The organism is Pseudomonas anguilliseptica, from assembly GCF_900105355.1.
Taxonomy (GTDB): Bacteria; Pseudomonadota; Gammaproteobacteria; order Pseudomonadales; family Pseudomonadaceae; genus Aquipseudomonas; species Aquipseudomonas anguilliseptica.
Map to the genome: position 1 here is coordinate 2,165,856 of NZ_FNSC01000001.1, position 56,710 is coordinate 2,222,565.

The 56,710-nt window shown below is 62.2% G+C and carries 49 protein-coding genes and 2 pseudogenes; 28 read left to right on the forward strand and 23 right to left on the reverse strand.

All coding sequences use genetic code 11. The annotated features are described in order from the left end of the window. Positions 1–88 precede the first annotated feature (88 nt). Entirely contained in the window at positions 89–532 is a 444-nt protein-coding gene (locus BLW24_RS10480) for an acyl-CoA thioesterase (protein ID WP_090380114.1), read from the forward strand. A gap of 86 nt (positions 533–618) precedes the next feature. Here BLW24_RS10480 and BLW24_RS10485 read toward each other — a convergent pair whose 3' ends face one another. Together BLW24_RS10485 and BLW24_RS10490 are read right to left on the reverse strand one after the other, a co-directional pair. Then, entirely contained in the window at positions 619–1,032 is a 414-nt protein-coding gene (locus BLW24_RS10485; RefSeq protein ID WP_090380116.1) for a glycine zipper domain-containing protein, read from the reverse strand. A 144-nt stretch (positions 1,033–1,176) separates the two neighbouring features. Continuing rightward, a pseudogene (locus BLW24_RS10490) lies at positions 1,177–2,049 on the reverse strand (FdhF/YdeP family oxidoreductase); the annotation flags it as partial. Between the two features lie 81 nt (positions 2,050–2,130). Between BLW24_RS10490 and BLW24_RS10495 the strand changes: the two are divergent. Further along, the gene (locus tag BLW24_RS10495; protein WP_090375546.1) at positions 2,131–3,222 is read left to right on the forward strand and encodes an IS630 family transposase; all 1,092 of its coding nucleotides are present in this window, start codon (positions 2,131–2,133) and stop codon (positions 3,220–3,222) included. A gap of 4 nt (positions 3,223–3,226) precedes the next feature. Here the strand turns inward: BLW24_RS10495 and BLW24_RS10500 are convergent. The 3 genes and pseudogenes from BLW24_RS10500 to BLW24_RS10510 all read right to left on the reverse strand — a co-directional run. After that, positions 3,227–4,714 (reverse strand): annotated as a pseudogene (locus tag BLW24_RS10500) (FdhF/YdeP family oxidoreductase); the annotation flags it as partial. Beyond that, complete coding sequence (fdhD, locus tag BLW24_RS10505; RefSeq protein WP_090380119.1) at positions 4,711–5,556, reverse strand: formate dehydrogenase accessory sulfurtransferase FdhD; 846 nt, start codon at positions 5,554–5,556, stop codon at positions 4,711–4,713. The pseudogene BLW24_RS10500 and the gene fdhD, both read right to left, overlap by 4 nt. A 120-nt stretch (positions 5,557–5,676) precedes the next feature. Then, complete coding sequence (locus tag BLW24_RS10510; protein WP_090380122.1) at positions 5,677–6,570, reverse strand: LysR family transcriptional regulator; 894 nt, start codon at positions 6,568–6,570, stop codon at positions 5,677–5,679. A 193-nt stretch (positions 6,571–6,763) separates the two neighbouring features. On the opposite strand from BLW24_RS10510, the gene lysM reads away from it, so the two are divergent. After that, a complete protein-coding gene (gene lysM, locus BLW24_RS10515) occupies positions 6,764–7,201 on the forward strand; it encodes a peptidoglycan-binding protein LysM (protein WP_090380125.1) in 438 nt (145 codons plus the stop codon). 43 nt (positions 7,202–7,244) lie between these two features. On the opposite strand, the gene yrfG is transcribed toward lysM, so the two are convergent. Next, positions 7,245–7,907, reverse strand: a complete 663-nt coding sequence (gene yrfG, locus BLW24_RS10520) for a GMP/IMP nucleotidase (RefSeq protein WP_090380130.1) — start codon at positions 7,905–7,907, stop codon at positions 7,245–7,247. Between the two features lie 133 nt (positions 7,908–8,040). Between yrfG and nudE the strand changes: the two genes are divergently transcribed. Continuing rightward, on the forward strand, positions 8,041–8,607 hold the full coding sequence (gene nudE, locus BLW24_RS10525; protein WP_090380133.1) for an ADP compounds hydrolase NudE: 567 nt from the start codon (positions 8,041–8,043) through the stop codon (positions 8,605–8,607). Further along, on the forward strand, positions 8,604–9,425 hold the full coding sequence (gene cysQ, locus BLW24_RS10530) for a 3'(2'),5'-bisphosphate nucleotidase CysQ (protein ID WP_090380136.1): 822 nt from the start codon (positions 8,604–8,606) through the stop codon (positions 9,423–9,425). Before nudE ends, cysQ begins: the two co-directional genes overlap by 4 nt. 179 nt (positions 9,426–9,604) lie before the next feature. Here cysQ and BLW24_RS10535 read toward each other — a convergent pair whose 3' ends face one another. Continuing rightward, the gene (locus tag BLW24_RS10535; RefSeq protein ID WP_090380139.1) at positions 9,605–11,515 is read right to left on the reverse strand and encodes a beta-ketoacyl synthase; all 1,911 of its coding nucleotides are present in this window, start codon (positions 11,513–11,515) and stop codon (positions 9,605–9,607) included. Positions 11,516–11,757: 242 nt separating this feature from the next. Here BLW24_RS10535 and BLW24_RS10540 point away from each other — a divergent pair, with 242 nt between their 5' ends. The 9 genes from BLW24_RS10540 to BLW24_RS10580 all read left to right on the forward strand — a co-directional run bounded on the left by BLW24_RS10540 (position 11,758) and on the right by BLW24_RS10580 (position 25,626). Beyond that, positions 11,758–13,452 (forward strand): acyl-CoA synthetase, encoded by a 1,695-nt coding sequence (locus BLW24_RS10540; protein ID WP_090380142.1) that lies wholly within the window; start codon positions 11,758–11,760, stop codon positions 13,450–13,452. 100 nt (positions 13,453–13,552) lie between these two features. Continuing rightward, on the forward strand, positions 13,553–14,554 hold the full coding sequence (locus BLW24_RS10545) for an extracellular solute-binding protein (protein WP_090380145.1): 1,002 nt from the start codon (positions 13,553–13,555) through the stop codon (positions 14,552–14,554). Between the two features lie 121 nt (positions 14,555–14,675). Further along, the gene (locus tag BLW24_RS10550; protein WP_090380148.1) at positions 14,676–16,292 is read left to right on the forward strand and encodes an ABC transporter permease; all 1,617 of its coding nucleotides are present in this window, start codon (positions 14,676–14,678) and stop codon (positions 16,290–16,292) included. Positions 16,293–16,487: 195 nt separating this feature from the next. After that, on the forward strand, positions 16,488–17,585 hold the full coding sequence (gene gcvT, locus BLW24_RS10555) for a glycine cleavage system aminomethyltransferase GcvT (RefSeq protein ID WP_090380151.1): 1,098 nt from the start codon (positions 16,488–16,490) through the stop codon (positions 17,583–17,585). Positions 17,586–17,905: 320 nt separating this feature from the next. Beyond that, complete coding sequence (gcvH, locus tag BLW24_RS10560) at positions 17,906–18,295, forward strand: glycine cleavage system protein GcvH (RefSeq protein WP_090380154.1); 390 nt, start codon at positions 17,906–17,908, stop codon at positions 18,293–18,295. Positions 18,296–18,624: 329 nt separating this feature from the next. Next, entirely contained in the window at positions 18,625–20,931 is a 2,307-nt protein-coding gene (locus tag BLW24_RS10565) for an Orn/Lys/Arg family decarboxylase (RefSeq protein WP_090380157.1), read from the forward strand. Positions 20,932–20,971: 40 nt separating this feature from the next. Beyond that, complete coding sequence (locus tag BLW24_RS10570; protein ID WP_090380160.1) at positions 20,972–23,272, forward strand: Orn/Lys/Arg family decarboxylase; 2,301 nt, start codon at positions 20,972–20,974, stop codon at positions 23,270–23,272. Between the two features lie 74 nt (positions 23,273–23,346). Next, positions 23,347–24,675 carry a putrescine-ornithine antiporter gene (potE, locus tag BLW24_RS10575; protein WP_090380163.1) on the forward strand — a complete coding sequence of 443 codons (1,329 nt, stop codon included), beginning with the start codon at positions 23,347–23,349 and terminating at the stop codon, positions 24,673–24,675. Positions 24,676–24,720: 45 nt separating this feature from the next. Further along, positions 24,721–25,626: an amino acid ABC transporter substrate-binding protein gene (locus BLW24_RS10580; RefSeq protein ID WP_090387695.1), complete on the forward strand. Its 906-nt coding sequence runs from the start codon at positions 24,721–24,723 to the stop codon at positions 25,624–25,626. Positions 25,627–25,699: 73 nt separating this feature from the next. Here BLW24_RS10580 and BLW24_RS10585 read toward each other — a convergent pair whose 3' ends face one another. From BLW24_RS10585 to BLW24_RS10605, 5 genes are all read right to left on the reverse strand, one after another. Then, positions 25,700–26,008, reverse strand: coding sequence for an EthD family reductase (locus BLW24_RS10585; RefSeq protein WP_090380165.1), 309 nt, complete (start codon positions 26,006–26,008; stop codon positions 25,700–25,702). Positions 26,009–26,042: 34 nt separating this feature from the next. Then, on the reverse strand, positions 26,043–27,326 hold the full coding sequence (locus tag BLW24_RS10590) for an esterase/lipase family protein (protein WP_090380167.1): 1,284 nt from the start codon (positions 27,324–27,326) through the stop codon (positions 26,043–26,045). A gap of 18 nt (positions 27,327–27,344) precedes the next feature. After that, positions 27,345–27,800 (reverse strand): NfeD family protein, encoded by a 456-nt coding sequence (locus tag BLW24_RS10595; RefSeq protein ID WP_090380170.1) that lies wholly within the window; start codon positions 27,798–27,800, stop codon positions 27,345–27,347. 3 nt (positions 27,801–27,803) lie between these two features. Next, on the reverse strand, positions 27,804–28,724 hold the full coding sequence (locus BLW24_RS10600; RefSeq protein ID WP_090380173.1) for an SPFH domain-containing protein: 921 nt from the start codon (positions 28,722–28,724) through the stop codon (positions 27,804–27,806). A gap of 124 nt (positions 28,725–28,848) precedes the next feature. Continuing rightward, positions 28,849–30,435, reverse strand: a complete 1,587-nt coding sequence (locus BLW24_RS10605; protein WP_090380175.1) for a L,D-transpeptidase family protein — start codon at positions 30,433–30,435, stop codon at positions 28,849–28,851. A gap of 128 nt (positions 30,436–30,563) precedes the next feature. On the opposite strand from BLW24_RS10605, the gene BLW24_RS10610 reads away from it, so the two are divergent. Continuing rightward, positions 30,564–31,283 (forward strand): murein L,D-transpeptidase catalytic domain family protein, encoded by a 720-nt coding sequence (locus BLW24_RS10610; RefSeq protein WP_090380178.1) that lies wholly within the window; start codon positions 30,564–30,566, stop codon positions 31,281–31,283. Positions 31,284–31,297: 14 nt separating this feature from the next. Here BLW24_RS10610 and tfpB read toward each other — a convergent pair whose 3' ends face one another. Then, the gene (gene tfpB / locus BLW24_RS10615) at positions 31,298–33,082 is read right to left on the reverse strand and encodes a type IV pilus assembly ATPase TfpB (protein ID WP_090380181.1); all 1,785 of its coding nucleotides are present in this window, start codon (positions 33,080–33,082) and stop codon (positions 31,298–31,300) included. Positions 33,083–33,199: 117 nt separating this feature from the next. Further along, the gene (gene rpiA, locus BLW24_RS10620) at positions 33,200–33,874 is read right to left on the reverse strand and encodes a ribose-5-phosphate isomerase RpiA (RefSeq protein ID WP_090387696.1); all 675 of its coding nucleotides are present in this window, start codon (positions 33,872–33,874) and stop codon (positions 33,200–33,202) included. A 156-nt stretch (positions 33,875–34,030) separates the two neighbouring features. Between rpiA and ilvA the strand changes: the two genes are divergently transcribed. Genes ilvA through BLW24_RS10635 form a run of 3 tightly spaced genes read left to right on the forward strand, consistent with a single transcriptional unit; the run spans position 34,031 to position 36,519 of the window. Then, on the forward strand, positions 34,031–35,545 hold the full coding sequence (gene ilvA / locus BLW24_RS10625; RefSeq protein WP_090387697.1) for a threonine ammonia-lyase, biosynthetic: 1,515 nt from the start codon (positions 34,031–34,033) through the stop codon (positions 35,543–35,545). A gap of 18 nt (positions 35,546–35,563) precedes the next feature. Further along, positions 35,564–36,004, forward strand: coding sequence for a DUF2269 family protein (locus tag BLW24_RS10630; RefSeq protein ID WP_090380184.1), 441 nt, complete (start codon positions 35,564–35,566; stop codon positions 36,002–36,004). Beyond that, positions 36,001–36,519, forward strand: a complete 519-nt coding sequence (locus tag BLW24_RS10635; protein WP_090380187.1) for an Lcl C-terminal domain-containing protein — start codon at positions 36,001–36,003, stop codon at positions 36,517–36,519. Before BLW24_RS10630 ends, BLW24_RS10635 begins: the two co-directional genes overlap by 4 nt. A 40-nt stretch (positions 36,520–36,559) precedes the next feature. Here the strand turns inward: BLW24_RS10635 and BLW24_RS10640 are convergent, their stop codons facing one another. Then, on the reverse strand, positions 36,560–37,213 hold the full coding sequence (locus tag BLW24_RS10640) for a histidinol-phosphatase (RefSeq protein ID WP_090380190.1): 654 nt from the start codon (positions 37,211–37,213) through the stop codon (positions 36,560–36,562). 144 nt (positions 37,214–37,357) lie between these two features. Here BLW24_RS10640 and BLW24_RS10645 point away from each other — a divergent pair, with 144 nt between their 5' ends. The 3 genes from BLW24_RS10645 to BLW24_RS10655 are packed head-to-tail and all read left to right on the forward strand — an operon-like array spanning position 37,358 to position 41,009. Beyond that, complete coding sequence (locus BLW24_RS10645) at positions 37,358–37,837, forward strand: RNA pyrophosphohydrolase (RefSeq protein ID WP_090380193.1); 480 nt, start codon at positions 37,358–37,360, stop codon at positions 37,835–37,837. An 18-nt stretch (positions 37,838–37,855) separates the two neighbouring features. Beyond that, a complete protein-coding gene (gene ptsP, locus BLW24_RS10650) occupies positions 37,856–40,135 on the forward strand; it encodes a phosphoenolpyruvate--protein phosphotransferase (RefSeq protein ID WP_090380196.1) in 2,280 nt (759 codons plus the stop codon). 13 nt (positions 40,136–40,148) lie between these two features. Further along, positions 40,149–41,009 carry a DUF6929 family protein gene (locus tag BLW24_RS10655; RefSeq protein ID WP_090380199.1) on the forward strand — a complete coding sequence of 287 codons (861 nt, stop codon included), beginning with the start codon at positions 40,149–40,151 and terminating at the stop codon, positions 41,007–41,009. Between the two features lie 15 nt (positions 41,010–41,024). Here the strand turns inward: BLW24_RS10655 and BLW24_RS10660 are convergent, their stop codons facing one another. Together BLW24_RS10660 and BLW24_RS10665 are read right to left on the reverse strand one after the other, a co-directional pair. Then, positions 41,025–41,771: an NRDE family protein gene (locus tag BLW24_RS10660; RefSeq protein ID WP_090380200.1), complete on the reverse strand. Its 747-nt coding sequence runs from the start codon at positions 41,769–41,771 to the stop codon at positions 41,025–41,027. A 3-nt stretch (positions 41,772–41,774) separates the two neighbouring features. Continuing rightward, on the reverse strand, positions 41,775–42,143 hold the full coding sequence (locus BLW24_RS10665) for a hypothetical protein (RefSeq protein ID WP_090380203.1): 369 nt from the start codon (positions 42,141–42,143) through the stop codon (positions 41,775–41,777). A 122-nt stretch (positions 42,144–42,265) separates the two neighbouring features. On the opposite strand from BLW24_RS10665, the gene BLW24_RS10670 reads away from it, so the two are divergent. From BLW24_RS10670 to BLW24_RS10680, 3 genes are read left to right on the forward strand one after another with little or no spacing between them, the layout of a single operon-like run. After that, positions 42,266–43,048 carry a sulfite exporter TauE/SafE family protein gene (locus BLW24_RS10670; protein ID WP_090380206.1) on the forward strand — a complete coding sequence of 261 codons (783 nt, stop codon included), beginning with the start codon at positions 42,266–42,268 and terminating at the stop codon, positions 43,046–43,048. Positions 43,049–43,058: 10 nt separating this feature from the next. Then, complete coding sequence (gene lgt, locus BLW24_RS10675) at positions 43,059–43,862, forward strand: prolipoprotein diacylglyceryl transferase (RefSeq protein WP_090380209.1); 804 nt, start codon at positions 43,059–43,061, stop codon at positions 43,860–43,862. Then, a complete protein-coding gene (locus BLW24_RS10680; protein ID WP_090380212.1) occupies positions 43,859–44,653 on the forward strand; it encodes a thymidylate synthase in 795 nt (264 codons plus the stop codon). The genes lgt and BLW24_RS10680 overlap by 4 nt, the downstream gene beginning before the upstream one ends. Before the next feature lie 89 nt (positions 44,654–44,742). Here the strand turns inward: BLW24_RS10680 and BLW24_RS10685 are convergent, their stop codons facing one another. From BLW24_RS10685 to BLW24_RS10695, 3 genes are all read right to left on the reverse strand, one after another. Then, complete coding sequence (locus BLW24_RS10685; RefSeq protein WP_090380215.1) at positions 44,743–46,110, reverse strand: DUF3482 domain-containing protein; 1,368 nt, start codon at positions 46,108–46,110, stop codon at positions 44,743–44,745. After that, positions 46,103–47,485 (reverse strand): DUF2868 domain-containing protein, encoded by a 1,383-nt coding sequence (locus BLW24_RS10690; RefSeq protein ID WP_090380218.1) that lies wholly within the window; start codon positions 47,483–47,485, stop codon positions 46,103–46,105. The genes BLW24_RS10685 and BLW24_RS10690 overlap by 8 nt, the downstream gene beginning before the upstream one ends. A gap of 72 nt (positions 47,486–47,557) precedes the next feature. Next, positions 47,558–48,706: a glycerophosphodiester phosphodiesterase gene (locus tag BLW24_RS10695; protein ID WP_090380220.1), complete on the reverse strand. Its 1,149-nt coding sequence runs from the start codon at positions 48,704–48,706 to the stop codon at positions 47,558–47,560. 152 nt (positions 48,707–48,858) lie between these two features. On the opposite strand from BLW24_RS10695, the gene BLW24_RS10700 reads away from it, so the two are divergent. Continuing rightward, positions 48,859–49,383, forward strand: a complete 525-nt coding sequence (locus BLW24_RS10700) for a dihydrofolate reductase (RefSeq protein ID WP_090380223.1) — start codon at positions 48,859–48,861, stop codon at positions 49,381–49,383. A 156-nt stretch (positions 49,384–49,539) separates the two neighbouring features. Beyond that, positions 49,540–50,187: a YitT family protein gene (locus BLW24_RS10705; protein ID WP_090380226.1), complete on the forward strand. Its 648-nt coding sequence runs from the start codon at positions 49,540–49,542 to the stop codon at positions 50,185–50,187. 49 nt (positions 50,188–50,236) lie between these two features. On the opposite strand, the gene ilvD is transcribed toward BLW24_RS10705, so the two are convergent. Then, positions 50,237–52,084 carry a dihydroxy-acid dehydratase gene (ilvD, locus tag BLW24_RS10710; RefSeq protein WP_090380229.1) on the reverse strand — a complete coding sequence of 616 codons (1,848 nt, stop codon included), beginning with the start codon at positions 52,082–52,084 and terminating at the stop codon, positions 50,237–50,239. 439 nt (positions 52,085–52,523) lie between these two features. Between ilvD and BLW24_RS10715 the strand changes: the two genes are divergently transcribed. Then, complete coding sequence (locus BLW24_RS10715; protein WP_090380232.1) at positions 52,524–54,401, forward strand: hemopexin repeat-containing protein; 1,878 nt, start codon at positions 52,524–52,526, stop codon at positions 54,399–54,401. Continuing rightward, on the forward strand, positions 54,398–54,553 hold the full coding sequence (locus BLW24_RS25925) for a hypothetical protein (protein ID WP_167360354.1): 156 nt from the start codon (positions 54,398–54,400) through the stop codon (positions 54,551–54,553). Before BLW24_RS10715 ends, BLW24_RS25925 begins: the two co-directional genes overlap by 4 nt. 36 nt (positions 54,554–54,589) lie before the next feature. Here BLW24_RS25925 and BLW24_RS10720 read toward each other — a convergent pair whose 3' ends face one another. Together BLW24_RS10720 and BLW24_RS10725 are read right to left on the reverse strand one after the other, a co-directional pair. After that, a complete protein-coding gene (locus BLW24_RS10720; protein WP_090380235.1) occupies positions 54,590–55,438 on the reverse strand; it encodes an ABC transporter permease in 849 nt (282 codons plus the stop codon). 10 nt (positions 55,439–55,448) lie between these two features. After that, entirely contained in the window at positions 55,449–56,681 is a 1,233-nt protein-coding gene (locus BLW24_RS10725; RefSeq protein ID WP_090380239.1) for an ABC transporter permease, read from the reverse strand. Between the last annotated feature and the right edge of the window lie 29 nt (positions 56,682–56,710).

The following is a 56,710-nucleotide window of genomic DNA, read 5'->3' on the forward strand; positions in this document are numbered from 1 at the left end:
GGAGTACCACGCGCCTGTAGGAGGGGCTGGGCGGCGCCCCGCTTTAGCCGCGAGGCTTGCCGATTCTCGCCCATTACAAGGATTCCCAATGAACCAACCCCAGCATCTGCGCAGCGATTACCGGCACTTCCAGCCGATCACCACGCGCTGGCATGACAACGACGTCTACGGCCACGTCAACAACGTCACCTACTACAGCTTCTTCGACAGCGCGGTGAACACCTACCTGATCGAAGTCGGCGGCCTGGATATTCATAACGGCGAGGTGGTGGGTTTTGTCGTTAGCTCAAGCTGCGATTACTTCACCTCGATTGCCTTCCCCGAGCGTATCGAGATCGGCCTGCGGGTCGGAAAGCTGGGCAACAGTTCGGTGCAGTACGAACTGGCGGTGTTCAAGGCGGATGAAGGCGAGGCCTGTGCGGCCGGGCGTTTTGTGCACGTCTTCGTAGACCGCAGCAGCAACCGTCCGGTGAGCATCCCCGAGCATCTGCGGGCTGCGTTGACCGTGCTGTTGATGGAGCCGGCGGTGTAGTTGGCGCTTGAGCGGCGAGCCGTTGGCTTTCCCACGTAAAGAAAAAAGCCGCTGTTAGGCGGCTTTTTGCGGTCAGCATTCGGCACTTAGCGGTGTTTGTGCTTTTTATGTTTCTTGTGTTTCTTGCCGTGGTAATGGCCACGATCACGTTCGCTGCCGCCAGCGTATTCATTGGCCAGCGCGCCACCGAGGCCGGCACCGATGGTTGAACCGGTGCTGCCGCCAACCTTGTTGCCCAGTACCGAACCACCGGCCGCACCCAGGCCACCGCCCAGTGCGGCTTCGGCCTTGTTGCCGTCGCGGGCGGTAATGACGCCACCTGCCGCGCCACCCAGGCCTGCACCAATCGCTGCGCCGGTGCTGCCGCCGACCTGTTGGCCGATCACGTTACCCAGGGCACCGCCAATACCTCCGCCGATGGCGACCTTGCCGGTATCGCCCGCCAGGGCCAGGGGTGAAGCCAGGGCGCTGAATACCAGCGCAGACAGTAATGTACGCATACGGCAGACCTTCTCGAGTGAATGGCTGCTCGGAGCTAGGCCTTTGTTTTTAAAGGATAATTTGTCAGTGCACAGTCTTAGAGGGCGTTTTGCCGAAAAATTCCCTGCCGCTGGTCGCCGTTGTGATTGCCGCCACAGATCCGCTCACAGGATGCGCGCTTCGGCCTGATGCGCCTGCAGACGAATGGCCACGTACTTCGAGGTCGGGGTAAAGCTGCCCGTGCCAAAACTCTGCAGCGGCACCAGCGGGTTGGCTTCCGGGTAGTAGGCGGCGGCCTGGCCGGCGGGGATGTCGAAGGCCAGCAGGGTAAAGCCCACGACCTTGCGCTCGATGCCGTCATCCCAGATCGACTGGATGTCGACCTGCTGCCCCGGCTGAAAGCCCAGGCGCAGAATGTCGGCTTCGTTGGCGAACAGCACCTGACGCTGGCCCCTGACTCCACGGTAGCGGTCATCCAGGCCATAGATGGTGGTGTTGTACTGATCATGAGAGCGCAACGTCTGCAGGATCAGGTCCGGCGTTTGCCCGCTGTTGCGCACCTGCGCGGGCAGCAGGTCTGCGGGCAGCGGGTTGGCCTTGAAGTTGGCTTTTTTGCTGGGGGTGAGCCAGCGCCGTTCGGCCACCGCATTACCCAGGTAGAAGCCACCAGGGTGTTGCAGGCGCTGGTTGAAATCGCTGAAGCCAGGAATGGTCTCGGCAATCAGCATGCGGATGCGCTGGTAATCGGCAATCAACGCGTCCCACTCCACCGGGTGGTCGCCCAGGGTGGCTTTGGCGATACCGGCGATGATCGCCGGCTCCGAGCGCATCTGGGGCGACAGCGGCTCAAGCTGGCCGTATGAGGCGTGGATCATGCTGAATGAGTCCTCCACGGTCACTGCTTGCGGGCCACCAACCTGGTGGTCTATATCGGTACGGCCCAGGCACGGCAGGATCAGCGCGTCGCTGCCGGTGGTTAGGTGGCTGCGGTTGAGTTTGGTGCTGATCTGCACGGTCAGTGCGCAGCGGCTCAGTGCTAGTGAACTGTCTGTAAAATTCGTTAATCCAATGTCGGGCCAGTATACTGCGCGCTCTATCGTCATGAATTGAGCTCCCATATGGCCCGGCCAGCAGCCCCATTCTTCTTGAGTCCCAGTGATGCCGACATGCTGCAAGGCTGGTTACGCATGGGATCGCTGCCTCAGAGCATCGGCCAGCGGGCCAGAATTCTGTTGCTGCTGGCCAACGGTCTCACGCCCAAGGAGATCAGCGAGCAGCTGCAAGTCTCTGCGCCAGTGGTCTTCAAATGGCGTAAACGCTACCAGGAGACCGGTCTGGAGGGGCTGAGTGACCTGCGGCGCAGTGGAGCGCCTCGCAAGCTCAACGAAGCGAAGATCAAGGAAATCCTGACGCTGACGACCCAGCGAGTCCCGCGCGAAGCTACCCACTGGAGCCTACGGTTGATGGCCAAGTACGCTGGGGTCAGCATCTGGCAGGTCGCACAGGTGTGGGCTGCTGCCGACCTCAAGCCGCACCGGTTGAAAACCTTCAAGATCAGTAACGACCCGCACTTTGCAGACAAAGTGGTCGATGTCGTCGGGCTCTATTTGAATCCGCCCGACAACGCCCTGGTGCTATCTGTTGACGAAAAAACACAGATCCAGGCGCTGGACCGCACACAGCCCATGCTGCCGCTCAAGCCCGGGCAGATTGAGCGGCGGACGCATGACTATAAGCGCCACGGTACGGCCAGTCTGTACGCAGCCTTTGACATCCTGACGGGTAAGGTCATCGGCCGTATCACCCAGCGGCACAGGGCCAAGGAGTTTTTGGAGTTCCTTCGACAGATCGACCGCAGCACCCCCGCCGAGCTGGACCTGCATGTAATTCTGGACAACAGCTCGACTCACAAGACCGCTGCCGTCAGGGAATGGCTGGAGAAGCATCCCCGTTTCAAGCTGCACTTCACACCGACCAGCGCCTCGTGGCTGAACGCCGTGGAGGGCTGGTTTGCGCAACTGGAAAGACGGGCGCTTTATCGTGATGCCTTCAGCAGCGTGGCTGACCTGAGAGCGGCGATACGTCGCTTCATTGAGGCTCATAACGAACATTCGGCTAAGCCGTTCCGCTGGAGCAAAACGGCTGAGTCGATTATCAGCTCCGTGCATCGAGCAAAGCTGGCTGTAATTCGGAATGAGTTATTGGATTAACCAGACAGGCCACTAGATGGCTGCGTGGGCTGTCCGGGGTGGCTTGGGCAAAGTTGCCGCCCAGGCCGATAAACACCTTGGCCTGACCATCGAGCATGGCGTTGATCGCTTCGACGGTGTTGTGACCCTGCGCGCGCGGCACTTGGAATTTAAAACGCTGCTGCAGTGCATCGAGAAAGGCTGTGGTGGGCCGTTCACTGATGCCCATGGTGCGATCGCCCTGCACATTGCTGTGGCCGCGCACCGGACACAGACCAGCCCCGGGTCGGCCGAGGTTGCCGCGCAGCAGTTGCAGGTTGACGATTTCCTGAATGGTCGCCACCGAGTTGTGGTGCTGGGTGATGCCCATGGCCCAGCAGATGATCACCCGTTCGGCGCGGCGGTAGAGCAGAGCCGCGTGCTGCAACTCATCCAGGCTCAGTCCGGATTGTTCGATCAGCGAGTCCCAGTTGCTGGCATCAAGCAACGCCAGGTAGTCATCCACGCCAGCGGTGTGCTCGGCGATAAACGCCAAGTCGAATACTGCCGGTTCGCCTTTGGCCAGCGCTTCGCGGTGCCATTGCAGCAGAAACTTGGCCATGCCGCGCAGGGCAGCTAAATCACCGCCGAGGGCTGGGCGGAAGAACGCGGTGTTCAACGGTTCAGAACCGTTGGTGAGCATTTCCAGGGCGTGCTGCGGATGCTGAAAACGTTCCAGGCCGCGCTCTTTCAGCGGGTTGAAGCACACCACTTGAGCGCCGCGCTTTACCGCCTCGCGCAGGGGTTCGAGCATGCGCGGGTGGTTGGTGCCAGGGTTCTGCCCGAGCACGAAAATCGCGTCGCTGTGTTCGAAGTCGGCGAAGGTGACGCTGCCCTTGCCCTTGCCCTTGCCCTTGCCCTTGCCCTTGCCCACGCCGACGCTCTGGCCGAGGGCCACGCCGCTGGCTTCGTGGCACATGTTCGAACAGTCGGGGAAGTTGTTGCTGCCAAAGGCGCGCACGAACAGCTGATACAGGTAAGCCGCCTCGTTGCTGGCGCGGCCCGAAGTATAGAACTCCGCCTGATTGGGGCTTTCTAGCTGTTTCAAGTGCTCGGCGATCAGGCTAAATGCAGCGTCCCAACTGATCGGTAGGTAATGATCGCTAGCCGCGTTATAGCGCATCGGCTCGGTCAGGCGGCCCTGGTATTCAAGCCAATAATCGCTCTGCTCGCGCAGTTGGCTGACGCTATAGCGGGCGAAGAAGGTGGCATCCACGCGGCGTTTGGTGGCTTCCCAGTTGACTGCCTTGGCGCCGTTCTCACAGAACTTGATGTGGCCGTCTTCCGGCGAGTCGCCCCAGGCGCAACCCGGGCAATCGAAGCCGCCGTGCTGATTGGTCTTGAGCAAGGCGCGGAGGTTTTTGAACGGCTGCTTACTGTCCAGCCAGAAGTGCGTCACGCTGCGTAGCGCGCCCCAGCCAGCGGCGGCCCCTTTGTAGGGTTGATAGCGTGGCTTGATCGGTTGCAGGCTCATGAGCGGGCGACTCCGAGCGCGGCTGCCGGGCTGTACACCCGTGGCGCGCTTTGCTGGGGCAGGTGGATCAGGTTGAGGTTGTGCTGACGTGCCCATTGCACGCTCAGGCTGGTCGGCGCTGACAGGCTGACCAGGGTGCCGATACCGGCGCGCAGCGCCTTATGGATCAGCTCCAGGCTGCAGCGGCTAGTGACCACGGCAAAGCCCTGGCGCAGGTCTTCACCGTTGCGATGGAGGGCACCGAGCAACTTGTCGAGAGCGTTATGCCGGCCGATGTCTTCGCGGCACAGGCGGATCTGCCCTTGAGCATCGACAAACAGCGCCGCATGCACCGCGCCGCTGTGACGGGCCATGGTTTGTACGCTTTGAATACGTTGGCGCAAGCCCTGCAAATGAGCAGTCGCAGGTAGCGGAATAGGTACCAGGCTGCGCAGTTGCGGCAGTGCCTGTTCTAGCGCTTTCACCCCGCAGAGGCCGCAGCCACTATTACCGGCTAAGGTGCGGCGCTGTCGTTTGAGTGCCCAGAACGCGCGGTTGCTGACCTGCACGTCGGCGCTGATGGCGTTGTCATGTTGCTGGAGACTGATGTCGTAGATCTCATCGAAGCGGTCGATCAGGCCGGCGCTCAGGCTGAAACCGTAGATAAAGTCCTCAAGGTCGCTGGGCGAGACCATCATCACGCTGTGGCTGATGCCGTTGTAGCTGATTGCCAGAGCCGTCTCGCTGGCCAGCGCGGCAGCGCCGTCCTGCTGGCTATCTGCCAGTTCGACATAGCTGTAGGTGGGCGCTGGCAGTAATGTCGGCGCGCTGGGTGGCGGGCTGGTGGGCGCGTGGCGTGACATGAGCAAGGCTTCCCGGCACGGAGTGATGGGGCCAGCCTAGGCCGCTGTGGAGGGTGCGTCTAATCGCTGTTACCGATCTAGTGATCGATGCTGTCTATCAAGGCTTCAAGTGCGGGCCTTTCAGTCCACAGCAGCGGGTAACAGCTTGTGCGCTTCGGCAAAGCAGGCTTCAGCCAGGGCTGAACGCGGCGCACTGCGGCGCATGATCAGGCCGAGTGGTGCGAGGGTGTGCGCGTCCTCGATGGGCGTCAGCGCCAGGTGCTCGGTGAACTCGGCTAGACCGCTGTTGAGCGGCATGATCGCGCAACACAGGCCGGCGCTGACGGCTTGCAGCAATTGATGCACGGCATCGGTTTCCAGCCGTGGATTGGGCGTCAGACCACGGGAGCGAAAGCTGTGGTCGATCGACTGGCGAAAATGCATGCCGGCCGAGAGCAGGCCCAGCGGCAGGTCGATCAGGCTTTCCCAGCGCAGCGCCGGGCGGGTGAACTGAAAATGCCGGCGGTCATACAACAGACCCATGCGCGTTTCGGCCAGCTCCAGGCTGTCGAAATGCTCAGGGTTGAGGCGGTCGAGGTAGGACAGGCCAAGGTCGAGCTGATTACGCCCGAGGCGTTCGAGAATCTCCTCGCTGCTCAGGGCAAATAACTGAAAGCGCAGCCCAGGATGCTGCTCGGCGAAAAACTGCACCAGGCGCATCGGATCGAAGCCGGCCAGCGGCACTACACCCAGGCGCAGGGTGCCGACCAGCTGGCCACGGCAGGCGGCCGCTTCGGCATACAGGCCATCGTGCGCGGCCATCAGGCTGCGTGCCCAGGCGAGAATGCGCTCGCCTTCAGCACTGAAACCCTCAAAACGCTGACCACGCCGGACCAGCTCAAGACCCAGTTCATCTTCCAGCTGACGCAGGCGCATCGACAGGGTCGGCTGGGTGATATGGCAGCGCGCCGCGGCCTGGCCGAAGTGGCGAGTTTCATCCAGGGCGATGAGGAATTTCAGCTGTTTGATATCCATGCTCAATCCTGCAATGTCCTGGGTTGCGCCGATTCTAGCAGGACGTGAAACGCTTCCTGGCGCTGAATACGCCCTATGGCGCGCCCTGCAGCGACAGCGCAGGGTGTGGCACCTTTGTCACGAATCAGGGTCTAGACTTCTGGCTCCGGGCAGCACCGCCCGGTCACTTTCCAAGGAATCACGAGGAAGCCTTATGAGTCTGTTTGCCTTTGTCAAAGAAGCCGGTACCAAACTCTGGGAGTCGCTGGTTGGCCAGGAGGCCCAGGCGGCCGAGTCGCTGACGGCGCACGTTGCCAAGGTGGGTTTGGGTAATCCGAATATTCAGGTCAGCGTCGAAGGTGAGAAAGTCATCGCCCGCGGTGAAGTTGCCAGCCAGGAAGAGAAGGAGAAAATTCTCCTGGCCCTAGGTAACGTCGCCGGTGTGGCCGAAGTGGAAGACCATATCAGCGTGGCCACGCCGTCCCCTGCGGCGCGCTTTGTCACAGTGAAGAAGGGCGACACCCTGAGCGCGATTGCCAAGGCCGAATACGGCAACGCCAATGCCTACCCGAAAATCTTTGAAGCCAACAAGCCGATGCTCAGCCACCCGGACAAAATCTATCCGGGTCAGGTGCTGCGTATTTCCGAGTAGTAAACGGCGCGTGTCGGGCGGCTGCAATGGCCGCCCGCTGCGTTTAAAGCCCCTGCAGCAACTCCCGGTAATCCTCCACGGCGGCAAACTCTTCGGTGTCCTTCGGCCCCGCCTGGCTATCGGGCTGACGCACGGCGAGCAGGTGGCCGACGCCAAAATGTCCGGCGCTGCGCAGGATCGGCAGGCTGTCATCGATAAACAGACTGCGCGCAGGTTCGAAGCTGATGTCCTGCTGCAGGGCGTGCCAGAACTGCTGGTCTTCCTTGGGGAAGCCATAGTCATGGGAACTGATCAGTCGGTCGAAGTAGGGCGCCAGCTCGATGCGCTCCAGCTTCAGTGACAGAGAATCGCGGTGCGCATTGGTGATCAGCACCACCTGCTTGCCGGCTTGGCGCAGGCCCTGGATAAAGGTGTCGGCGTCCGGGCGCAGGGCGATCAGGTGCGCCACTTCGCGTTTGAGGTCGCGGATCGACAACTTCAGCTCGCGGCTCCAGAAATCCGTGCAGTACCAGTTGAGGGTGCCGGCGTGCTGGCGGAACAGCGGCAGCAACTCGGCTTCGGCCAGAGCACGGCTGACACCGTGGTGCTCGGCATAGCGCTGCGGCAGGTGCTGCAACCAGAAGTGGTTGTCGAAGTGCAGGTCGAGCAGGGTGCCGTCCATATCCAGCAGGACGGTGTCGATGGCGTTCCAGGGTAACGAGGGCATGCGCAGTTCTTCGGGCTGATGCGCAGGGCGTCGCGATTTGCGCCATCGGCGTCGTGATCGCGCAATCTCCTACGCAGATAATAGGAAAAGCCGCGTTATGATAACCCGCTATGTCCTGCCCAGGAGCCGCCCCATGCGTCAGAAACCCACCGTACTCGCCCGCGAGATCGTCGCCAGCAGCCGCCTGTTCCGTGTCGAGGAGCTGCAGCTGCGTTTCAGCAACGGTGTGGAGCGCACCTATGAGCGACTGGTGGGCAAGGGCGCAGGTTATGGCGCGGTGATGATCGTGGCGATGATGGATGCCGAGCATGCCTTGCTGGTCGAGGAATACTGCGGCGGCACCGACGACTACCAGCTGTCGCTGCCCAAGGGCCTGATCGAACCGGGCGAGGATGTGCTGGACGCGGCTAATCGTGAGCTCAAGGAAGAAGCAGGTTTTGGCGCGCGAAAGCTGGAGCTGCTGGCCGAATTGAGCCTGTCGCCGGGCTATATGAGCCAGAAGATTCAGGTGGTGCTGGCCTCGGATCTTTATGAAGAACGCCTGCCCGGCGATGAGCCGGAGCCGATGCGCGTCGACCAGACCAGCCTGCGCGAGCTGTCGAGCCTGATTCAGCACCCGCAATTTACCGAAGGTCGCGCCCTGGCGGCGCTGTATCTGGCCCGCGATGTACTGACTCAGCGCGGGATCTTTAAACCATGAGCCATCCGCTGATCCCTGCTGTGATTGAGTTGGTACGCCAGGCCGGCGCGGCCACGCTGCCGCATTGGCGCGCCGATGTGGCAGTGAATGAAAAAGCCGATGCGTCGCCGGTGACTGCTGCGGATATGGCCGCGCACCATATTCTGAATGACGGCCTGCTGGCTTTGGCGGCTGATATTCCAGTGCTCTCCGAGGAGGCCGCAGATATTGCCCTGAGCACGCGTGCGCAGTGGTCACGCTGGTGGCTGGTTGACCCGCTGGATGGCACCAAGGAATTTATCGCCGGCAGCGAAGAGTTCACTGTCAACGTCGCGTTGATCGAGCAGGGCCGCGTGGTATTTGGCGTGGTCGGCATTCCGGCCACCGGCCAGTGCTATTACGGCGGTCTCGGTCTGGGTGCCTGGCGAGAGGATAAAGCGGGCAAGGCTGAGCCGATCAGCGTGCGTCTGGCCCCGCAGGAGGCCTTTACCCTGGTAGCCAGCCGTCGTCATTCCAGCCCTGCGCAGGAGGCGCTGCTGACCGGTTTGAGTGAACGCTTTGGTGATCTGCAACTGGCCAGTGTCGGCAGCTCGCTGAAGTTCTGCCAGCTGGCCGAGGGTAATGCCGATTGCTACCCGCGCCTGGCGCCGACCTCGCAGTGGGATACCGCCGCAGCGCAGGGTGTGCTGGAAGGGGCGGGTGGTGAAGTGCTGACGCTCAAGGGCGAGGCGCTGACCTATGAAGCGCGCGAATCCTTGCTTAACCCGTACTTTCTGGCCCTGCCGGCTGCCGCTGCCTGGCGCGCCGAGCTGATTCAGCTGGCCCGCGCCTTGGACTGAGTGCTGAGTCTGTCGTGACTTGGCCGGTTCAGTCGCGGCTAAAGCCCCTCCCACAGATCGCCGCGAACGCCCGCATCAACTCGTGGGAGGCGCTTTAGCGGCGAAGGCTGTAGGGCGGGCTACCGCTGAAACTCAGCGAACACGGTGGGTGGCGTTGTTTACATCCACCTGTCGCTCACTCAGTCGAGCATATCGCCGTAGCGTTCATCCTTCTTGAACAGCAGCGGCTGGGCAAAGCCCGGCACCTTGATCTGCTCGCAGTTGATCTCGATCTGCTGGTCGTCGATCAGGTCGTTACCGAAGTTGTAAATGATCCCCAGATCCCCCAGCAGCGCCTTCGCGTCGTAGACCTGGGCGGCAGTGCGGGTGGCTTCGCGGCGTTGCAGGTAGGCGGCAAAGGCCGCTTCGCCATGGCGCTTGCGCAGCATACGTTCGGCTACATGCGGCGCCAGCAGCAGGGCGCTGGCGTTGTTGCCGCCAAAACCCTTGGAGTTGATAAAGCAGACGTCGAGTTGCTCGGGCGCGCGGGCGCGGTCATTGGTGGCGAAGCTCAGGTGCTGCTGGTGCACGTCGTCGGCCACCGCGTCGATGGTCTTGATACCGGGAATGATGCCGTACTTGAAGCTGCCCAGGGCGGAGATCACCTGATCGCCGCTGGCGGTGGCCAGGGAGTGGCCGACAAAGGCCTTCACCGCCGTGACCGGCCACTGCTCAATGGCAAAGGCGCTGGCAATGCGGTCGAGGATTTCCGATTCGGTCACTCGGTTGGCCGGGGTGCTGGAGCCGTGGGCATGCACGAAGCTGCGTTCGCGCACCGCGTCGATGCCCAGCAGTTGTACGGCGCTGGCCACGGCCTTGGCCACGGTCAGGTAGTTGCCCGGGCCGGGGGCAGAAATGGATTTCTTGAAGCCGTCGGCGTTGATAAATACATCCGGCACCGCGCCGTGGATATCTGCGCCCAGCTCCAGGGCCAGGGCGTCGTCCATCAGCACCACGAACTGGCAGGCTTCAGCCAGGGTAAAGCCGCAGTTTTCGCCAAACGGGCGGCTGGCGCGACGGAAGTCCACCGCATCCTTGCCTTCGATCTGCCGCAGGCCATCTTCAGTGGCCAACGCGCCCATGGCGCCGTAACCCTCGATGCACTCCTGATTAATCGGCGCTTCGCTGCTGCCGATGATGACTACCCGCGCTTTGCCATTGGCAATCTGTTCGATGCCCTTCTGCAGGTTATAGAGGAAGGTGGCGCAGGCGCCGGTGATGGCGCCGGTGGTGCCGACGCTGCCCAGCACATAGGCGTTGATAAAGTCCGCCGACATGGTGTTGAGGCCCAGGGCCAGTTGCTTGGCGGTGACGCGGCCGCCTTTGAGGCGCGACTGCATCAGACCGCCGAAGCCGTTTTCGTCAAGCTGGCTCATGATGCAGCTGGAGAACACCGCGACTTCGTCGGGGGCCACGTGCTGCATGATGGTTTGCCAATCGATGCCGGTGGCGCGCAGCGCGTCGGTGACGCCGGCGATGGTCATGGCCAGACCGCGCGGATGGAAGCGCGCGTTGTACAACTCGCTCGGCTCGAAGCCTGTGGGCAGCTGGCCGGCAGATTTCACCGGCAGGGCGCGGTAGCTGTCGACCTTGAATTCGCAGTTGTCGTGCAGGGTCACCAGCACTTCGCTGGCGTTCAGCTCGTCCACCGTCCAGTCGCTCGGTAGCGGCTCGGGCAGGTGTTTGCGCAGGGTGATAAAGCTCAGCGGCTGACCGGCGGTGGCACTGATGTCGATGGTTTTTTGCCAGTGCGCGGCGTCGACATCCAGGTGCTGCTTCTCGATGCGGCGCACCAGGGTCGAGGCGAGAATCTGCTCGGCGAAGCGACTGTCGATCTCGGCCAGGCTTAGGCTATTGCCGGCGTTATCCCGATAGTCGCCATCGACCACCGTGACCAGTTTCATCATTACCGCCAGACCTGCCAGGGTCTGCTGGCGCGCCGGCGTGTCCATGGACTCGATCACGGTGCGGCGGAAACCATGGTGAAACGAGCTGCGCCCGGCCGCGTTATAGCCACCAAAACCAACGATCACAGGTAAGCGTGAGGTCACTCGATAACTCCTTGAAAAGAGGGCGCCAGACAAGCCGAGATAAAGCTATGGAGGCTTGTCACGCAGGCTGAGGCGCTCTGCGGCGGTTATTACGCCGCGATCAAGCGCCGAGCATGGCTGTTCGGATGCCTATGCTGACGTGATTGCTGACTTGTAAGTCACGGTTTCGACCAAGGTAGCGCATCGCAAAAACCTTACGGCTGCTATGGTCTCTGCGCACAACGCCCAGCTGGAGAACAACAATGCACAGCGTCAATCCCTACGAATACGGCATGCCCCGCGATGCGGCTAATTTTCAGGCGCTCAGCCCGTTGAGCTTTCTTGAGCGCGCCGCCAGCGTCTATCCGCAACGCCTGGCGCTGATCAATGGCAGCCTGCGCCAGACCTGGGGTGAAACCTACAGCCGCAGTATTCGTCTGGCCTCGGCCCTGGCCCAACGCGGCATTGGCCTGGGCGACACGGTGGCGGTGATCGCGCCCAACGGCCCGGCGATGTTCGAAGCGCACTTCGGCGTGCCGATGTGTGGCGCGGTGCTGAATGCCATCAACACCCGCCTGGATGCCGAAGCCATCGCCTTTATCCTGCAGCACGGCGAGGCCAAGGTGCTGCTGGTGGACAAGGAGTTCGGCGAGCTGGCCCAGCGCGTGGTCGGCCACTTACCGCAGCCGCCGCTGGTGATCGGCATTGACGACCCGGAATATGCCGATGGTCTACTGATCGGCCAGTTGGAGTACGAGGCGCTGCTGGCCGAAGGCGACCCAGGCTATGCCTGGCAGTTGCCGGCGGACGAGTGGCAGGCGATCTCCCTCAATTACACCACCGGCACCACCGGCACCACCGGCAACCCCAAGGGCGTGGTCTATCACCACCGCGGTGCGCACTTGAATGCCTTGTCCAACGCCATGTGCTGGGACATGAGCCGCTTCCCGGTATACCTGTGGACGCTGCCGATGTTCCACTGCAATGGCTGGTGCTTCCCCTGGGCGCTGGCCGCCTATGTTGGAGTCAACGTGTGCCTGCGCCATGTGCGTGCCGAAGCCATCTACCCTGCCATCGCCGAGCATGGTGTCGACCATTTCTGTGGTGCGCCGATCGTGCTGAATATGCTGGCCAACGCCGCCGATGACTTAAAGGCACTGAAGACCCGTCCGGTCAAGGTGCTGACCGCCGGTGCCGCGCCGCCCGCTGCGGTGATCGAAGCCATGGAAGCCTTGGAATATCGCGTGACCCATGTGTACGGCCTGACCGAAACCTACGGTCCCAGCGTGGCTTGCGAGTGGAAAAGCGAGTGGGACAGCGAAAGCCCGGAACAACGTGCCCGCCTGAAATCCCGCCAGGGCGTGCGTGCGCCGCTGCTCGACGGCCTGATGGTGGCCGACCCGGATACCCTGCAACCGGTGCCGAAAGACGGTCAGACCATCGGCGAAATCATGATGCGCGGCAACGTGGTGATGAAGGGCTACCTGAAGAATCCCTCCGCCACTGCCGAGGCCTTTGCCGGCGGCTGGTTCCATTCCGGCGACCTGGCGGTGTGGCATGCCGATGGCTATGTCGAGATCAAGGATCGCAGCAAGGACATCATCATCTCCGGCGGCGAAAACATCTCCTCCATCGAAGTGGAAGACGTGCTGTATCGCCATCCGCAGATCCTTGAAGCCGCCGTGGTGGCCATGGCTCATGTCAAGTGGGGCGAAACCCCCTGCGCCTTCGTCACCCTCAAACCTGGCGCCGAGCTGACGGCCGAGGAAGTGATCGCCTTCTGTCAGCAGCGCATGGCGCGTTTCAAAGTGCCGGGCTGTGTGGTGTTTACCAGTCTGCCAAAGACCAGCACCGGCAAGGTGCAGAAGTTTGTCTTGCGTGAGCAAGCCAAACAGTTCCGCACCGCAGGCGGTGGCCTGACGTTCCGGCTTCAGCCCACGATGCATGGCGTGGGCTGAAGGCACTTGTTACAGGTTTAAATGGATAGCGAGTTGAGAAGCTAAATGGCATTCACTACTATTTGGCACCTTAACTCGTCTATACCAAGAGGCATTCTTCATGCAGGTAAGCAAAGGGTTGTTCGCTGCACTCTCTCTCACAGCGCTGGCCAGCACCGCGCAGGCCGCCGATGAAGTGGTGGTTTATTCCGCGCGTATCGACGAGCTGATCAAGCCGGTATTCGACGCCTACACCGCGAAAACCGGAGTCAAGGTCAAGTTCATCACCGACAAGGAAGCGCCGCTGATCGCCCGTCTGAAAGCCGAAGGTGCCAACACCCCGGCCGACCTGCTGATCACCGTCGACGCCGGCAACCTCTGGCAGGCCGAGCAGGAAGGCGTGCTGCAGCCGACCAAATCCGAGCTGATTGCCGCCAATATCCCCGCCCAGTACCGCTCCAGCACCGACAGCTGGACGGGCCTGTCGCTGCGTGCGCGGACCATCTTCTACTCCACCGAGCGGGTTAAACCGAGCGAGCTGAGCACTTACGAGGCCCTGGCCGACAAGAACTGGGAAGGCCGTCTGTGCCTGCGTACCAGCAAGAAGGTCTACAACCAGTCGCTGACCGCCACCCTGATCGAAACCCATGGCGAAGCCAAAACTGACGAAATCGTCAAAGGCTGGGTGAGCAACCTGGCGACCGACGTATTCGCCGATGACACCGCGCTGCTGCAGGCCATCGACGCTGGTCAGTGCGATGTGGGCATCACCAACACTTACTACTACGGTCGTCTGCACAAGCAGCAGCCTGATCTGAAGGTGAAGCCGTACTGGCCGAACCAGAATGACCGTGGCGTGCACGTCAACCTGGCCGGTGCCGGTGTGACCAAGCATGCGCCGCACGCCGAAGCCGCGCGCAAACTGCTGGAGTGGATGACTACTCCGGAAGCACAGACCATCTTCGCTGGCGTCAACCAGGAGTTCCCGGCCAACCCGGCTGTTGAGCCTTCTGCCGAAGTGGCGGCCTGGGGTACCTTCAAGGCCGACACCATCGCTACTGAAGTGGCTGGCAAGCGTCAGGCTGAAGCGACCATGTTGATGGATCGCGCTGGCTGGAACTAAGCCAGGGCTAAGCCGCAGGTGGAAAAGCCGTCACGGTTTTCCACCCTGCAACGCGCTGGCTTTATACTGCCGACGCCCCGCCTTTGCGGGGCGTTGTCTTTTCCGCTGTAGAGGACTCTGCGTGGCCCATCCTGCCCAGCGCCGCTGGTACCCCATCGCCTTTGCCGTTGCCTTGCTGGTGCTGCTGCCGCTGAGCGTGCTGATGTTCAGCTGGCACGAGGTCGACCAGCTGATTTGGGCGCACCTGTGGCAAACCCAGTTGCCGCGTCTGCTCGGCAATACCCTGGTGCTGGTGCTCGGCGTGGGCGTGGGTGTGACGCTGCTTGGCGTCAGCCTGGCCTGGCTCACCAGCCTCTGCGAGTTCCCCGGGCGACGCTGGCTGGACTGGGCGCTGATGCTACCGTTTGCCATTCCCGCCTATGTACTGGCGTTCGTGTTTGTCGGCCTGCTGGATTTCGCCGGCCCGTTGCAGACCCTGCTGCGCGAGTGGTTCGGCAGCGCTGTGCGTTTTCCCCGGGTGCGCTCCACCGGCGGGGTGATCATCGTCCTGGTGCTGGTGTTCTACCCCTACGTCTACCTGCTCGCGCGCAATGCCTTTCTGGCCCAGGGCAAGGGGTTGATGGAAGCCGCGCGGGTGCTTGGTCTGAGCCCCTGGCGGGCGTTCTGGCGCGTCGCCTTGCCGATGGCGCGACCGGCGATTGGTGCGGGCCTGGCCCTGGCGATCATGGAAACCCTGGCGGATTTCGGTGCGGTGGCGGTGTTCAACTTCGACACCTTTACCACGGCGATATACAAAACCTGGTACAGCTTCTACAGCCTGACGAGCGCCACCCAGCTGGCCAGCCTGCTGCTGCTGGCGGTGATGCTGGTGCTCTACGGCGAACGCCGCGCCCGTGGTGCGGTACGCTCGGTGAATGAGCGGCCGCGCGGCAAGGCGCTGTATCACCTCAAGGGCGGCAAGGCGCTGGCCGCCAGTGCCTGGTGCGGCCTGGTGTTCGCCTGCGGCTTTGTCATCCCGCTGCTGCAGCTGATCGTCTGGTTCTGGCAGCGCGGCCGTTTCGATCTGGATGAGCGCTACAGCGCCTTGATTCTGCATACCTTGTATCTGGGCGCGATGGCGGCGCTGATCACCGTCAGCGTGGCCTTGTTGCTGGCGTTCTCTCGCCGTTTGACCCCGACCCGTTTGATGCGCGGCACCGTCGGTGTGGCCAATCTCGGTTATGCCTTGCCGGGTTCGATGCTGGCGGTGGCGATCATGCTGGCGTTCAGTTACCTGGACCGCGAGCTGGTGATTCCGCTGTCCAGCTGGCTCGGTGGCGCAGGCAAACCGGTGCTGCTCGGCAGTCTGTCGGCGTTGCTGCTGGCCTATATGATCCGCTTTATGGCGGTGGCCTACGGGCCACTGGAAAACAGCCTGGCGCGTATTCGCCCCTCCTTGCCGGAAGCCTCGCGCAGCCTGGGGGTCGGCGGCGTTGGGTTGTTCTGCAAGGTCTATCTGCCCCTGCTGGTGCCGGGTGCGCTGTCGGCAGCGCTGCTGGTGTTTGTCGATGTGCTCAAGGAAATGCCCGCCACCCTGTTGATGCGTCCGTTCGGTTGGGACACGTTATCGGTGCGAGTATTTGAAATGACCAGCGAAGGCGAGTGGGCGCGCGCCTCACTGCCGGCCCTGACTCTGGTACTGGTCGGCCTGCTGCCGGTGATTCTGCTGATCCGCCGTTCGGCGCGGCGCCACGGGTAGGGTGGGTTAGCTGCGTAGCGGCGTAACCCGCCAGGCTCCTTCAGTACAGCCAAGACCAAGATGACCGCCCCCGGTGTTGCGGCTACAATGCGCGCCATTCGCAGCGGCCGATCATCTTGATAGCCCGTGCCAGTGCCCGATTATGTGGGCTCAGCCAGGTTGCCGCTGCACTGCCCAGCCCGCAAGGAGACACTTATGGGACAGCGCACACCGCTTTATGACCTGCACCTCGCTTTGGGTGCCAAGATGGTCGACTTCGGCGGTTGGGACATGCCGTTGCACTATGGCTCGCAGGTCGAGGAGCACCATCAGGTGCGTCGCGACTGCGGGGTGTTCGATGTGTCGCACATGACCGTGGTGGATGTCAGTGGCAGCCAGGCCAAGGCCTACCTGCAACACCTGCTGGCCAACGACATCGAGCGCCTGCAAAGCATCGGCAAAGCCCTCTACAGCGGCATGCTCAATGAGCAGGGCGGGGTGGTGGATGACCTGATCGTCTACCTCACCTGCTCCACTAATGAAGAGCAGGGTTACCGCGTGGTGGTGAATGCCTCGACCCGCGACAAGGACCTGGCCTGGATGCGCCTGCAGAGCGTCGATTTTGACGTGCAGCTGCAAGAGCGTGCCGAACTGGCGATGCTGGCGATTCAAGGCCCCCAGGCACGCAGCAAGACTGCCGAGCTGGTCAGCCAGTCCCGCGCCAACCTGATTCAGAGCCTCAAGCCCTTCGAAGGCCAGCCCGATGGCGAGTGGTTTATCGCCCGCACCGGCTACACCGGCGAAGACGGTCTGGAAATCATGCTGCCGGCCAGCGAAGTGGTGGCTTTCCTCAATGAACTGGTCGGTGCCGGGATTTCCCCGATTGGTCTAGGTGCGCGCGATACCCTGCGCCTGGAAGCCGGAATGAACCTGTATGGCCAGGACATGGACGAAAGCGTGACCCCGCTGGCCGCCAATATGGCCTGGACCATCGCCTGGGAGCCGGCCAGCCGTGGTTTCGTTGGCCGTGCCGCGCTGCAGCAGCAGAAGGCCGAAGGTGTCGCCTCCAAGCTCGTCGGTCTGGTGCTGGAAGAGCGCGGCGTGCTGCGTGCGCATCAGGTGGTGCGGGTTGAAGGGGTGGGCGAAGGCGAGATCACCAGCGGCAGCTTCTCGCCGACCCTGGGCAAATCTATCGCCCTGGCCCGTGTCCCGGCTGCGACCCAGGAGCGTGCCGAGGTAGAGATTCGCGGCAAGTGGTACCCGGTGCGAGTGGTCAAACCGACCTTCGTGCGTAACGGCAAGGCGCTGATCTGAGCATATGCCCGGATCTGCTGCGCGTCGGCGATACTGCGTTAAAAACAGCCTCGGAATGCTCATTTACAACCAGTAAACTCCGCTTCCTCGGCTGTTTTTGCCTTGTCTCGCTCTAGCTCGCGAGATCCTGAAACAGGTTTTGAACATCAAGCTGGCGCAATTTTTTGCATCAGACTTGCAACCCAATGGATCTGGGAAGCGCTGCAGCTAATTGCTGCGAGTGCGTTCGTGACGAGTTAAAGACTTTCTTTCGGTATGGCCAAGGCCTGCTAAATTTCCATGACGGCGTGGTCGCCGTCATGTCAGATGAGGAACGACACATGAGCAATATCCCCGCCGATCTGCGTTACGCCGCCAGCCACGAGTGGGCGCGCCTGGAAGCCGATGGCAGCGTTACCGTTGGCATTTCCGATCACGCTCAGGAAGCCCTGGGTGATGTGGTGTTCATCGAGCTGCCGGAAGTCGGCAAGACCCTGAATGCCGGTCAGGAAGCCGGGGTGGTGGAGTCGGTCAAGGCCGCGTCCGACATCTATGCACCGGTCTCCGGTGAAGTGATCGCGATCAACGACGGCCTGGCCGACAGCCCCGAAAGCGTCAACAGCGATCCGTACGGCAGCTGGTTCTTCAAGCTCAAGCCGAGCGACGCCAGCGAGCTGGACAAGCTGCTGGATGCGACCGCTTACAAGGCCGCCGCTGACAGCGACGCCTAAGCCTCCCGCTTAGCTGCAAAACAACGCCCCGCATTGCGGGGCGTTGTTGTTTCTGCGTCGTTGTTTGTCGCAGGTAATGGCACTGTGCCGCTCTAGCACGGCGATTCGCCGCACCCTGCTGTTTGTTCGGTCAGAAAATTTGCGCGGCCCGCGATGCTGACTAGGCTGTTGATCCATGTCACGAGATGTTTCCCCATTCGGCGCATAGTGGGGTGAGCGGGCATGCACCAATTCCCCGGTTTCTATGCACTAACCCCTGCACGGTTATAGGGTGCCAGGGTATGGACCGTGCGACTGCGTTTGCGCACAAGGACGATGGAGGCAGGTTGATGATTGGACGAACCAACAAACCCCTGAAAATGCGCGTGCTGATGGTCGATGACGACCTCGGCAGCCCCGCCAGCATGCGTGGGCGCGTGCTCAACGAACTGGTCGACGAATTTGCCAGTCGCAATGCCGAACTGATCAAGGCCACCTCCTACGAGGATGGGTTGGCGGCGGTGATGTCCGATGCAGCGCTGCATTGCATCTGCGTCGACTGGACTCTGGGCAAGAATGACGAAAGCTCCCACGCCCAGGCTCTGCAGTTGCTGCGCAGCATTCGCCAGCGCAACGAAAACGTCCCGGTATTTCTGATGGCCGACCGTAATGCCAAGAAGAGCATCACGGTGGAGGCCATGGGTCTGGCCGACGAGTTCGTCTGGATGCTCGAAGACACTGCGCCCTTTGTGGTCGGTCGGGTGATTGCCGCGATCAACCGCTACCTTGAGCACCTGCTGCCGCCATTCACCGATGCACTGCTGCGCTACACCATGAAGGATGAGCACTCCTGGGCCGCGCCGGGGCATCAGGGCGGGATTGCCTTTACCAAGTCGCCGGTGGGCCGGGTGTTCTTCGACTTCTTCGGGGAAAACCTGTTTCGCACTGACAGCGGTATCGAGCGCGGCAGCCTCGGTTCAGTGCTCGACCACAGCGGCCCGGTGGCAGACTCCGAAGCCTATGTGGCGAGGATCTTCGGTGCCCACGCCAGCTACTCGGTACTCAACGGTACCTCGGGCTCCAACCGGGCGATCTTTATGGCCTGCGTCGGTGAAAACCAGTTCGCCCTGTGCGACCGCAATTGCCACAAATCCATCGAGCAGGGCCTGGTGCTGACTGGCGGCCTGCCGCTGTATATGACGCCGACACGCAACCGCTACGGGATTATCGGCCCACTGCTGCCCGCGCAGTTCGATGCACAGCGCATCGAGACCGCCATCGCCAACCATCCGTTGCGTGCCCAGGCCAAGGGCAGCAAGCCCGTGTATGCCGTGGTCACCAATTGCACCTATGACGGCATGTGCCTGCACGCCGAACGCGCCGAGGGCATGCTGGCGCAAAGCAGCGAACGCATTCACTTCGATGAGGCCTGGTACGGCTACGCGCGTTTCAATCCGCTGTACCAGGGGCGTTACGCCATGCGTGGCGACCCGGCCAGCCACCCGACCGACGGCCCGACGGTATTTGCCACTCACTCGACCCACAAGCTGCTGGCGGCGCTGTCGCAGTCTTCGTTTATCCATATTCGCAACGGCCGTAGCCCGGTCGAGCACAGTCGCTTCAACGAGTCCTTCGTGATTCAGGCCAGTACCTCGCCGTTGTATGCGTTGTTCGCCTCCAACGAGGTGGGCGCGGCGATGATGGACGGCAACGGCGGCTATAGCCTGACCCAGGATTCGCTGCGCGAGGCGGTGGATTTCCGCCAGGCGCTGGCACGCACCCACCGCGAGTTTGCCAGCCGTGGTGACTGGTTCTTCCAGCCGTGGAACGCGCCGCAGGTCTGCGATAGCAAAACCGGCAAGACGGTTGATTTTGCTGACGCCGATGCCGAGCAACTGGCCAGCGATCCTGCCTGCTGGGAGCTGGAGCCAGGCGCCGAATGGCATGGTTTCGCGGGCTTGGAAAAAGGTTGGTGCATGCTCGACCCGATCAAGGTCGGCATCATGGTGCCGGGCATGGGCGCCGACGGCCAGCTGTTGGCGGAGGGCATCCCCGCCCCCATCCTCGGTGCCTTTCTCTACCGCAACAACATTGTCCCCTCGCGCATCACCGACTTTATGGTGCTGTGCCTGTTCAGCATCGGCGTAACCAAGGGCAAGTGGGGCACGCTGATCAATGTGCTGCTGGCCTTCAAACGTCACTACGACAGAAATGCGCCGCTGCAGCGGGTGCTGCCTGATCTGCTCGCTCAGGCGCCTGAGCGCTACCGCGGCATGGGCCTGCGTGACCTCAGCAGCGAGATGTTCGAGTACATGCGCAGCAGCCGCATGGACGCCCTGCAGGCCGAAGCCTTCGGCAACCTGCCGTTGATCGAAACAACGCCACGTGCCGCGTTCCAGGCGCTGCAAGCCGGCGAGGTCGAGTTGTTGCCGCTGCAGCAGGCAGCAGGGCGGGTTACCGGGGTCGGCATCATGCCGTATCCACCGGGCATCCCGATTGTCATGCCCGGGGAGAATCTTGGTCCGCTGGATGGCCCATGGATTCGCTATATCCAGGCCCTGCAGGATTGGGGCAAGCATTTCCCCGGTTTCGAGAAAGAGGTAGAGGGCGCCGTGCATCAGGACGGCGGCTACCACTTCTGGTGCCTCAAGCGCTAACAGGCTTGGCACTCATCAGGTCTATTACAAGGAGTTCATCATGAGTCACGCCAAAGTGCCGTTGCCGGCATCCCTCGCTCAGCGTTACCCTGTGCTGATTGTGCTCAACACCCTGGAGCACCCGGACAGCATCGTGCTGCGCAGCGCCGAGGAGGTCGGTCGGGCCTTGCAGAAACATGGCCTGGCGGTTGAGCGAGTCAGCTCGCTGGATGACGCGGAAATCGCCTTTCGCGCCGACCCAGCCTATTGCTGCGTCATCCTCGGCTGGGGCCTGTGTGAGGAAAACCTGCCGTTGGCGCTGCACCTGATTCAGCTGATCCGCCAGCGCACCGCACAGCTGCCGATCATGCTTGGCATGAGCCAGGCGCATCAGAGCCGGGTGCCGCTGGAGTTTGTCGAAAATATCGACGGCTTTATCTGGCAGCCAGAAGACAGCCCGGAGTTTGTCGCCGGCCGCATCGAAGCCGCTGCCCGGCGTTATCTGGACAGCATCCTGCCGCCATTTTTCGGTGCTTTGGTGAACTTCGCCGACACCCATGAATACTCTTGGCACACCCCAGGGCATACCGGCGGCACGGCCTTTATGAAGACCGCTGTGGGGCGCAGCTTTCTGGATTTTTACGGCGAGCAGATGCTGCGCTCCGACCTCAGCGTGTCGGTGGGTGAGCTGGGCTCGCTGAATGATCACTCCGGGCCGATTGCCGAGGCGGAAAAGAATGCCGCGCGGGTGTTTGGCGCCGATTACACCTTCTTCTCGGTCGGTGGCAGTTCAGCCAGCAACGAGATCGTCCTGCACTCGGCGGTCACCGATGGCGATGCGGTGCTGGTCGACCGCAACTGCCACAAGTCGCTGAACTACGCGCTGAATATGTCCGGTGCGGTGCCGCTGTACCTGCGGCCACGGCGTAATGCACGCGGGCTGATCGGCCCGGTGCCGCGCAGCGAGCTGACGCCCGAGGCGGTGGCGCAGAAAATCACCGAAAGTCCGCTGATGACCGACAAGCAGGCCCGTCCGGTACTGGCGGTGCTGACCAACTCGACCTACGACGGCCTCTGCTACAACGTGCAGACCACCACCCGCGAACTGAGCCAGAGCGTCGAGCGGATTCACTACGACGAAGCCTGGTACGCCTACGCGCGCTTCAATCCGCTGTATGAAGGCCGCTACGGCATGCACCGTGGCGAACGGCATGCCGATGACGCCACGGTGACCGTTACCCATTCGACCCACAAACTGCTGGCGGCGCTGTCGCAGGCCTCGATGATCCATATCCGTTCGGGCAAGGTGCCAGTCAAGCCGGCGCTGTTCAACGAGGAGTTTATGATGCACACCTCGACCTCGCCGCAGTACAGCATCATTGCCTCCACCGATGTGTCGGCGAAGATGATGGACGATGCCGGCGAGTACCTCACCGATGAGTCCATCGGCGAAGCCATCGCCTTCCGCCAGGCCATGGTGCGTCTGGGTAATGAGGTGCGTAAGCGCAAGCCACAGGATTGGTGGTTTGGCGTGTGGCAACCGGATGAGGTCAACGGCGTGCCCTTTGCCGACCTCGACCCGCAGACCTTGCGCCAGGGCGATGCCTGGGTGCTCAAGCCGAACGCCAGCTGGCATGGCTTTGGCGACCTGGGCCGTGATTACTGCATGCTCGACCCGATCAAGGTCACCGTGCTGACCCCAGGGCAGACCCTGGAAGGGCAGATGGAGGCCAGCGGCATTCCGGCACCGCTGGTGTCGTCGTTCCTTGCCAGCCGCGGCATCGTGGTGGAAAAGACCGAGCCGTATTCCATCCTGCTGTTGTTCAGCCTGGGCGTAACCAAGGGCAAGTGGGGTTCGCTGGTCGCCGGGCTGATGGAGTTCAAGAAGCACTACGACAGCAACGCCTCGCTGGAACTGGTGATGCCTGAGCTGGTCGCCAACCACGGCGAGCGCTACGCCGGCATGGGCCTCAAGGATCTGGCCGACGCCATGCATCAGGACATGCTCGCCTCCAAGCTGCTTCATAACATGGACGCCGCCTTCAACCTGCTGCCGGATGTGGTGAGTTCGCCGCGCGAGACCTACGCCAAGCTGGTGAAGGGCCAGATCGAGCAGATCGCCGTGCGCGACATGCTGAACCGCACCGTGGCTGTGCAGGTGGTGCCGTATCCGCCGGGCATTCCGCTGATGATGCCGGGCGAGAAGGCCGGTGCCGACAAGCAGGCGATCATCGATTACCTGCTGGCGATGGAGCTGTTCGACAGCCATTTCCCCGGTTTCGAGCACGACAACCATGGCGTCGAGATTGAGCGCGATGGTCAGGGTGGGCTGACGTACAGGGTCTATGTGGTCAAACAGTAACCCTTAGCCACTCCCGACCAGCAGCCTTGGCTGCTGGTCGCGGCCAGTGCCACGCACAGAACAAGGAGAGGTCGATGGCTGAGTCAAGCAAGAAGATGAGTCTGGTGGGGCTCACCACCCTGGTGGCGGTCAACATGATGGGGTCGGGCATCATCATGTTGCCGTCGAGCATGGCCCAGTTGGGCGCGGTTTCGCTGCTGTCGTGGATCATCACGGCCGTCGGCTCCATGGCCATTGCCTACTGTTTCGCCCAGTGCGGCATCTACTGCCATCGCTCGGGCGGTATGTCGGCCTATACCGAGGAGGCGCATGGCAAGTCGGCGTTTTTTCTCTGTTCGTTTCTGTATTTCCTTTCGCTGGCCATCGGCAACGTGGCCATCGGTATTTCTGCGGTGGGCTATCTCACGCCGTTCTTCCCCTGGTTGGGTAGCGGCGCGATTCCGCTCTTTGTCGGTACGGTCGGGCTGATCTGGCTGACCACAGTGGCCAATTTCGGCGGCCCGCATATCACCGGCAAGATCGGCGCAATCACCGTCTGGGGCGTGATTATCCCGGTGGCAGGGCTCAGCCTGATTGGCTGGTTCTGGTTTGACCCTGCGGTGTTGAAGGATGCCTGGAACCCTCACAGCCTGAAGATCAGCGACGCCATTGCGCAGAGTATTCCGCTGACTCTGTGGGCCTTCCTCGGCATGGAATCGGCGGCGCAGAACTCCGATGCGGTGGAAAATCCCGAGCGCAATGTGCCGCTGGCCTGTCTGTTCGGTACCCTCGGCGCGGCGGTGGTGTATGTGCTGTCGACCACGGTGATTCAGGGCATTGTGCCGAATGCCGAGCTGGCCAACTCCAGCGCACCATTTGCCTATGTCTATGCGCAGATGTTCAACCCCTTTATCGGCAACATCATCATGGGCCTGGCTGTCATGGCCTGTATCGGCTCGCTGCTGGGTTGGCAGTTCACTTTGGCGCAAACGGCCAAGGTCACGGCGGATCAGGGCATGTTCCTCAAACTGTTCGGCAAGGTGACGGCAGCCAATGCCCCGGTGATCGGCATGATCGTGTGCGGGGTGCTGCAAACCCTGTTGGCACTGTCGACCATCTCGCCGAATGCCAGCGCGCAGTTCAGCAAGCTGGTCAACCTGGCGGCCGTCACCAACCTGATCCCCTATGTCACGGCGCTCTCCGGCTTGCAGGTGATCATGTACAAGGCGCGGGTCAGCGCGGCGGTGTACACGCGCAACCTCGTGGTGCTGATGATGGCCATGGTCTATTGCTTCTACGCCCTGTATGCCTCGGGCAAGGATGCGGTGTTCGGCGCGATGCTGGTGCTGGCGCTGGGCTACCTGCTGTACGGCTTTATCGCCAAGCGCTTTGTCGCTGAGCAGCCCGCGCCCGGTAAGGCGTGAGTATGAAAGCGGACTGCCAAGCCATCTGAATCTGGGGATATGGACATGAACGGACAACTGCTAAAACCCATCAATCTGCTGCTGGCCTGCCTGCTCGCCCTGCCGCTGCTGGCCAGCGCCAGTACGCTGGAACGCGTGCGCAGCAGTAACAGCCTGACCCTCGGTTACTTGCCGGATATCGCACCCTTCAGCAGCCAGCAGGGCGGCCAGCCCAGCGGCTACGCCATAGATCTGTGTGAGCAGGTTGCCGCGCACATTAAATCCGAGCTGGACCTGGCCGATCTGCAGGTGCGTTACCAGGCGGTGGAGGAGGCCGAGAGTATCGCCGCCGTCAGCGCGGGCAGTATCGACATTCTCTGCTCGCCGACCCTGGAAACGCTGACAGAGCGCAAGGCGGTGAGTTTTTCGCTGCCGATCTACACCGCCGGCCTTGCCGCGCTGGTGCGTGAGGATGTCTCGCCGGCGCTGGTCAATGTGCTTAACGGCAAGGTGGCGCATAGCGGCCCGACCTGGCGGGCCACCATCAACCGCGGCCTGGCCAATCACACCTATGCGGTAACCGAAGGCGGTGCGACCGAAGCCTGGGTGCGTCAGCAGCAGAACCAGCTGGGCGTGGTTGCCACTCTGGTGACGGTCGCCAACCCGGAGCAGGGCGTGCAACTGGTGGCGGATGGCAAGGCCGATGCGTTCTTTTCTGAGCGCATCCTGCTGCAGAACTACCTGGCCAAGAACAAGGAAGCCAGCGAGATGAGGGTGCTGGAGCGCATCTACGAATTCGCTCCGGTGGCCATGGCCCTGGCCCGTGATGATGAGGACCTGCGCCTGCTGGTGGATACCGCGCTGAGTGAAAGCTACCGCTCCGGCGAGCTGGAGAACATCTACCGCCACCACCTGGGCGAGCCGGGTGAGATGGTCAAGGTGTTGTTCAAAGTCTACGCATTGCCGCGGTAACGGATGCATTGGTGTGGTGTAACAAGGCCGCCAATGGGCGGCCTTGTTGTTGTGGGGTATTTGCGTCTTCGCGCTAGATGAGCACTTCATCAATCTGCAGCAGTGGCTGAATATCGGTGAAGTTGGCGATGTCGCCGATGATGCTTGGGCCGTGTTGCGCCAGCGTTGCCTGAAACGCTTCAACCGAACTTATCCAGATATTCGCCAGGCAGATGAACGCCGCAGGTGCACCATCCGGCGTCGCGAGGCCCCTGCGAACCTGGCTGTTGCGGCAGTTGCCGGCGAGCAGGCGAGTGACCATGGGGATGTGCTGTTCGAGGTAGTAGCTGAAGTCGAAGCGGGCACCAGCTGTCTGTGGGTAAGCGATGGACACGCAGTACATGAGGCTCTCCTGTTATGCAGGTGTTCGAGAACGGTTAGGTATCGTTCGCGGGGTTGCAGCCGTGAGCGGGCAGGCTGCTTAGTGCGCGTTCAAGCAGGGCATGGCTGCGTGTGCTGTTGAGGATGCTGGTGTGGGTTTCGTCGAGCAGGAACAGGCGTTCGGCTTCATCCTGGGCGGCGGCGCGTAGTGCGCTGGCCAGGGGCACCGTGCCGTCATTCGGATTGGGCAGCATGCGCGTGTTGCCGGCATAGCTGACCAGCAGCCATTGACGCATATGCGCCGGCAGCGGCGTGGCAAACAGGCGTTGCAGGTAAGGGCTGCCCGGCGCCATATCGCGCCACACTGGAATATCCAGCGGCACATCCCGTACTCCACTGGCCGCCGAGGGGTGGCCATCCCAGGGCGTCGACAACGTGATAAACAGGCAGAGGCGTTGGTTGTCATCCGTGCTCAACAGCTGCACGGCGCGCCGCGCCACCAGGCCTCCCATGCTGTGGGCAAACACATGCAGGCGCGGCGGTGTGTGGCGCAACTGCAGATCACGGATGGCGACGCTGAGCATATAGGCGCTGTTGTTCAGTGGCAGGCCGCTGGGGAAGTGGTAGAGCACCAGCTGATAACGCTGCAAATCGAGGTTGGCGGCCAGTGCCTGCCAGACGCGCGGCGAGGAGTTGATGCCGTGTACCAGAACGATCGGTTCCTTGTGCTTATCCCAGGGCGCGAGCAGGTACAAGCCATAGCCCAGTTCGCGCATAAAGGTCAGTGGTTGCCAGGCTCCCATGCGCACATTTTTATCGTTGAAGCGCGGGTCGTCGAAGCTTACCGGCTGCAGGTAGTTGCTCTGCATGCGCGGTTGTTCGTGGTACAGCACCTCCAGGCTGAGATCCAGCGCAGGGGCTTGCTGCAGGTCACTGGGAGTAAGGCATAGCGGGTTGAGCTGACTGAGGCGCGCCCGCTCATCTGGCTCTGGCTGCACGCTAAGAGGTGCGCTCTGGGCATTGCTCAGCCAGTGGCGGGGCTCGTCGTTGTCGAGGATAAAGTTGCCGTTGCGGTCATCGAAACCCAGCAACTGGTAAGCGGCCGGCGCGGCGGTGAAGTAAAAGGTCTCGTCGGGGGCGGCGATACGGTAGGCGATCAGTTTGCTGTCCGCATCAAGCAGCGCGACCAGCGCGCTGCGGCCGGAGTCCGAGACTTGCAGCTGACCGGGGATCAGCAGCAGCTCCTGGCGGGCCTGCTGCATTTCCTTATCCAGTTTCAGCAGGCTGCAGCCGCTGCTGAGCAGCAGCGCAGCGGCCAGTAACACGGGCCATCCGCTCATCCGGCCACCTCAAGGGGCTTAACTTGCTTGCTCGGCCTCAACGCGCAACAGCACGCCATCCTGCCCCACCACCCGTACAGGCGTGCCGGCTGGTAGATCAGCGCCGATGACCAGCCACAGGCTGTCGCCGGCCTTGATCTTGCCGCGTCCGCCGCTGATCGCTTCGTGCAGCACAAAGGTACGGCCGACGAATTCGCTACCGCGCTGGTTCAGCCCAGGCTGGTCGGAAGGCTTGGCTGCACTGCGCTGACGTTGCCACCAGAACACTGCAGTGAGTATCGAGAGCAGGCCGAACAGAATGAACTGCGCAGCCCAGGGCAGGCCGGGGAAGATAAAGGTCAGCAGGCCGACGCTGGCGGCGGCCAGGCCGATCCACAGCAGATAGCCGCCGGCACCGAACACTTCGAGGATCAGCAGCAGGGTGCCGAACGCCAGCCAGTTCCAGTACGACAGGTGCTGTAAAAAGTCCCACATGGTTTAACCCTTCTTCTCGCCGAAGGTGGCTTTGACAATTTCGCTGATACCGCCGACTGCGCCGATCACCTGGCTGGCTTCCAGCGGCATCAGGATGACTTTGCTGTTATTGGCGCTGGCCAGTTGACCGAGGGCTTCGATGTATTTCTGCGCGACGAAGTAGTTGACTGCCTGTACGTTGCCCTGGGCGATGGCTTCGGAAACCATGCGCGTGGCTTCGGCTTCTGCCTGGGCGGCACGTTCGCGCGCTTCGGCTTCGAGGAAGGCAGCCTGGCGCTGGCCTTCGGCCTTGAGGATGTCGCCCTGCTTCTGCCCTTCGGCGGTGAGAATGGCAGCGGCGCGCAGGCCTTCGGCTTCGAGAATCTGTGCGCGCTTGATCCGTTCGGCTTTCATCTGCCCGGACATGGCGGCCATCAGGTCGGCGGGCGGGCTGATGTCCTTGATTTCGATCCGGGTGATCTTGATGCCCCAGGGCGCGGTGGCTTCATCGACGGTGCGCAGCAGGCGTTCGTTGATGGCGTCGCGCTGGCCGAGCATGGCATCCAGCTCCATGGAGCCAAGCACGGTACGGATATTGGTCATCACCAGGTTGCGGATGGCGTGTTCGAGGTTGTTCACCTCGTAGGCCGCCTGGGCCGAGTTGATGATCTGGAAGAAGCAGATGGCGTCGATCTGCACTGTGGCGTTATCGGCGGTGATGACTTCCTGTGGCGGAATATCCAGCACGTTTTCCATCACATTGAGCTTGCGGCCGATCTTGTCCATGACCGGTACGATGATGTTCAGACCTGGCTTGAGGGTGTTGGTGTAGCGGCCGAAGCGCTCGACTGTCCACTCGAAGCCCTGCGGCACGACCTTGAAGCCCATAAAGACGATGGCGACGGCGAGGCCGACAAAGAGAAAAATGACGCTGCCGATTTCCATGTGATGTAGCTCCTTGGCGGGTTTTAGTCTGCGGATTAGCTGTTCAGGTATCTAAGCACAGTTGGCATTGGCGCTGCTGTCGATGGCGTTGCAGAGTGTGCCGGTCAACGGTCATGGCTGCCGATCAGTGCACGTTTGGCGCGAGGGCTTTTATCAGGCGCACGTCGCGCGCATAGATGTCCGGGTAGTAGCGCAGGGCCCCGTCCTTGCTGGCCTCGACCGTCCAGTAGGCAATCAGCAGCGGTGCCGGATGTTGCAGGCGGTATTGCTGGGTTTCGCCGCTGGCGATACGCGTCTGCACGCTGCTCAGCTCATCCGGAGTGAGCAGCCAGGCGAGCAGGGTGTCGACGGCCTCGACCCGTACACAGCCCGAGCTGAATGCACGTGGGGCTTTGCTGAACAGCTGCTGGCTGGGAGTGTCATGCAAATAGACCGCAAATGGATTGTCAAAGCGCACAGCGACGCGGCCAAGCGGGTTATGGCTACCGGCGGACTGGCGTAGGAGGATCGCCCCGGGCCTTTCCCAGTCGATGCTCTGCGGGTCGAGCAGGTTGCCGTCGCGGTCGAGCACGCTCATCTGGTGGCGCTCCAGGTAGCTGATGTCGTCACGAATGGCAGGCAGTTTGTCTTCGCGCAGAATAGTCGGCGGCACGGTCCAGGTCGGATTGAGGGTCAGCCGCACGATGCTGGAGGCGAGCAGCGGCGTTTGTCGTTCGGCGCGGCCGACCTGGGGGCGCGTGCGCCAGAGCAGCTGGTTATTGCGCCGCACCTGAATTTCGGCGGCTGCGACATTGATCAGCACTTCGGCATCGCCCATTGCGTCGGCCAGCCAGCGCAGGCGCTCAAGGTTGGCGCGCAGCTGCTCGCGGCGCAGCTGTGGGCTGATATTCAGCTCGGTCAGGCTGGCGGGGCCGAGAATGCCATCCGGGTTGAGACCGTGATCGCGTTGAAAATTCTCCAGGGCGCTTTGCGTGGGCAGATCATACGTGCTGCCCAGTTCTTCTGGTGGTACAGCCAGGTAGCCCTGGGCGAACAGGCGTGCGCGCAAAGCTGGCAGTCGCGCATCCTTGCCGCCGGGCTTTAGCAGTGCGCCACTGGCGAGCGTTGCCCATTCCTGTAACGGCTGTAGGCGTTGGTGCGCATAGGCGCGGCGTAGCCGCTGGTATTGCACGGTGGCCGGCCGTGCGCTGGCGAAGGCCAGGGATGGTGTGTGCAAATGCAGCAGGGCCAGTGAGAGAGTCGCCAGCTGCGGGTCTGGGTTGGTATGCCCTGATGCCTGCCACAGTGGCTCCAGGCGTTGTTGCAGCAGGCGGCCGCGACGTAGATGCAACAGGGCTTGCAGGTAGCTGTGGCTGGTCAGCAATTCCGCACAGTCGCGCTGCTCGGCGAAACTTTCCGCAACCAGGCTAGGCAGCAGATAGTCGCTGGGCTGCAGACCGTCATCTTCCAATTGCGCCAGCTGTTCGCGCAATTGCAGCAGTTGCTCGCTGTTCTGCCAGGCTGGTTGGCCGTTGCGTTGCGCATAAAAAGCCTGCAGCAGGCGCTGAGCATTCTCGTCTAGGCTTGTCGGGAATGTGCTGCAGTGCTGCGTCAACTGAGCCAGTAATGGGCGCAGATCGGCGCTGGTGGCAAAGGACGCATCGGTGGCATTGGCGACCAATGGCAGGGTGAGCAGGGCGGCGCTCAGGTAAAGTGTGCGTTTTTTGAACAATCTACTGCTCCAGTCCTTGGCTCTGAATAGAATCCCGCACGTGGGATTTAACACAAAAAGTATAGACAGGCCGTAGTTGGATCTTGTGACAGGACGTCCTGGGGTCAGTACCTTGAGGTATTTGCGCAATGTTTGGACGTCTTGGCAGGTTCTGCCTGATCGGTTTTTGGCTTTCTTGCATGCCTTTGTCGGTGACTGCAACTGAGCAGGGTGCCTTGCTCAGGGATCTGGCGCGGATTGCGCCTGGGCTCAATCAACAGGCGCTGCAGCATGCGCTGGCGGCCATGCAGTGTGCGGTCAATCATGGCGCTGATCCGGCGCGTCGTCTCGCTGTAATCGATTATTCGCGGCCTTCCACCGAACGGCGTTTGTGGATCTTTGATCTGCAGCGCAAACGTCTGCTACTGCGCGATTATGTCGCCCACGGGCGCAAGTCCGGGGAGAACTTTGCCGAGGTGTTTTCCAATCGTCTGGGCAGCCACCAATCCAGTCTGGGGCTGTTCCGCACGGCGGAAAGTTACCGCGGCAAGCATGGTTATTCCCTGCGCATGGACGGCCTGGAGCCGGGTTTGAATGACCTGGCCCGCGAGCGTGCCATCGTGATTCACGGTGCGGGCTATGTGAACCCGCTCTGGGTGGCGAAACATGGCCGTATCGGCCGTAGCCTGGGTTGCCCGGCGGTGCGTCCGGAAGTGGCGCGCATGGTGGTCGATCAGCTAAAGGGCGGGCAGTTTCTCTTCGCCTGGCACTCCAATCAGCGCTTGCTGCAAGCCTCGGCCTATTTGCAGTGCAAGCCGCAGCGGCTCGCCAGCATTCTCGCTCGCCAGCAGCGCCTGCCCAGAAGCTGAGGTGTCTAGCGGCGTTATTTCTGCTCGCTCTGCGGGGTTACCCGCAGCACTTCCTCGATGGTGGTCAGGCCGGCGGCAACCTTCTGCGCGCCGGACAGGCGCAGGCTGCGCATGCCTTCCTTGAAGGCGTGCCGACGAAGCGCGATCAGGTCGGTGTCGGCGGTTATCAGCGGCTTCATCGCATCGTTGATCAGCATGATTTCATACACCCCGGCGCGGCCGCGGTAGCCGGTGTCGCGGCATTCCAGGCAACCGACGGCGCTGCAGGCCTGAGTCGGCAGCGGCGCACTCCAGGGCTTGGTCAGGCTCTGCCAGCCGTCTTCATCCAATGCCTGGGGGGCCTTGCAGTGCGGGCATAGGGTGCGCACCAGGCGCTGGGCCATCACCCCGAGCAGGGTGGACTTGAGCAGGTAATGCGGCACGCCCAGTTCCAGCAAGCGGGTGATGGCGCTGGGTGCATCGTTGGTGTGCAGGGTGGACAGCACCAGGTGCCCGGTGAGTGCTGCCTGAATTGCCATCTCGGCGGTTTCCAGGTCGCGAATTTCGCCGACCATAATGATGTCCGGGTCCTGGCGCATCAGCGCACGTACGCCGCTGGCGAAGGTCAGGTCGATATTGTGTTGCACCTGCATCTGGTTGAAGGCCGGCTCGACCATCTCGATCGGATCTTCGATGGTGCAGAGGTTAACCTCAGGCGTGGCCAGTTGCTTGAGCGTGGTGTACAGCGTGGTGGTCTTGCCCGAGCCGGTCGGACCGGTAACCAGGATGATGCCGTTGGGTTGGCTGGTCATGCTTTGCCAGCGTTTCAGGTCGTCGGCAGAGAAACCCAGCTGATCGAAGCTTTTCAGCAGCACTTCCGGGTCGAAGATCCGCATCACCATCTTCTCGCCGAAGGCGGTGGGCAGGGTCGACAGGCGCAGCTCGACTTCACCGCCGTCCGGGGTCTTGGTCTTCACCCGGCCGTCCTGCGGTTTGCGTTTTTCTGCAACGTTCATCCGCCCGAGGCTTTTCAGGCGGCTGACGATGGCCATGGTTACCTGCGGCGGGAATTGATAGACGGTGTGCAGCACGCCGTCGATGCGAAAACGCACGCTGCCCTGCTCGCGGCGCGGCTCGATATGGATATCGCTGGCGCGTTGGGTAAAGGCGTACTGGAACAGCCAGTCGACGATATTGACGATATGCGCGTCGTTGGCGTCGGGCTCTTGGTCCTGGGCGCCGAGATTAAGTAGTTGTTCGAAGTTACCCACGCCACTGATCTTGTTGTCGCCTGCCGAAGCGCCGCTGACCGATTTGGCTAGGCGGTAGAACTCAACGGTAAAACGTTGGATATCCGTTGGACTGGCAATCACGCGTTTGATCGGGCGCTTGAGCACGTGGGTCAGGTTGGCTTCCCAGCTGTGCACCAAGGGCTGGCTGCTGGCGATGGTTACGCTGTCGTTGTCCACCGCCACGGCAAGGATCTTGTGGCGCTGGGCGAAGGCGTAGGACATCAGTGGGGTGACAGCGGCGACATTGATTTTAAGCGGATCGATGCGCAGAAACGGCTGGCCGCATTGCTCCGCCAGCCAACTGGTCAGCCCTTCCAGTTCAAGCTTCTTGCCAGGATTTTTCAGGTCGTCGAGTTGTTGGGCCGCAAGAAATTCCAGGGGGTGCTGCTGGTTGTTCACGGCGCTGCGACGGATTGCCAAGCATTGTTCGGCATTGTCCTGATTGGTCCGGCCTTGGGCGACCAGTTCACGCAGCAGGTCGGCGAGCTCCAGCTGGCGATCATGGGCGGACGAGACGAATGCGGACATAAAACTCCCTGACGATCCTGATAACTAAGCAATATCAGCAGCATGACGCCAAGGGCGCGAGCTGTCTGCCGGCTTGATCCATTTTTGCACAGCCGCCAGATCTTGCCTCTCTGCGTATCAGGCGCGCTTGAGGGTTTTTACGCCTTCAGCCGTACCCAGCAGCAGCAGGTCAGCCGGTCGTGCGGCGAACAGGCCGTTGGTGACCACGCCGACGATGGCGTTGATCTGGTTTTCCAGCTCCACCGGGTTGGTGATCGACAGGTTGAACACGTCGAGGATGATATTGCCGTTATCGGTCACCACGCCTTCGCGGTACACCGGATCGCCGCCAAGTTTGACCAGCTGGCGCGCCACATGGCTGCGCGCCATCGGGATGACTTCTACTGGCAGGGGGAAGGCGCCCAGCACCGGCACCAGCTTGCTGGCGTCGGCGATGCAGATAAAGGTCTGCGCCACGGCTGCGACGATTTTCTCGCGGGTCAGGGCCGCGCCGCCGCCCTTGATCAGGTTGAGATGTTCATCGCTCTCGTCGGCGCCGTCGACATAGAACTCCAGGTCGCTGACGGTGTTCAGCTCATACACCGGGATACCGTGGCCCTTGAGGCGTGCGGCGGTGGCCTCGGAGCTGGCGACTGCGCCATCAAATTCCATTTTGTGTTTGGCCAGGGCGTCGATAAAGCAGTTGGCGGTGGAGCCGGTGCCGACTCCGATCACACTCTTGGCGTCGAGTTTGGGGAGAATAAAGTCGACGGCAGCCTGGGCGACGGCTTGCTTGAGTTGATCCTGATTCATCATGGGGCCTGGCGTGGGAGTAAGGAGGCGCGAATTATAGCGCGGCTGCGCCGCCAGCGGACCTGGGCCGGGAAAACCCTGCAGCTAATATGGTCGTTCGGCGCGCCCCTGGGGTAGACTCGCGAACTCCCTGAAAAGCCGCCTGCGATGCCCGCCATGCTCGAACAGTACGTCAAGAAGATCCTTACCTCGCGCGTCTATGACGTGGCGGTGGAAACCCCGCTGCAAGCCGCCAACCAGCTTTCCGAGCGCCTGGGCAACCAGGTTCTGCTCAAGCGCGAAGACCTGCAACCGGTGTACTCGTTCAAGATTCGTGGCGCTTACAACAAGCTGGCGCAGCTCTCCGCTGAAGAGCAGGCGCGCGGTGTGGTTACGGCATCGGCTGGCAACCATGCCCAGGGTCTGGCACTGGCGGCCAAGGTGCTGGGGGGCAAGGCGACCATCGTGATGCCCAAAACCACCCCGGAGATCAAGGTCCAGGGCGTGCGCTCGCGCGGCGGCAAGGTGGTGCTGCACGGTGACAGCTTCCCCGAGGCGCTGGCTTATTCGCTGAAGCTGGTCGATGAGAAGGGCTACATCTATATCCACCCTTACGATGATCCGCACACCATCGCCGGTCAGGGCACCGTGGCCATGGAAATCCTCCGTCAGCAGCCGGGGGCAATCGACGCGATCTTCGTGCCGGTGGGCGGCGGCGGGCTGATTGCGGGTATCGCCGCCTACGTGAAATACCTGCGGCCGGAGATCAAGGTCATTGGCGTTGAGCCGGACGATTCCAACTGCCTGCAGGCCGCCATGGCCGCTGGCGAGCGCGTGGTATTGCCGCAGGTTGGGCTGTTTGCCGATGGCGTGGCGGTGGCGCAGATCGGCGAGCACACCTTTGCTGTGTGCAAGGACCATGTCGATGAAGTGATCACCGTCAGCACCGATGAAATCTGTGCGGCGATCAAGGACATTTACGACGACACTCGCTCGATCACCGAACCGGCTGGCGCGCTGAGTGTGGCCGGGATCAAGAAGTACGTGGAACGCGAGGGCTGCAGTGGGCGCGTGCTGGTCGGTATCGACTCGGGTGCCAACGTCAACTTCGACCGCCTGCGCCACGTCGCCGAACGCGCCGAGCTGGGTGAGAAGCGTGAAGCAATCATCGCCGTGACCATCCCTGAGCAGCCCGGCAGCTTCAAGGCATTCTGCGAGGCCATCGGCAAACGGCAGATCACCGAGTTCAATTACCGTTACCACGAAGATAAAGAGGCGCACATCTTTGTTGGCGTGCAGACCCACCCGGAAAACGACCCGCGTGCGGTGCTGGTGCAGGGCCTGCGTGACCAGGGTTTCCCAGTGCTGGACCTGACCGACAATGAACTGGCCAAGTTGCATATCCGTCATATGGTCGGCGGTCATGCCGCAGCTGTGCCGGATGAGTGCGTGTATCGCTTCGAATTTCCCGAGCGCCCAGGTGCGCTGTTCAATTTCTTACAGAAATTGGGTGGGCGCTGGAATATCTCGATGTTCCATTACCGTAACCACGGCGCTGCCGATGGTCGTGTGGTGGCGGGCCTGCAAGTGCCACAGGCAGAACGTCACCTCGTACCGGCGGCGCTGGAAGCCATCGGCTACCCCTATTGGGACGAAAGTGATAACCCCGCATACAAACTCTTTTTAGGCTAATCGGCAGGAGCTGAATCGATGGAACACTACTCACTGCTGAAAATTCTTCACAGTGCTCCGGGCGTGCTGTTGCTGCTGGGCGTGCTGGCGCACGTGTTTATGCTGTGGAAGGCATCGCGTGGCGGCGATAGCGCGGTGCTGCAGCGCAAGCTCAAACGCACGCGCCTGATCAGCCTGCCGGTGCTCGGCCTGCTGGCCCTGAGTCTGCCGGTCACCGGCATGGTGCTGGTGGAGATGGTGGGTTGGCCGCTGAGCCAGACATGGCTACTGCTGAGCAGCGTGCTGTTTGTCGTGCTGATGGTGGTGGGCCTGTTGCTGGCCGGTCGTTTGTCAGCCTGGCAAGCCCTCAACCGCGCGCCAGCACCCAAGCGCCTGCTGGGCTTCTGCGCGGCTTATGCCGGGCTGATTGTATTGCTATTACTGGTGATCATGGGACTGATGGGCGCCAAGCCCTTATGAGCAAGAGGATTTTTTGTGCGGTAACTTTTTTGCTGGCCGCCGGCCTGCAAGTTTGCACAGCTGCTGTTGCTGGTGATCAGCTTGTCGGCTCGGGGGGGGCACCTGCACGGTTTGTCCTTAAAGGAGGGGAGGTGCTCGACTTGCAAACTCACCTGCGTTGGCAGCGCTGTAGTTTCGGCATGGAGTGGGATGGCTTGGGGGGATGCAGCGGCAAGCAAAAATTGGTGACACTCAAAGAGGCACAGCGCTCAGCTGTAGCGCTCGGTGATGGCTGGCGATTGCCCAGCGCTGTTGAATTGCACTCCTTGGTAGATGTAAGCCATAGCGATGTAGTGATAGATACAGTGGTTTTTCCGGGGGGTGTTGACCAAGGAGAGGGGGCCAAATATTGGAGTTCAAGTCAGGTCGAGGATATCCCCTCGTTGTTCTACTACATCGATTTTCTTAGTGGTGCCGTTGATGGCCACAGTCAGGGCTTCTCTCTGGCCGTCAGATTTGTACGCAGCGGCGATTAATTTCAGCGCCCTCCCGGGATGTCCTCTTTCGCTGCGCTATTCAGCGCAGCGAGATAACCGGCCAGCCGCGTTGTTCGGCCTCGGCGCGCAGTTTCGGATCGGGGTCGACGGCGAAGGGGTGGGTGACTTGCTCCAGCAGCGGCAGGTCGTTCATCGAGTCGCTGTAGAAGTAGCTGTCATTGAGGTTCAAGCCGCTTTCCGCGAGCCAGCGATTCAGGCGGGTGACCTTGCCTTCTTTGAAGCACGGCACGTCGGTGGTGCGTCCGGTGTAGCGGCCATCCACCATTTCGCATTCGGTGGCCAGCAGCGTGTCGACGCCCAGGCGTGCGGCAATCGGCGCGGTGACGAAGCGGTTGGTGGCGGTGATGATCAGCAACTTGTCGCCCGCTTCACGGTGCTCGGCCAGCAGCGCCTCGCCTTTGGCGAGGATGATCGGTTCGACGCAATCGCGCATAAACTCGCGGTGCCACTGATCCAGTTGGGCCATTTCCGTGCGGCCGAGGATTTCCAGGCTGAAATTCAGGTAGTCGGCGATGTTCAGGCGGCCGGCCAGGTAATCCTGATAGAACTCATCGTTACGCGCCTTGTAAGCGATACCGTCGAGAATGCCGCGTTCACACAGGTAATCGCCCCAGGCGTGGTCGCTGTCGCCGCCGAGTAGGGTGTTGTCGAGATCAAATAAAGCCAAACGCACGGGAGCACCTTTGATTGCCAGCTACAAAAGGCGGCCAGAATAACGGCTTTTATAGGTCATTCCTATTACGCGCCCCGCTCGCGTTGCTGCTGCCGCGGCCTTTGTGGAACAATGCCGAAACATGCGTTTACGAGGTTGTGCGCCGTGATCGATCCTGATGGTTTTCGCCCGAATGTCGGCATCATTCTGACCAATGATGTCGGCCAGGTGCTGTGGGCGCGTCGGATAAACCAGGACGCTTGGCAGTTCCCGCAGGGCGGGATCAATGACCATGAGTCGCCGGAAGAAGCGCTGTACCGCGAATTGAATGAAGAAGTAGGCCTTGAGCAGCAGGATGTGAAAATTCTCGCCTGCACCCGGGGCTGGTTGCGTTATCGTCTGCCCCAGCGCCTGGTGCGCACGCACAGCCAACCGTTGTGCATCGGGCAGAAACAGAAGTGGTTCCTCCTGCGTTTGACTGGCGATGAGAACCGCGTGCGCATGGACCTGACCGGTAAGCCGGAGTTCGACGGCTGGCGCTGGGTCAGTTACTGGTACCCGCTGGGCCAGGTGGTGACATTCAAGCGCGAGGTTTACCGTCGCGCCCTCAAGGAACTCGCTCCGCGCCTTTTGGCGCGCGACTGACACAGGCTAGAGCCAAGCATGCTCAATACGCTGCGCAAGATTGTCCAGGAAGTAAATGCCGCCAAGGACCTCAAGGCGGCGCTGGGCATTATCGTGCAGCGAGTACGCGAGGCCATGGGCAGCCAGGTCTGTTCGGTCTACCTGCTCGACCCGGAAAGCAATCGCTTTGTGCTGATGGCCACCGAGGGCTTGAACAAGAAAGCCATCGGCAAGGTCAGCATGGCGCCCAACGAGGGCCTGGTCGGTCTGGTCGGCACCCGCGAAGAGCCGCTCAACCTCGAGCACGCCTCCGAACACCCGCGCTACCGCTACTTTGCCGAGACCGGTGAGGAGCGTTACGCCTCATTCCTCGGTGCGCCGATCATTCACCACCGCAAGGTGATGGGTGTATTGGTCATCCAGCAGAAAGAACAGCGTCAGTTCGACGAAGGTGAAGAAGCCTTCCTGGTGACCATGAGCGCCCAGCTTGCCGGGGTTATCGCTCACGCCGAGGCCACGGGCTCGATCCGCGGGTTGGGTCGGCAGGGCAAGGGCATTCAGGAAGCCAAGTTCATCGGCGTACCAGGCTCGCCCGGCGCGGCCGTGGGCACGGCGGTGGTGGTGTTGCCGCCGGCCGATCTGGAAGTAGTGCCGGATAAGACGGTCGACGACATTGCCGCCGAGCTGACCCTGTTCAATAACGCCCTTGAAGGTGTGCGCAGCGATATGCGCGCGCTGTCGGCGAAGATGGCCACCCAGCTGCGCCCGGAAGAGCGCGCGCTGTTCGACGTCTACCTGATGATGCTGGAAGACGCTGCCCTGGGTAATGAGGTGGTCAAGGTCATCCGCACCGGTCAGTGGGCTCAGGGTGCCTTGCGTCAGGTGATTGGCGAGCACATCAATCGTTTCGAACTGATGGACGACGCCTACCTGCGCGAACGCGCTAGCGATGTCAAAGACCTCGGTCGGCGCCTGTTAGCCTATCTGCAACAGGCGCGTCAGCAGACTCTAGTGTACCCGGACAACTGCATTCTGGTCAGCGAAGAGCTGTCGCCGGCGATGCTTGGCGAAGTGCCGGAAGGCAAGCTGGTCGGCCTGGTCTCGGTGCAGGGCTCGGGCAACTCGCATGTGGCGATCTTCGCGCGCGCCATGGGTATTCCTACGGTGATGGGCGTCGTCGATCTGCCGTATTCGAAAATCGATGGCATTCAGCTGATCGTCGACGGTTACCACGGTGAGGTCTTCACCAATCCCAGTGACGTGTTGTGCAAGCAATACGCCGAAGTGGTTGAGGAAGAGCGCCAGCTGGCTCAGGGCCTCGACGCACTGCGTGCCTTGCCCTGCGAAACCCTCGACGGCCACCGTATGCCGTTGTGGGTCAACACCGGTCTGCTCGCCGATGTAAAACGTGCCCAGGAGCGCGGTGCCGAAGGTGTTGGCCTGTATCGCACCGAAGTGCCCTTTATGATCAAGGAGCGCTTCCCCAGCGAGAAGGAACAGCTGGCGATTTATCGCGAGCAGCTGGCCGCTTTCCACCCACTGCCGGTGACCATGCGCAGCCTGGATATCGGCGGTGACAAGGCGCTGAGCTATTTCCCGATTAAGGAAGACAACCCCTTCCTCGGCTGGCGCGGCATTCGCGTCACCCTCGACCACCCGGAAATCTTCCTGGTGCAGACCCGCGCCATGCTCAAGGCCAGCGAAGGGCTGAACAACCTGCGCATCCTGTTGCCAATGATTTCCGGTATTCAGGAGCTGGAAGAAGCGTTGCACCTGATCCACCGCGCCTGGGGCGAAGTGCGCGACGAAGGCACCGACGTGCCGCTGCCACCGGTCGGCGTGATGATCGAGATTCCGGCGGCGGTCTATCAGGTGCGCGAGCTGGCACGCCAGGTCGACTTCCTCTCGGTCGGCTCGAATGACCTGACCCAATACCTGTTGGCCGTGGACCGTAACAATCCGCGCGTCGCCGACCTCTACGATTTCCTCCATCCGGCGGTGTTGCAGGCGCTGCGCCTGGTGGTGGCCGGCGCCCATGCCGAAGGCAAGCCGGTGAGTATCTGTGGCGAAATGGCCGGTGACCCGGCATGCGCCGTGTTGCTGATGGCCATGGGCTTCGACGGCCTGTCGATGAACGCCACCAACTTGCCCAAGGTGAAGTGGTTGCTGCGCCAGATCAGCATGGGCAAGGCCCAGGAGTTGCTCGGTCAGGTGATGAGCATCGACAACCCGCAGGTGATCCACAGCACCCTGCAACTGGCCCTGCGTAACCTCGGCCTGGGCCGCATGATCAATCCCGCGTCGGATATCCAGGCGTGAGCACACGCCGCTCGTGCTGAACCTCGCGGATAACTTTCTGCAGTTGCGCCAACTCGCCACCCTGCGCCTGTCGGCGGCTAGCGCGTTGGTCTGTCAGGGCCAGGACCTGTGGGTGCTGGCTGACGATGCGCTGGTGCTGCAGCGCTATAACCTGAGTGGCGACTGGCAGGCCGAGCTGACGCTGCTGCCAGGCGAGTTGCCCGAGGATGCCAAGCAGCGCAAACGTCTTAAACCTGACTTCGAAGCGTTGCTGTCATTACCAGGCGACTGCCTGCTGGCCCTCGGCTCGGGTTCGACCGAGCGCCGCTGTCGCGGTTGTCTGGTTGAGGCCGACACTGTGCGGGTTATCGACCTCAGCCCCTTGTACCAGGCGCTCGCTGGGCACTTTCAGGACCTGAATATTGAAGGTGGCGTGATCTACCGCGGACAGTTACTGCTGGCGCAGCGCGGCAATGGTCGTGGCCGAGAAAATGCTCTGGTACTGCTCGAGCTGGCCCAGGTGCTGCGCGATCTGCAGGATGGACAACTGAGTGCCGCCGCATTGCAACGAATTGCGCCGCTGCAATTGCCGGAGCTGGACGGCGTGCCACTGAGCTTGACTGACCTCAGCGTGGCGCCCAGTGGCGCGTTGTTTTTCACGGCAACGGCGGAGGCTACCGACTCCAGCTACCTGGACGGAGCCTGCGTTGGCAGCGTGCTCGGGCGGCTTGATGCGCAGCTGGCTATCGTCGAGCTGAGCCGCCTGACGCCCGTGGTGAAGATCGAAGGGTTGGCCTTTCAGGCCGATGGTCGGCCGCTGCTGGTGGCCGATGCCGACGATCCGACGATTGCCTCGCCGCTGTTTACCCTTGACCGGTTCAGCGAGGCGACCTGAAGCGACTGAACGGCTTCAGCACTGCAAAACCACTTCGCCCAAACAGTTGCCATTGCTGCCGAACGTGCGCTCGGCCAGCACGCGGCTGCCGTCGGCCTTGACGATCAACGCAGTACTGGCGCGGGTGCCGTAGGTGACGCTGGCAATAAATATGCTGGACAGCAGGCGTTCGCCGGTCAGGCCGATGCCGGTCTGTGGCAGCTCAGCGTCCGCCGCGCGGGTGGGGTCGGCCAACAGCTTGAGCAGCATCTGTGGATGCGGCTGATGCAAACCGTTGTGCAGTGCCTGCTTGGCCCGTTGCAGCTTGGGCCATGGCGTGTCCAGGTCGGCATTCGACAGGCCGTGTACGCCTTCCGCCAGCGGCTTGGCCCGTCCGTTGAGGGAGTTGAAGTGCCAGAGTTGCTGGCTGTCACCGAGCAGCAGGTTAAAGCCGCTGTAGTGGCGGCGCTGCTCGTGCAGGTTATGCAGAAAGTCTTCGATGCTGTGGCTGCCGGCGAGAAACGCCACCGGCAACTCGCCCCGCGAGCGGCCGCCTTGAGCCTGGCCGGGGTCACGAATATTGGTCAGGGCGGCAAAGCGCCCGTCGGGGCCGACGCCAAGCCAGGTGCCGCCGGCCTGCAGGTCGCGTCCGGCAATCACGCCTGGCACATCGGGCCATTCGGCCAGCGGTTGGCTGGGGCGTTCATAGAATTCATCGCGGTTGGCGGCCAGCAGCAGCGGCTGGGCATGGCCCGGTCGCCAGGCCAGGACGATCAGGCACATGAGTTAGCTCCTTAACTTGGTCAGCACGCCGGCGTTGTCCAGTTCGTGGCCCAGGTGCAGGCGCACCTTGCGCGCGCCGCAGCCGAGGCCGAGTTCCAGCAGGATGCGCTCTTCGACCTGTGACAGGCCGCCCTCCAGGCGCTCCAGCGGTTGAATCAGCAGCTGTGGCGGTCGGCTCAGGCGCAGAAAACGCTTGGGCAGGATTTCCTCGACGCCGCGCTGCAGCAGTTGCTGCGCCGCCGCAAAATCCGCTACCAGCAGGCGCTGATTGCTGAATGCAGGGTCGGCCTGCAGGTGCAGCACGCGGCCACTCTGCAGATGCGTCAGGTGCATCTGGTTGCAGCTCAGCTTCAGGTACAGGGTCGGGCGCATGTTGGTCTATTCCACAGGCGATGGAAGGCACTTTACGCAAAGCCAGGGCGGACATCCATCGCCCAAAGTAGAGTCCGGCCCTGTGCATCCGTTACCATGCCGGATTGTTTGCGGGGGTGCTGATGGAACTGCTGCTGTATTTGGTCCTTGGGGCTGCAGCTGGAACGCTTGCCGGGTTATTTGGCGTGGGTGGCGGCATTATCATCGTGCCGGTGCTGGTCCTGAGTTTTGCTGCGCAGGGCTTTGATCCGGTGATTCTGACGCATCTGGCGGTGGGCACTTCGCTGGCGACCATTATCTTCACCTCGATCAATTCGGTGCTTGAACATCAGCGTAAAGGCGCGGTGCTGTGGCCGGTATTTGCCTGGATGACCCTGGGGATTCTGCTTGGCGCGGGGCTTGGCGCAATCACTGCGGCGGCGATTCAGGGGCCATTGCTGCAAAAGATCATCGGCGTGTTCGCGATCATTATTGCCGTGCAAATGGCCTTGGAACTGAAACCCAAAGCCAGCCGCACTGTCCCAGGCAAGCCGGCACTGACCCTGGCCGGTGGCGTGATTGGCTGGGCTTCGGCGATTTTCGGGATTGGCGGCGGCTCGCTGACGGTGCCGTTTCTGACCTGGCGCAGCGTGCCTATGCAGCAGGCGGTGGCTACTTCTTCGGCCTGTGGCTTGCCGATTGCCATAGCCAGTGCCCTGAGTTTTATCTGGCTGGGCTGGGATAAACCCGCGCTGCCGGAGTGGAGTCTGGGGTTTGTCTACCTGCCGGCGCTGCTGGGGATTGCGATTCCCAGCATGTACTTTGCCCGTGTCGGCGCACGCCTGGCGCACAAGCTGTCGCCGCGCCTGCTCAAGCGTCTGTTTGCCCTGCTGCTGTTTAGCGTGGGCTTAAGTTTCCTGATCTAAGGAGTTTTTGATGCTGCCTTACCCGCAGATCGACCCGGTTGCACTGGCCCTTGGCCCGCTGAAAATCCATTGGTATGGCCTGATGTACCTGATCGGCATCGGCGGCGCCTGGTGGCTGGCCTCGCGCCGGGTCAACGCCTTCGCGCCAAGCTGGAACAAGGAGAAACTCTCCGACCTGGTGTTCTGGGTAGCCATGGGGGTGATCCTCGGTGGCCGTCTCGGTTATGTGCTGTTCTACGACCTGGCCGCCTATATCGCTGAGCCGGTGCGCATGCTGCGTATCTGGGAAGGCGGTATGTCGTTCCACGGCGGCTTGATCGGCGTAATGCTCGCTACCTGGTGGTTTGGCAAGCGCAACAACAAGAGTTTCTTCGAACTGATGGACTTTATCGCGCCGCTGGTGCCGATTGGCCTTGGTGCCGGGCGTATCGGCAACTTTATCAATGCCGAACTGTGGGGCAAGGCCACCGACGTGCCTTGGGCAATGATCTTCCCCACCGATCCGCAGCAACTGGCGCGCCACCCTTCGCAGCTGTACCAGTTCGCCCTGGAAGGTGTGGCGCTGTTCGCCATCCTCTGGTTCTACTCGCGCAAACCGCGGCCGACCATGGCCGTGTCCGGCATGTTTGCCATGTGCTACGGGATCTTCCGCTTTATCGTTGAATTCGTCCGCGTACCGGATGCCCAGCTCGGTTACCTGGCCGGCGGCTGGCTGACCATGGGCCAGATCCTCTGCGTGCCGATGATCCTCGGCGGCCTGGGTCTGATTGCCTACGCCTACAAACGCCAGGCGGCGCAGGAGGCCGTGCAATGAAACAGTACCTCGACCTGATGCGCCTGGTGCGCGAGACCGGCACCTTCAAGCAGGATCGTACCGGCACCGGCACCTACAGCATTTTTGCCCATCAGATGCGCTTCAACTTGGCCGACGGCTTTCCGCTGGTGACCACCAAGAAGTGCCATCTGAAATCGATCATCCATGAGCTGCTGTGGTTCCTCCAGGGCGACACCAACATCAAGTACCTGAAGGACAACGGTGTGCGCATCTGGGACGAGTGGGCCGACGAAAACGGTGACCTCGGCCCGGTCTATGGCTACCAGTGGCGCAGCTGGCCGGCGCCGAACGGCGAGTCGATCGACCAGATCAGCAAGCTGATCGAGATGATCAAGCAGAACCCGGATTCGCGCCGTTTGATCGTCTCGGCATGGAACCCGGCACTGGTTGAGCAGATGGCATTGCCGCCGTGCCACGCGCTGTTCCAGTTCTACGTGGCTGACGGCAAGCTCAGCTGCCAGCTGTACCAGCGCTCGGCGGATATATTCCTCGGTGTGCCGTTCAACATTGCCAGCTACGCCTTGCTGACGCTGATGGTGGCGCAGGTCTGCGGCCTGCAACCGGGTGACTTTATCTGGACTGGCGGCGACTGCCACCTGTACGCCAACCATATCGAGCAAACCGATCTGCAGCTGAGCCGCGAGCCGCTGCCGCTGCCGACCATGAAGCTCAACCCCGAGGTGAAAGACCTGTTGGTCTTCAAGTTCGAAGATTTCGAGCTGGTCGGCTACCAGGCGCATCCGCATATCCCGGCGCCTGTTGCGGTCTGATCTGTGCTGTTTGATTCGCAGCTAAAGCCCCTCCCACGGATAGATGCTGTCCATGTGGGAGGGGCTTTAGCCGCGGCATCTGAAAACTGCTAGAGCAACTCCGCCGCCAACTGCTGCACCTGCTCCTGCCTATCGCCGTCTTCCAGCGTCGCGCCGGGGTTGAGCGATGACCATTCCGGATGCGCGCGGGCTTTGTGCAGGGCCTCCGGCAGCTTGCCTTCGCGCCAGCTGGTGTCCTGCGGCGTACTCAGGCTGATGGCCTCGACGGCGGCATGACCACGGGCTTCCAGCGCTTGCAGCAGCAACTGTTGACGCAGGGCGAGCAGGCGCAGCACGGCGTCGTCCACGGTCAGCTCGCGCTGGCCCTTGAGTTTGCCTTTCAGCCGCGCGCCATAGCCGCGCAGAGTCTGCGCGCTGCCGCCGAGCACGGCGCCGATCAGCGCCGCCGCGCCGAGGGTAATGCCGCCGACCAACAGGTCGACGCCCACCCCGGTGGCCGCGCCTGCCGCCATGCCGCCGCCGATATTGATGCCGAGCTGCTTGAGGGTTTCCGGGTTGAACAGATCGTCGCCCCAACGGCCGTCGAGCAAGGGCAGGTCACCGGCCTTGGCGTCGTCCTGGCGGAAGGCGTACAAACGCAGCAGAGCCTCCACGCAGCGTTGTTCGCGTTGCCGGATGGTCTGATGCAGGTCGCGGATTGCACCCTGTTCCAGCACCGCTTGCGCGGCCACGCTACGGCGGCAGGCGGCGCAGTCCAGCAGCAGTTCGGCGATCAGCCGCGCGCCGCTGCTTTTGCGCAATTGGCGCTGCGCCAGGTGATCATCGATCAACCGTTGCAGTTGCGCTCGGGCCTTTTCCTGCAGCAGCGCCAGGCTGTCGTACAGGCGGCGTTCGCCATCCAGCGGTGGCGCCACACTGTCGAAGCATACCAGGGCATGCAGGCCGAGGCGCGCCAGGGCATCGCGCCAGTCCTGCTCGCGGTGCTGGCTGCTGCTGACGAAATTCAGTACGGGCAGCAAAGGCCGGCCGCACATGGCCAATACGGCCAGTTCATCGCGGTATTTCGCCAGCACCGGCTCGCGTGCATCGATTACATAGAGACCGGCGTCCGAGGCCAGCAGTTGGCGCAACACCTTGGCTTCCTGCTCGAAACGCTGGCGTGCTTCGCTGCCGCCCAAGAAGCGCGCTAACCGCGCCGGGCCGTCCAGGCGTTCGCCGGGGCGATCCAGGCGTTCCAGATAATCCAGCAGGGCGATGGCGTCTTCCAGGCCGGGGGTGTCGTACAGCTCCAGCAGCGCCTCGCCGTCCACCGACAGCCGTGCGCCTTCGACGTGGCGGGTGGTGCTGGGGCGATGGGACACCTCGCCGAAGCCGACGTCGCGGGTCAGCGTGCGCAGCAGCGAGGTCTTGCCGACATTGGTGTGGCCGACCACGGCCAGCGTGAGGGCTTTAGTCATGGCCATGCTCCAGCCAGCTGAACGGCGCACTGTCGCTGTAGCTCAGCTGCAGTTGCTCCAGTGCATGGTGCCAGTCGCCCAGGCGCGCGCTGTCGAGGGCTTCACCGGATGGCGGTGGCAGTAACCAGATCCGTGTGGCGGCTGCGCTGCGCGCCAGTTCACCGAGCAGTGCCAGGCTGCCACGATCCGGCGAGCGGCGTGGGTCACAGGCAATCAGCAGGCGTGCCGGCGGGAAGCGGTTGAGCTGGTCGAGCAGCTGGTTGCGCTGTTCGCGGCTGTCGACCACCCCGGCATCGCCGACGTTCTTGGGTAAAGCGGGTGGCCAGCTACGTTGTGGATCCAGCTCGACTGCTACCAGCAGCGCGCCGTGACTTTCTGCAGCCTGGCTGCTGGCCTGCGGTTGGTGCAGTTGCGCCGGCGCGGCGTCGCACACGCCGAGGCGTTCGCTGCTCGGTTGCAGGCGCTCGCGCAGCAGGCTGTAGCCGGGCAGGCTGAGGTCCAGGCTCAGCGCCGCGTAGCCCCGGCGCCAGCGCCATAGGCAGAGCAGCAACAGGCCCAGGCGCGGCAGTATGCCGTAGACCACAAGCACGCCCACCAGCCAGCCGGCCCAGCTTAGCCGCGCGTTTTCGTTGGCCAAGGCACTGTCGCCGCTGGCGCGGATCAGTTCAGCATCCGGCAGGCTGAAGCCGAGCAGCGCCGGCAGGCTGCCGATGGCCTGAGTCATCGCGATAAAGCTGTCGCCGCCGAGCAGGGTGCTTTCCCAGACAAAGCCGTAACGGCGGGTGGCCAACAGGGCCAGCAAGGTCAGGAGTGCGGTAAGCAGAGTCAGCAGCCAGAAGCCCTGCACCAGCACGCCCAGGCCCCAACGACTGAGGTGCTGGCGTTGCAACATCAACAGCAGGGCAGGGGCCAGTTGGGCGGCCTGGGCATCGCGGGCGAGCTTGGCGCTCAGCCACAACCACAGATGGCCGAGGGCACCCGCGCTGTCGCGGCTTAGTAGCAGCCCCAGCGCCCAAACCATCAGCAGAAGGAGGTTCAGCCCGAGCAGGCTGCCCAGGGCCCAAAACACATTGACCGGACGCAAACCGTCGCCCAAAGCAGCCACTGCCAAGCCACTGCCGCTGAGGATGGCCAGCAGTACCAGCAACAAACCGGCCAGGCGCGCGCCCTGTAGCCAGTGCTGCAGCGCCTGCACCTGGCCGTCACGTTCGCCCAGCAGCCAGGCGCGGGTCTGGATGCGTTCGCCGAGTGCGCCGCCCTGAGTCTGGGCGCTGCGGTTGGCTTCGCTGTCTTCCAACGGGCCGGCATGTTCCTCGCGCAGGCGGATGGTTTCAGTTAGCCAAAGGCGTTGCAGCGGGTTGGTGGCGGCAGTCACACGGCGTCTCGTCGATCAGGTCAGAGGTTGAGCATAACCGCTGCCGCCGTGTTGGGCTAAATCCGCTCTGCTTCAGGGTTTTGCGCGCAGGCGCACGGCGATGTCTGGCTGGTCGATAAACAGGCCGTCGATGCCGGCATCGAGAAACAGCTGAATTTCCGCTGCGCTATCACCGCGTGCCTGCGGGTCGCTACCAGTACGCAGATTGGCCGGGAGAAAGGTGTTCTCCGCGCGGAAGGTGTAGGGGTGCACCTTCAGGCCGTGGGCATGGGCATTGGCGACGAACGCGGTGGCATTGGCTGCATCAAGGTTGCCGTTGGCGTCACGGGGGATGATGTAGCTCTTCTCCGGGCCAACCCCGGCGGCGTAACGCGAGATAGCTTTGAGCCCGGCCGGGCTGGCCATTTGTGCGTAGGTCAGACCAGTGCCAAGTACCTGCTGGTCAAACGGCTGGCCGGCGCCGAACAGCTGCACCAGGCGGATGGAGGTCAGGCGGCTGAGGGTCTTGAGATTTTCCACCTCGAAGGACTGGATATACACCGGGGCCTTGGCATTTTGGTAGCCGTTCTTCTTCAGCAGCTTGACCAGCGGTTTCTCCAGGGCCAGGCCGAGTTGCTGGAAGTGGGTCGGGTGTTTGGTTTCCGGATACAGGCCGATCACCCGCTGCTGGCTCAGTTGCAGGCTTTTCACCAGGTCGATGATTTCCTGCAGGGTGGGGATGCTGAAGTTGCCGTCTAGGCGGGCATTGCCTGGGCGAATCTGCGGGATACGCTCGATGGCGCGCAGGGTCTTCAGTTCGACGAGGGTAAAGTCTTCACTGAACCAGCCGTTGAGGGTCACGCCATCAATCGTCTGGGTGCGTTGGCGGTTGGCAAACTCGGGGCGCTGGGCGACATCGGTGGTCAGCCCCAGTTCGTTGTCATGGCGGGCGACCAATTGGCCGTCCTTGCTCATTACCAGGTCCGGCTCGATATAGTCGGCACCCTGCAGAACCGCCAGGGCGTAGGCAGCCAGGGTGTGTTCGGGCACATAACCGCTGGCGCCACGGTGGGCGATGATTAGCGGCTTGGCGTCGCCTCTGGGCTTGCCGTGGTGGGTTTGCGGCTGCTGCCTGGCCCAGTCGATGGCGGCTTGTACGCTGTCGGCTTGAGCCGGGCTGGCCATGGCCAGTAGCGGGGCCAGCAAACTGGCGCAAAACAGGGTACGGAGGTTGAGGAACATGGCGGCGACTCCTTGCGCGGGGTGGAAGTAAAAGCCTGCCTGGGCAACGGTGACGGCTTGAAGACAGCCTGGCAACCGCTGCATGAAAAGTTCGCAGCTGTGCACGGGTTGGCAGCGCAAAGGTGGGCTGCGAGGTGCGTTGAGCCTCTGGTATGCTCGCGGGCATGAACAAGACTCTTCCTCTCAGCCTGATCGCTGCCCTCGCGGAAAACCGCGTGATCGGCCGCGACAACCAACTGCCCTGGCACTTGCCGGCGGACCTCAAGCACTTCAAGGCGCTGACCCTTGGTAAGCCGATCATCATGGGGCGCAAGACCTGGGATTCCCTCGGTCGGCCCTTGCCAGGTCGGCTCAATCTGGTGGTCAGCCGTCAGTCCGGCTTGCAGCTGGAGGGGGCAGAGGTCTTCGCCAGCCTCGATGCCGCGCTTGAGCGTGCCGAGGCTTGGGCCCTTGAAGAGGACGCCGAAGAGCTGATACTGATCGGCGGCGCGCAACTCTACGAGCTGGGCCTGGGCCAGGCCGAACGCCTGTACCTGACCCGCGTCGGCATCAGCCCTCAGGGCGATGCCTACTTCCCCGAAGTGGCCGAGGCTGACTGGCACCTGTCTTCCGCCATCGAACACATGGAAGGCCTGGAAACCCCCGGCTACGTGTTTGAGGTATGGGATCGCAAATAGCCCGTCCGGGCTGAGTTTTCCCGCGCTGTATTGATCTCCGCCAGGGTGGTTGCCGACATGGCATGCCACCCTGCGTGTCGTTGTTGCGTGGCGTTACGCCGTTCTTGCTGGCCGCTACGCTGACTATTGCCGTTTGCTCTCTACAGGTTGTTCTCCATGCATGACGCTGATGCCGATCACGCCGAGCCGGATCGTATTGCCGCGATCTTTATTCGCCCCCCCCTCTGGGAAGATGGCCTGGCGTTGCTGCTGGGCACCGCCATGGTGGCGCTGGGGATTACCCTCTACAGCCAGGCGGGCTTGCTGACTGGCGGTACCGTGGGCTTGGCTTTTCTGATGAAGTACCTGCTCGGCTGGCCCTTCGGTGTGGTGTTCTTTCTGCTCAACCTGCCGTTCTATGCCCTGGCCATCTGGCGCATGGGCTGGCCGTTCACCCTGCGCACCTTCTGCGCGGTGGGGATGGTCTCGTTGCTGGCCGAATTGACGCCGCAGTGGATCGGCTTCACCCACCTCAACGTCATTTATGCCGCGTTGTTTGGCGGCTTTGCCATGGGCCTGGGGCTGCTGATGCTGTTCCGCCACCGCGCCAGCCTCGGCGGGGTGAATATCCTCGCGCTGTACCTGCAGGAGCGTTTCGGCCTGCGCGCCGGCAAGGTGCAGATGGGCATCGATGTGTTGATCGTGCTGGGCGCGGTCATGGTCGTGCCGCTGGACAAGGTGGCGCTGTCGATCCTTGGCGCGCTGGCGCTGAATATGGTGCTGGCGATCAACCACCGCGCCGGGCGCTATATGGGCGTCAGCTGAAAACAAAAAAGCCCGGCACTCAGCCGGGCTTTTGTTTACAGCGACTGGCTTAGGGCACCAGTTTTTCCAGCAACGCCTTATCGCGCACCGCGCCCTTGTCGGCGCTGGTGGCGAGCAGGGCGTAGGCCTTGAGCGCTGTGGTGACTTTGCGCGGGCGTACTTCCACCTGCTTCCAACCTTTCTTGTCCTGTTCCGCGCGGCGTGCGGCCAGCTCTTCATCGCTGATCAGCAGGTTGATTGAGCGCTCGTGGATATTGATCAGGATCTTGTCGCCTTCGCGCACCAGGCCGATGGCGCCACCGGCAGCGGCTTCCGGGGAAGCATGGCCGATGGACAGGCCCGAGGTGCCGCCGGAGAAGCGGCCGTCGGTGAGCAGGGCGCAGGCTTTGCCCAGGCCTTTGGATTTCAGGTACGAAGTCGGGTAGAGCATTTCCTGCATGCCCGGGCCGCCTTTCGGACCTTCGTAGCGGATGATGACGATGTCACCGGCCTGCACTTCGTCGGCGAGGATGCCGCGCACGGCGCTGTCCTGGCTTTCGAAAATTTTCGCGCTGCCTTCGAAGACGTGGATGGACTCATCGACACCGGCGGTTTTCACCACGCAGCCGTCGAGGGCGATATTGCCGTAGAGCACGGCCAGGCCGCCTTCTTGCGAATACGCATGCTCGACGCTGCGGATGCAGCCGTTTTCACGGTCGTCATCCGCGGTGTCCCAGCGGGTGCTCTGGCTGAACGCGGTCTGCGTCGGGATGCCAGCCGGGCCTGCGCGGAAGAAGGTGTGTACGGCCTCATCGTCGGTCTGGGTGATGTCCCATTTGGCAATGGCCTCGGCCATGGACTTGCTGTGTACTGTCGGCAGGTCGGTGTGCAGCAGGCCGCCACGGGCCAGGGAGCCGAGGATGGAGAAGATGCCACCAGCGCGGTGCACGTCTTCCATATGGTACTTTTGGATGTTCGGCGCGACTTTGCACAGCTGCGGAACCTTGCGCGACAGGCGGTCGATATCGCGCAGGTCGAAATCGACTTCGCCTTCCTGGGCGGCGGCCAGCAGGTGCAGGATGGTGTTGGTCGAACCACCCATGGCGATGTCCAGAGTCATGGCGTTCTCGAACGCCTTGAAGTTGGCGATGTTGCGCGGCAGCACCGACTCGTCACCTTCACCGTAGTAGCGCTTGCACAGCTCGACAGCAGTGCGCCCGGCTTGCAGGAACAGCTGTTCGCGGTCGCTGTGGGTGGCCAGGGTCGAACCGTTGCCCGGCAGGGCCAGGCCCAAGGCTTCCATTAGGCAGTTCATCGAGTTAGCGGTAAACATGCCGGAGCAGCTGCCGCAGGTCGGGCAGGCGCTGCGTTCATACTCGGCGACTTTCTCGTCACTGGCCGAATCGTCGGCGGCGATCACCATGGCGTCGACCAGGTCCAGGCCGTGGCTGGCCAGCTTGGTTTTACCGGCTTCCATCGGCCCGCCGGAGACGAAGATCACCGGGATGTTCAGGCGCAAGGAGGCCAGCAGCATGCCGGGGGTGATCTTGTCGCAGTTACTGATGCAGACAATGGCGTCGGCGCAGTGGGCGTTGACCATGTATTCCACGGAGTCGGCGATAATCTCGCGACTCGGCAGCGAATAGAGCATGCCGTCGTGGCCCATGGCGATGCCGTCGTCGACCGCGATGGTGTTGAATTCCTTGGCCACGCCGCCGTGTTTCTCGATCTCGCGGGCCACCAGCTGGCCCATGTCCTTCAGGTGCACGTGGCCGGGCACGAACTGGGTGAAGGAGTTGGCGATGGCGATGATCGGCTTCTTGAAGTCTTCGTCCTTCATCCCTGTGGCGCGCCACAGGGCGCGGGCGCCGGCCATATTGCGGCCGTGGGTGGAGGTCTTCGAGCGGTAGTCAGGCATGGCGGTCAATCCTGCAAAGGCTATTCAGGTCACGCGTGCACAGGCGATAACGCTGTGCGGGCAACGGGCTGTTGATGCGTATGTTGAGCCGGGTTCAGGCCCAAGGCAAACGCAAGTGCGCATTTGTCGGGCCGGGGCGCTGCCTGGCGCGGGGTGGGCGCTGGCGTGGCTGGGCTACAAGTCCGCCTAGGATATGGCAGGAGAATGCCGATTCTAATCGCAGGTGCCTCGGGGCGAAAGGCCAGGTGGTGGCGCGGTGCGCGCAGGGGCAAGCATTTCTGTGCGCGGGCGCGCGAAAGACCGCTCGGTCATCAAAGGTTCATCGGCATCGCCGCGGCTGTCATGTCTGCGCAATCAGGACGCGCTGGTATAGGCCAGCGTGAGGCAAGCCTGCCGTCTGTCTCGGCCAACCTTATCTACAACAATCTAAGGAAGCGACATGACTGCAACGAAAACCGTGGGGGGCCTATTGGCGTTTACCGCCGCCAGCCTGCTGACCGCCCAGGCCGAAGCCGGCAACAACAAGGTGCTGTTCTTCGGCATCGATGGCTTTAAGGCCGATGCCATTGCAAGTGCGCACATGGTCAACCTGGAGCGTTTGATTGCCGATGGCGTGTACACCGACGGCGGTTGGGCACCGGATACCTCGATGAGTGGTCCCGGCTGGTCGACCCTATTTATGGGGGTGGAGCGCGACAAGCACGGGGTGCGTGACAACAGCTTTGCCGGCAAGAACTACGGCCAGTATCCGCACTTTCTCAGTCTGGTCGAGCAGCGTAAACCGCAGCTGGTTACTGCCTATGCCTACAACTGGGAGCCCCTGTACAGCCAGATGCAACCACAGGCTGACCTCAAGTTTGACGGCCCGGAAGCCAACGACCCGGTGTTGTTCGCCCAGGCCGAAGACTGGCTGCGTAACCGTGCCGACCTCGATGTGCTCAGCACTTATTTCTATGGCGTCGACGAGGCTGGCCACGGCTATGGCTTTCATTCCGATACGCCACAGTACATCCAGGCCATGGACCGTGCCGACGCCGAGCTTGGTCGGCTTTTGCAGGCCATTGAGGCGCGGCCCAGCTACGCTGAGGAAAACTGGCTGATCATCGTAAGCACTGACCACGGTGGCTCCAGCACCGGGCATGGCGGCAACCGCCCGGAGCACCGTAAGGTCGCGGTGGTGATGAGCGGTGCCGGGATTCCGGCCCTGGGGCGCAACACGCTGCGTGAACCGCTGCGCCAGGTCGATGTGCTGCCGACGCTGTTCGAGCACCTAGGGGTGTCGACTCAGGGGTTGGACCTCGACGGCCGCTCGCGGCTACACCCACAAGCCCGCACATTCGCCTTCGGTCAGAACCTTCTGGGCAACCCGGGCGCCGAGTACGGTGTGGCCCACAGCGACCTCGACTATGACCCTGACATCGCCGGTTGGACCAAGGGTGGCCTACAGACGGTGATGCACTACGGTGCGCGCGCTGAGCTGCCGAGTGGCCAGGGGCAGTTGTTCGTCGGTCAGGGCAAGGGTTCGCTGACCCAGCGCATCGAACTGCCGGCCGACGCCGCAGGGCGACCGTTCCTGCTCAATGCGCAACTAGGCGCCAGCGCAGGCAGCCGCCATGACGCTCGGGTACTGTTGCGTTTTCGCAGCGAGCAGAAACGCAGTTCGCTGTACTGGAATGACGACACTGGGTATTTCTTCGCCGGTGATCAGTACTACCGCTATAACTACCGCAGCGACCGTGTCGATCCGGGTTATCCCAAGCCGATTGCCGGCAATTGGATCGGTCTCGATGGCTTCGCCGGCGGCGCCCGCGATATCGATGCGGCGTTCAACGCCGGCAACGGTAAGGCCTACTTCTTCAAGGGCGAGCAGTATGTGCGCTTCGATATCGCCAATGATCGGGTCGACAGTGGCTACCCGAAGCCAATCGTAGGTAACTGGCCGGGGCTTGAGCGTCTGGCGGGTGGCGCGCGCGACCTCGACGACGTGCTTGAGGTCAACGGTTCCAAGCTGTATTTCTTCAAGGACGGCGAGTATGTGCGCTATAACTTGAGTCTGGGCGACAAAGCTGACAAGAACTATCCGCTGAACCTCTCCGGAGCTACTTGGTCCGGGGTGCAGCAGTGGCCGCTGGGTATCAGTGCGGCGGTCAAGCGCAACAGTGGCGTGGCTTATCTGTTCAATGGCGGCGAATACATCCGCTACAACCTGATTACCGATAAGGCCGAGAGCGGCTACCCCAAGGCGGTGACCGCCAGCACCTGGCCCGGGCTAGATGCGTTCCGCGACGTCGGGCGTTTTTCGCCACTGTGCCGTTGAGTACTGCCGAGCGGGACGGCCAGTTGCTCAGCCGTGAGCTCTACGGCAGCGTGCCGGCCGGGGCGACTTCGGTGGAAGTAGAGTTGCGCTTCGAGACGTCGGGCAGTAACGGCTTTCCCTTCGCCGATGAACTCAGCCTGCGGATTTACTGAGACGAGGCCCCGGCAACCTGGGTTGTCGGGGCCTACTTATAGCTCTTCGATACCGCGCATGCGTTCGGCGCGGCGGCGCAGCAGTTCGATGGTCACCAGCAGGGCGATGGACACCAGAATCAGCAGGGTGGCAATGGCCAGGATGCTCGGGTTGATCTGCTCGCGCAGGCCCGAGAACATCTGCCGGGGGATGGTGCGTTGCTGTGGACCGGCCATAAACAGGATCACCACCACCTCGTCGAACGAGGTGATAAAGGCGAACAGCGCGCCGGAAATCACCCCAGGACGGATCAGCGGCATGATGATGTCGAAGAACACTCGCAGCGGCGTGGCGCCCAGGTTCAGCGCGGCGCGGGCCAGGCTGTAGTCGAAGCCGGTGAGGGTGGCGGTGACGGTGATGATCACGAACGGCGTGCCCAACGCCGCGTGGGCGATGATCCCCCCGAGGTAATTGCCGGCCAGGCCGAGGTCTGAATAGAAGAACATCCCGGCGGCGGTGATGATCAGCGGCACGATCATCGGCGACAGCAGCAGGGCGGTGATCAGCCTGCGCATTGGCATATCGTCGCGGGCCAGGCCGACCGCAGCACAGGTACCGAGCACGGTGGCAATCAGAGTGGCGAAGATACCGATCAGAAAGCTGTTCTTGATCGCCAGCAGCCATTTGTCGTCACTGAAGATGGCGCTGTACCAGCGCAGTGAGTAGGCCTCGGGCTGCAGGGTGAGCATGCCTTCGGTAAAGCTGAAGAACGGCTCAACGTTGAACGACAGCGGGATGATCACCAGGATCGGCAGGATCAGAAACAGCAGCACCAGCCAGGAGCTGGTCTTCAAGAACCAGGCGCCGAGGTGATGCCAGAAGCCGTAGTAGGCGGGAATCTTCATTGTCTGTTCCTTAGCCCAGTTTGATATTGCTGGCGCCGACAAAGCGGTCGTACAGCCAGTACAGCAGCAGTATCAGGCCGAGCAGCAGGGAGCCCAGTGCGGCGGCTAGTTCCCAGTTGTTCGAGCGCTGCATATGGAAGGCGATGATGTTGCTGATCATCTGCCCATCGGTGCCGCCGACCAGCGCCGGGGTGATGTAGTAGCCGACCGAGATGATAAATACCAGCAGCGCGCCGGCACTCAGACCCGGCAGGGTCATCGGGAAGTAGATGCGCAGAAATGCCGGAATCGGCCGCGCGCCCAGTGACAGCGCTGCGCGCAGATAACTGGGGTCGATGCCGCGCATCACGCTATACAGCGGCAGAATCATAAACGGCAGCAGGATATGGGTCATCGCCACCACCGTGGCGAACGAGGTATAGAGCATCTCGATGGGTTGGCCGATCACGCCGATGCCGAGCAGGAAGGAGTTGATCACCCCGTTGGTCTGCAGCAGGGCGATCCAGGCCGTGGTGCGCACCAGCAGCGACGTCCAGAACGGCAGCAGTACCAGTACCAGTAGCAGGTTGGCGCGGTTCTCCGGCAGGCCGGCCAAGTAGTAGGCCAGCGGGTAGCCGAGCAGCGCGCAGAAAAGCGTGATGACCAGCGCCATGCTCAGGGTCTTGCTGTACAGCTGCAGGTAGATCTGTGTGTCTTCGCGCACCTGAATACCCTGCTCGGGATGCAGTTCCAGGTCGAGTGCAGTCAGGTAGTAGTCATAGGTATAGGGTTTGCCCGCGCGCTGGATGGCATACCAGATTTGCGGCTTGCTCCAGTTGCGGTGCGACTTGAGCAGGATCTCGGCGCCTTGTTGCGTCAGTCGCTCGTCATTCAGGCGTGAGACTTTGCGGGCGGTGGATTTGACCACGCTGGACATGCCCGCCGAGGCGCGGTTGAACTCTTCGGCCAGTTTGCCGGACTGGCGCTCTTTGGCCAGGCCATGCAGCTCCTGGGCGAACACGCTCAGGGTTTTCTCATTAGGAATCGTTTTGCCGTCCCAGCGTTGCAGCTCGCTCAGGGTCAGCGGAATCAGGGTGGCCACCGTCGGGTGGTGAACGCTGCGCCAGAGCATGCTGGCAATCGGTGCGACGAAGGTCAGCAGGATAAACACCAGCAGCGGTACGACAAACAGAAAGGCGGTGAGGCGTTTCTTGTTGCGGGCGTTGGAGGCTTGGCTGGCTTCGGTAGACGTGAGGGAGGACAAGGCGTTACTCCGTAAATCCTGCCCCCTCT

Coding starts and splice junctions, on each gene's coding strand:
- BLW24_RS10485 (WP_090380116.1), bottom strand. CDS start 1,032: ATGCGTACATTACTGTCTGCGCTGGTATTCAGCGCCCTGGCTTCACCC.
- gcvH (WP_090380154.1), top strand. CDS start 17,906: ATGAGCAATATCCCCGCCGATCTGCGTTACGCCGCCAGCCACGAGTGG.
- BLW24_RS10670 (WP_090380206.1), top strand. CDS start 42,266: ATGGAACTGCTGCTGTATTTGGTCCTTGGGGCTGCAGCTGGAACGCTT.
- BLW24_RS10495 (WP_090375546.1), top strand. CDS start 2,131: ATGGCCCGGCCAGCAGCCCCATTCTTCTTGAGTCCCAGTGATGCCGAC.
- tfpB (WP_090380181.1), bottom strand. CDS start 33,082: ATGTCCGCATTCGTCTCGTCCGCCCATGATCGCCAGCTGGAGCTCGCC.
- BLW24_RS10700 (WP_090380223.1), top strand. CDS start 48,859: ATGCTCGCGGGCATGAACAAGACTCTTCCTCTCAGCCTGATCGCTGCC.
- BLW24_RS10685 (WP_090380215.1), bottom strand. CDS start 46,110: ATGACTAAAGCCCTCACGCTGGCCGTGGTCGGCCACACCAATGTCGGC.
- ilvA (WP_090387697.1), top strand. CDS start 34,031: ATGCTCGAACAGTACGTCAAGAAGATCCTTACCTCGCGCGTCTATGAC.
- BLW24_RS10565 (WP_090380157.1), top strand. CDS start 18,625: ATGATTGGACGAACCAACAAACCCCTGAAAATGCGCGTGCTGATGGTC.
- rpiA (WP_090387696.1), bottom strand. CDS start 33,874: ATGAATCAGGATCAACTCAAGCAAGCCGTCGCCCAGGCTGCCGTCGAC.
- BLW24_RS10665 (WP_090380203.1), bottom strand. CDS start 42,143: ATGCGCCCGACCCTGTACCTGAAGCTGAGCTGCAACCAGATGCACCTG.
- BLW24_RS10545 (WP_090380145.1), top strand. CDS start 13,553: ATGCAGGTAAGCAAAGGGTTGTTCGCTGCACTCTCTCTCACAGCGCTG.
- ptsP (WP_090380196.1), top strand. CDS start 37,856: ATGCTCAATACGCTGCGCAAGATTGTCCAGGAAGTAAATGCCGCCAAG.
- nudE (WP_090380133.1), top strand. CDS start 8,041: ATGCGTCAGAAACCCACCGTACTCGCCCGCGAGATCGTCGCCAGCAGC.
- BLW24_RS10635 (WP_090380187.1), top strand. CDS start 36,001: ATGAGCAAGAGGATTTTTTGTGCGGTAACTTTTTTGCTGGCCGCCGGC.
- BLW24_RS10585 (WP_090380165.1), bottom strand. CDS start 26,008: ATGTACTGCGTGTCCATCGCTTACCCACAGACAGCTGGTGCCCGCTTC.
- cysQ (WP_090380136.1), top strand. CDS start 8,604: ATGAGCCATCCGCTGATCCCTGCTGTGATTGAGTTGGTACGCCAGGCC.
- BLW24_RS10705 (WP_090380226.1), top strand. CDS start 49,540: ATGCATGACGCTGATGCCGATCACGCCGAGCCGGATCGTATTGCCGCG.
- fdhD (WP_090380119.1), bottom strand. CDS start 5,556: ATGTCACGCCACGCGCCCACCAGCCCGCCACCCAGCGCGCCGACATTA.
- BLW24_RS10570 (WP_090380160.1), top strand. CDS start 20,972: ATGAGTCACGCCAAAGTGCCGTTGCCGGCATCCCTCGCTCAGCGTTAC.
- BLW24_RS10680 (WP_090380212.1), top strand. CDS start 43,859: ATGAAACAGTACCTCGACCTGATGCGCCTGGTGCGCGAGACCGGCACC.
- gcvT (WP_090380151.1), top strand. CDS start 16,488: ATGGGACAGCGCACACCGCTTTATGACCTGCACCTCGCTTTGGGTGCC.
- BLW24_RS10595 (WP_090380170.1), bottom strand. CDS start 27,800: ATGTGGGACTTTTTACAGCACCTGTCGTACTGGAACTGGCTGGCGTTC.
- ilvD (WP_090380229.1), bottom strand. CDS start 52,084: ATGCCTGACTACCGCTCGAAGACCTCCACCCACGGCCGCAATATGGCC.
- BLW24_RS10715 (WP_090380232.1), top strand. CDS start 52,524: ATGACTGCAACGAAAACCGTGGGGGGCCTATTGGCGTTTACCGCCGCC.
- BLW24_RS10600 (WP_090380173.1), bottom strand. CDS start 28,724: ATGGAAATCGGCAGCGTCATTTTTCTCTTTGTCGGCCTCGCCGTCGCC.
- BLW24_RS10720 (WP_090380235.1), bottom strand. CDS start 55,438: ATGAAGATTCCCGCCTACTACGGCTTCTGGCATCACCTCGGCGCCTGG.
- lgt (WP_090380209.1), top strand. CDS start 43,059: ATGCTGCCTTACCCGCAGATCGACCCGGTTGCACTGGCCCTTGGCCCG.
- BLW24_RS10660 (WP_090380200.1), bottom strand. CDS start 41,771: ATGTGCCTGATCGTCCTGGCCTGGCGACCGGGCCATGCCCAGCCGCTG.
- BLW24_RS10580 (WP_090387695.1), top strand. CDS start 24,721: ATGAACGGACAACTGCTAAAACCCATCAATCTGCTGCTGGCCTGCCTG.
- potE (WP_090380163.1), top strand. CDS start 23,347: ATGGCTGAGTCAAGCAAGAAGATGAGTCTGGTGGGGCTCACCACCCTG.
- BLW24_RS10610 (WP_090380178.1), top strand. CDS start 30,564: ATGTTTGGACGTCTTGGCAGGTTCTGCCTGATCGGTTTTTGGCTTTCT.
- BLW24_RS10590 (WP_090380167.1), bottom strand. CDS start 27,326: ATGAGCGGATGGCCCGTGTTACTGGCCGCTGCGCTGCTGCTCAGCAGC.
- BLW24_RS10695 (WP_090380220.1), bottom strand. CDS start 48,706: ATGTTCCTCAACCTCCGTACCCTGTTTTGCGCCAGTTTGCTGGCCCCG.
- yrfG (WP_090380130.1), bottom strand. CDS start 7,907: ATGCCCTCGTTACCCTGGAACGCCATCGACACCGTCCTGCTGGATATG.
- BLW24_RS10510 (WP_090380122.1), bottom strand. CDS start 6,570: ATGGATATCAAACAGCTGAAATTCCTCATCGCCCTGGATGAAACTCGC.
- lysM (WP_090380125.1), top strand. CDS start 6,764: ATGAGTCTGTTTGCCTTTGTCAAAGAAGCCGGTACCAAACTCTGGGAG.
- BLW24_RS10480 (WP_090380114.1), top strand. CDS start 89: ATGAACCAACCCCAGCATCTGCGCAGCGATTACCGGCACTTCCAGCCG.
- BLW24_RS10540 (WP_090380142.1), top strand. CDS start 11,758: ATGCACAGCGTCAATCCCTACGAATACGGCATGCCCCGCGATGCGGCT.
- BLW24_RS10630 (WP_090380184.1), top strand. CDS start 35,564: ATGGAACACTACTCACTGCTGAAAATTCTTCACAGTGCTCCGGGCGTG.